The organism is Ureibacillus galli (genome assembly GCF_014836845.1).
In the GTDB taxonomy this organism is placed as follows: Bacteria; Bacillota; Bacilli; order Bacillales_A; family Planococcaceae; genus Ureibacillus; species Ureibacillus galli.
In genome coordinates this window covers 1-54,544 of sequence record NZ_JACSQA010000024.1, presented here as the reverse complement: position 1 = coordinate 54,544, position 54,544 = coordinate 1, and the positions used below count along the sequence as shown (strand labels likewise).

52 protein-coding genes, 1 tRNA gene, 1 other RNA gene and 1 pseudogene are annotated in these 54,544 nt (G+C 37.2%); 47 read left to right on the top strand and 8 right to left on the bottom strand.

Annotation, left to right across the window (positions count from 1 at the left end; all coding sequences use genetic code 11):
* The first annotated feature begins 198 nt into the window (after window positions 1-198).
* The 18 genes from hprK to H9636_RS14115 all read left to right on the top strand — a co-directional run bounded on the left by hprK (window position 199) and on the right by H9636_RS14115 (window position 15,863).
* Window positions 199-1,137, top strand: a complete 939-nt coding sequence (gene hprK, locus H9636_RS14200; protein ID WP_191708229.1) for an HPr(Ser) kinase/phosphatase — start codon at window positions 199-201, stop codon at window positions 1,135-1,137.
* 41 nt (window positions 1,138-1,178) lie between these two features.
* Window positions 1,179-2,000: a prolipoprotein diacylglyceryl transferase gene (lgt, locus tag H9636_RS14195; RefSeq protein ID WP_191708228.1), complete on the top strand. Its 822-nt coding sequence runs from the start codon at window positions 1,179-1,181 to the stop codon at window positions 1,998-2,000.
* A gap of 45 nt (window positions 2,001-2,045) precedes the next feature.
* Window positions 2,046-2,681 carry a pyrophosphatase PpaX gene (ppaX, locus tag H9636_RS14190; RefSeq protein ID WP_191708227.1) on the top strand — a complete coding sequence of 212 codons (636 nt, stop codon included), beginning with the start codon at window positions 2,046-2,048 and terminating at the stop codon, window positions 2,679-2,681.
* A gap of 4 nt (window positions 2,682-2,685) precedes the next feature.
* The gene (locus H9636_RS14185; RefSeq protein WP_191708226.1) at window positions 2,686-3,201 is read left to right on the top strand and encodes an acyltransferase; all 516 of its coding nucleotides are present in this window, start codon (window positions 2,686-2,688) and stop codon (window positions 3,199-3,201) included.
* A 202-nt stretch (window positions 3,202-3,403) separates the two neighbouring features.
* Window positions 3,404-4,561 carry an ATP phosphoribosyltransferase regulatory subunit gene (locus H9636_RS14180; RefSeq protein ID WP_191708225.1) on the top strand — a complete coding sequence of 386 codons (1,158 nt, stop codon included), beginning with the start codon at window positions 3,404-3,406 and terminating at the stop codon, window positions 4,559-4,561.
* Between the two features lie 5 nt (window positions 4,562-4,566).
* A complete protein-coding gene (gene hisG / locus H9636_RS14175) occupies window positions 4,567-5,190 on the top strand; it encodes an ATP phosphoribosyltransferase (protein ID WP_191708224.1) in 624 nt (207 codons plus the stop codon).
* Between the two features lie 15 nt (window positions 5,191-5,205).
* Window positions 5,206-6,486, top strand: coding sequence for a histidinol dehydrogenase (hisD, locus tag H9636_RS14170; RefSeq protein WP_191708223.1), 1,281 nt, complete (start codon window positions 5,206-5,208; stop codon window positions 6,484-6,486).
* A 1-nt stretch (window position 6,487) separates the two neighbouring features.
* Window positions 6,488-7,087 carry an imidazoleglycerol-phosphate dehydratase HisB gene (hisB, locus tag H9636_RS14165; protein ID WP_191708222.1) on the top strand — a complete coding sequence of 200 codons (600 nt, stop codon included), beginning with the start codon at window positions 6,488-6,490 and terminating at the stop codon, window positions 7,085-7,087.
* Window positions 7,084-7,731, top strand: coding sequence for an imidazole glycerol phosphate synthase subunit HisH (gene hisH / locus H9636_RS14160; RefSeq protein ID WP_191708221.1), 648 nt, complete (start codon window positions 7,084-7,086; stop codon window positions 7,729-7,731). Before hisB ends, hisH begins: the two co-directional genes overlap by 4 nt.
* Window positions 7,725-8,483, top strand: a complete 759-nt coding sequence (hisF, locus tag H9636_RS14155) for an imidazole glycerol phosphate synthase subunit HisF (RefSeq protein ID WP_191708220.1) — start codon at window positions 7,725-7,727, stop codon at window positions 8,481-8,483. The genes hisH and hisF overlap by 7 nt, the downstream gene beginning before the upstream one ends.
* Window positions 8,480-9,115: a bifunctional phosphoribosyl-AMP cyclohydrolase/phosphoribosyl-ATP diphosphatase HisIE gene (gene hisIE, locus H9636_RS14150; protein ID WP_191708219.1), complete on the top strand. Its 636-nt coding sequence runs from the start codon at window positions 8,480-8,482 to the stop codon at window positions 9,113-9,115. The genes hisF and hisIE overlap by 4 nt, the downstream gene beginning before the upstream one ends.
* A gap of 186 nt (window positions 9,116-9,301) precedes the next feature.
* Complete coding sequence (locus H9636_RS14145) at window positions 9,302-10,822, top strand: tetratricopeptide repeat protein (RefSeq protein ID WP_191708218.1); 1,521 nt, start codon at window positions 9,302-9,304, stop codon at window positions 10,820-10,822.
* Between the two features lie 147 nt (window positions 10,823-10,969).
* On the top strand, window positions 10,970-11,917 hold the full coding sequence (gene trxB / locus H9636_RS14140) for a thioredoxin-disulfide reductase (RefSeq protein ID WP_191708217.1): 948 nt from the start codon (window positions 10,970-10,972) through the stop codon (window positions 11,915-11,917).
* A gap of 236 nt (window positions 11,918-12,153) precedes the next feature.
* Window positions 12,154-12,624, top strand: a complete 471-nt coding sequence (locus H9636_RS14135; protein WP_191708216.1) for an 8-oxo-dGTP diphosphatase — start codon at window positions 12,154-12,156, stop codon at window positions 12,622-12,624.
* Window positions 12,625-12,637: 13 nt separating this feature from the next.
* Window positions 12,638-13,522, top strand: coding sequence for an RNase adapter RapZ (gene rapZ / locus H9636_RS14130; RefSeq protein WP_191708215.1), 885 nt, complete (start codon window positions 12,638-12,640; stop codon window positions 13,520-13,522).
* A gap of 4 nt (window positions 13,523-13,526) precedes the next feature.
* Window positions 13,527-14,489, top strand: a complete 963-nt coding sequence (locus H9636_RS14125; RefSeq protein ID WP_191708214.1) for a gluconeogenesis factor YvcK family protein — start codon at window positions 13,527-13,529, stop codon at window positions 14,487-14,489.
* A 72-nt stretch (window positions 14,490-14,561) separates the two neighbouring features.
* On the top strand, window positions 14,562-15,506 hold the full coding sequence (whiA, locus tag H9636_RS14120) for a DNA-binding protein WhiA (RefSeq protein WP_191708213.1): 945 nt from the start codon (window positions 14,562-14,564) through the stop codon (window positions 15,504-15,506).
* A 99-nt stretch (window positions 15,507-15,605) separates the two neighbouring features.
* A complete protein-coding gene (locus H9636_RS14115; RefSeq protein WP_191708212.1) occupies window positions 15,606-15,863 on the top strand; it encodes an HPr family phosphocarrier protein in 258 nt (85 codons plus the stop codon).
* A gap of 129 nt (window positions 15,864-15,992) precedes the next feature.
* Here the strand turns inward: H9636_RS14115 and clpP are convergent, their stop codons facing one another.
* Window positions 15,993-16,589 carry an ATP-dependent Clp endopeptidase proteolytic subunit ClpP gene (gene clpP, locus H9636_RS14110; protein ID WP_191708211.1) on the bottom strand — a complete coding sequence of 199 codons (597 nt, stop codon included), beginning with the start codon at window positions 16,587-16,589 and terminating at the stop codon, window positions 15,993-15,995.
* A 362-nt stretch (window positions 16,590-16,951) separates the two neighbouring features.
* On the opposite strand from clpP, the gene H9636_RS14105 reads away from it, so the two are divergent.
* The 4 genes from H9636_RS14105 to H9636_RS14090 all read left to right on the top strand — a co-directional run bounded on the left by H9636_RS14105 (window position 16,952) and on the right by H9636_RS14090 (window position 19,798).
* Window positions 16,952-17,026 (top strand) — tRNA-Arg (locus H9636_RS14105).
* 534 nt (window positions 17,027-17,560) lie between these two features.
* On the top strand, window positions 17,561-18,352 hold the full coding sequence (locus tag H9636_RS14100) for a basic amino acid ABC transporter substrate-binding protein (RefSeq protein WP_191708210.1): 792 nt from the start codon (window positions 17,561-17,563) through the stop codon (window positions 18,350-18,352).
* Window positions 18,353-18,371: 19 nt separating this feature from the next.
* Window positions 18,372-19,079 carry an amino acid ABC transporter permease gene (locus H9636_RS14095; RefSeq protein WP_191708209.1) on the top strand — a complete coding sequence of 236 codons (708 nt, stop codon included), beginning with the start codon at window positions 18,372-18,374 and terminating at the stop codon, window positions 19,077-19,079.
* Window positions 19,076-19,798 carry an amino acid ABC transporter ATP-binding protein gene (locus H9636_RS14090; RefSeq protein ID WP_191708208.1) on the top strand — a complete coding sequence of 241 codons (723 nt, stop codon included), beginning with the start codon at window positions 19,076-19,078 and terminating at the stop codon, window positions 19,796-19,798. The genes H9636_RS14095 and H9636_RS14090 overlap by 4 nt, the downstream gene beginning before the upstream one ends.
* Window positions 19,799-19,846: 48 nt before the next feature.
* Here H9636_RS14090 and H9636_RS14085 read toward each other — a convergent pair whose 3' ends face one another.
* Window positions 19,847-20,467, bottom strand: a complete 621-nt coding sequence (locus H9636_RS14085; protein WP_191708207.1) for a spore coat protein — start codon at window positions 20,465-20,467, stop codon at window positions 19,847-19,849.
* Window positions 20,468-20,592: 125 nt separating this feature from the next.
* Here H9636_RS14085 and H9636_RS14080 point away from each other — a divergent pair, with 125 nt between their 5' ends.
* The 16 genes from H9636_RS14080 to H9636_RS14005 all read left to right on the top strand — a co-directional run bounded on the left by H9636_RS14080 (window position 20,593) and on the right by H9636_RS14005 (window position 38,173).
* Window positions 20,593-20,826 (top strand): glutaredoxin family protein, encoded by a 234-nt coding sequence (locus H9636_RS14080; RefSeq protein ID WP_191708206.1) that lies wholly within the window; start codon window positions 20,593-20,595, stop codon window positions 20,824-20,826.
* Between the two features lie 111 nt (window positions 20,827-20,937).
* Window positions 20,938-22,020, top strand: coding sequence for a sugar-binding transcriptional regulator (locus tag H9636_RS14075; RefSeq protein ID WP_318241029.1), 1,083 nt, complete (start codon window positions 20,938-20,940; stop codon window positions 22,018-22,020).
* Window positions 22,021-22,116: 96 nt separating this feature from the next.
* Window positions 22,117-23,115 carry a type I glyceraldehyde-3-phosphate dehydrogenase gene (gene gap, locus H9636_RS14070; RefSeq protein ID WP_191708205.1) on the top strand — a complete coding sequence of 333 codons (999 nt, stop codon included), beginning with the start codon at window positions 22,117-22,119 and terminating at the stop codon, window positions 23,113-23,115.
* A 249-nt stretch (window positions 23,116-23,364) separates the two neighbouring features.
* Window positions 23,365-24,549, top strand: coding sequence for a phosphoglycerate kinase (locus H9636_RS14065; protein WP_191708204.1), 1,185 nt, complete (start codon window positions 23,365-23,367; stop codon window positions 24,547-24,549).
* A 61-nt stretch (window positions 24,550-24,610) separates the two neighbouring features.
* Window positions 24,611-25,372, top strand: coding sequence for a triose-phosphate isomerase (gene tpiA, locus H9636_RS14060; protein ID WP_191708203.1), 762 nt, complete (start codon window positions 24,611-24,613; stop codon window positions 25,370-25,372).
* On the top strand, window positions 25,365-26,903 hold the full coding sequence (gene gpmI, locus H9636_RS14055; protein WP_191708202.1) for a 2,3-bisphosphoglycerate-independent phosphoglycerate mutase: 1,539 nt from the start codon (window positions 25,365-25,367) through the stop codon (window positions 26,901-26,903). The genes tpiA and gpmI overlap by 8 nt, the downstream gene beginning before the upstream one ends.
* 64 nt (window positions 26,904-26,967) lie before the next feature.
* A complete protein-coding gene (gene eno, locus H9636_RS14050) occupies window positions 26,968-28,260 on the top strand; it encodes a phosphopyruvate hydratase (protein ID WP_122970810.1) in 1,293 nt (430 codons plus the stop codon).
* Between the two features lie 310 nt (window positions 28,261-28,570).
* Window positions 28,571-29,212, top strand: coding sequence for a TetR/AcrR family transcriptional regulator (locus H9636_RS14045; protein WP_191708201.1), 642 nt, complete (start codon window positions 28,571-28,573; stop codon window positions 29,210-29,212).
* A gap of 72 nt (window positions 29,213-29,284) precedes the next feature.
* Window positions 29,285-30,427, top strand: coding sequence for an acyl-CoA dehydrogenase (locus tag H9636_RS14040; protein ID WP_191708200.1), 1,143 nt, complete (start codon window positions 29,285-29,287; stop codon window positions 30,425-30,427).
* A gap of 32 nt (window positions 30,428-30,459) precedes the next feature.
* A complete protein-coding gene (locus H9636_RS14035) occupies window positions 30,460-32,094 on the top strand; it encodes an AMP-binding protein (RefSeq protein WP_122970807.1) in 1,635 nt (544 codons plus the stop codon).
* Window positions 32,095-32,109: 15 nt separating this feature from the next.
* Complete coding sequence (locus H9636_RS14030) at window positions 32,110-33,471, top strand: acetyl-CoA carboxylase biotin carboxylase subunit (RefSeq protein WP_191708199.1); 1,362 nt, start codon at window positions 32,110-32,112, stop codon at window positions 33,469-33,471.
* A gap of 61 nt (window positions 33,472-33,532) precedes the next feature.
* Window positions 33,533-33,745, top strand: a complete 213-nt coding sequence (locus H9636_RS14025; RefSeq protein WP_191708198.1) for an acetyl-CoA carboxylase biotin carboxyl carrier protein subunit — start codon at window positions 33,533-33,535, stop codon at window positions 33,743-33,745.
* An 11-nt stretch (window positions 33,746-33,756) separates the two neighbouring features.
* Window positions 33,757-34,662 (top strand): hydroxymethylglutaryl-CoA lyase, encoded by a 906-nt coding sequence (locus H9636_RS14020; protein WP_191708197.1) that lies wholly within the window; start codon window positions 33,757-33,759, stop codon window positions 34,660-34,662.
* A gap of 4 nt (window positions 34,663-34,666) precedes the next feature.
* Window positions 34,667-35,446 (top strand): enoyl-CoA hydratase, encoded by a 780-nt coding sequence (locus H9636_RS14015; RefSeq protein WP_191708196.1) that lies wholly within the window; start codon window positions 34,667-34,669, stop codon window positions 35,444-35,446.
* Between the two features lie 27 nt (window positions 35,447-35,473).
* Window positions 35,474-37,012: an acyl-CoA carboxylase subunit beta gene (locus tag H9636_RS14010; RefSeq protein ID WP_191708195.1), complete on the top strand. Its 1,539-nt coding sequence runs from the start codon at window positions 35,474-35,476 to the stop codon at window positions 37,010-37,012.
* A gap of 219 nt (window positions 37,013-37,231) precedes the next feature.
* The gene (locus H9636_RS14005) at window positions 37,232-38,173 is read left to right on the top strand and encodes a DMT family transporter (RefSeq protein ID WP_191708194.1); all 942 of its coding nucleotides are present in this window, start codon (window positions 37,232-37,234) and stop codon (window positions 38,171-38,173) included.
* A gap of 42 nt (window positions 38,174-38,215) precedes the next feature.
* On the opposite strand, the gene H9636_RS14000 is transcribed toward H9636_RS14005, so the two are convergent.
* On the bottom strand, window positions 38,216-39,172 hold the full coding sequence (locus H9636_RS14000) for a bile acid:sodium symporter family protein (RefSeq protein ID WP_191708193.1): 957 nt from the start codon (window positions 39,170-39,172) through the stop codon (window positions 38,216-38,218).
* A gap of 352 nt (window positions 39,173-39,524) precedes the next feature.
* Between H9636_RS14000 and secG the strand changes: the two genes are divergently transcribed.
* The 6 genes from secG to H9636_RS19485 all read left to right on the top strand — a co-directional run bounded on the left by secG (window position 39,525) and on the right by H9636_RS19485 (window position 45,543).
* Complete coding sequence (gene secG, locus H9636_RS13995) at window positions 39,525-39,752, top strand: preprotein translocase subunit SecG (protein WP_122970799.1); 228 nt, start codon at window positions 39,525-39,527, stop codon at window positions 39,750-39,752.
* Between the two features lie 163 nt (window positions 39,753-39,915).
* Complete coding sequence (locus H9636_RS13990; RefSeq protein ID WP_191708192.1) at window positions 39,916-40,662, top strand: alpha/beta hydrolase; 747 nt, start codon at window positions 39,916-39,918, stop codon at window positions 40,660-40,662.
* 50 nt (window positions 40,663-40,712) lie between these two features.
* Window positions 40,713-43,082, top strand: coding sequence for a ribonuclease R (gene rnr, locus H9636_RS13985; RefSeq protein ID WP_191708191.1), 2,370 nt, complete (start codon window positions 40,713-40,715; stop codon window positions 43,080-43,082).
* Between the two features lie 99 nt (window positions 43,083-43,181).
* Entirely contained in the window at window positions 43,182-43,649 is a 468-nt protein-coding gene (smpB, locus tag H9636_RS13980; protein ID WP_191708190.1) for an SsrA-binding protein SmpB, read from the top strand.
* A 380-nt stretch (window positions 43,650-44,029) separates the two neighbouring features.
* Window positions 44,030-44,384, top strand: a transfer-messenger RNA (tmRNA) gene (gene ssrA / locus H9636_RS13975).
* 1,075 nt (window positions 44,385-45,459) lie between these two features.
* Complete coding sequence (locus tag H9636_RS19485; protein WP_342774131.1) at window positions 45,460-45,543, top strand: helix-turn-helix transcriptional regulator; 84 nt, start codon at window positions 45,460-45,462, stop codon at window positions 45,541-45,543.
* Window positions 45,544-45,878: 335 nt separating this feature from the next.
* Here the strand turns inward: H9636_RS19485 and H9636_RS13970 are convergent, their stop codons facing one another.
* Window positions 45,879-46,253, bottom strand: a complete 375-nt coding sequence (locus tag H9636_RS13970; protein WP_191708189.1) for a winged helix-turn-helix transcriptional regulator — start codon at window positions 46,251-46,253, stop codon at window positions 45,879-45,881.
* A gap of 121 nt (window positions 46,254-46,374) precedes the next feature.
* Here H9636_RS13970 and H9636_RS13965 point away from each other — a divergent pair, with 121 nt between their 5' ends.
* A complete protein-coding gene (locus H9636_RS13965; protein WP_126296381.1) occupies window positions 46,375-46,941 on the top strand; it encodes an NAD(P)H-dependent oxidoreductase in 567 nt (188 codons plus the stop codon).
* Between the two features lie 217 nt (window positions 46,942-47,158).
* Window positions 47,159-47,410: a hypothetical protein gene (locus tag H9636_RS13960; RefSeq protein ID WP_126296382.1), complete on the top strand. Its 252-nt coding sequence runs from the start codon at window positions 47,159-47,161 to the stop codon at window positions 47,408-47,410.
* A gap of 277 nt (window positions 47,411-47,687) precedes the next feature.
* Here the strand turns inward: H9636_RS13960 and H9636_RS13955 are convergent.
* A pseudogene (locus tag H9636_RS13955) lies at window positions 47,688-48,602 on the bottom strand (IS110 family transposase).
* Between the two features lie 433 nt (window positions 48,603-49,035).
* Between H9636_RS13955 and H9636_RS13950 the strand changes: the two are divergent.
* A protein-coding gene (locus tag H9636_RS13950) for an IS3 family transposase (RefSeq protein ID WP_191708188.1) occupies window positions 49,036-50,363 on the top strand; the annotation gives its coding sequence in 2 pieces (ribosomal slippage) (window positions 49,036-49,417 and window positions 49,417-50,363; 1,329 coding nt in all).
* A gap of 197 nt (window positions 50,364-50,560) precedes the next feature.
* On the opposite strand, the gene H9636_RS13945 is transcribed toward H9636_RS13950, so the two are convergent.
* Genes H9636_RS13945 through H9636_RS13935 form a run of 3 tightly spaced genes read right to left on the bottom strand, consistent with a single transcriptional unit; the run spans window position 50,561 to window position 54,261 of the window.
* Window positions 50,561-51,664, bottom strand: a complete 1,104-nt coding sequence (locus H9636_RS13945) for a Ger(x)C family spore germination protein (protein WP_191708187.1) — start codon at window positions 51,662-51,664, stop codon at window positions 50,561-50,563.
* On the bottom strand, window positions 51,651-52,781 hold the full coding sequence (locus tag H9636_RS13940; RefSeq protein WP_225230236.1) for a GerAB/ArcD/ProY family transporter: 1,131 nt from the start codon (window positions 52,779-52,781) through the stop codon (window positions 51,651-51,653). Before H9636_RS13940 ends, H9636_RS13945 begins: the two co-directional genes overlap by 14 nt.
* A 4-nt stretch (window positions 52,782-52,785) precedes the next feature.
* Entirely contained in the window at window positions 52,786-54,261 is a 1,476-nt protein-coding gene (locus tag H9636_RS13935) for a spore germination protein (protein ID WP_191708185.1), read from the bottom strand.
* Window positions 54,262-54,544 lie beyond the last annotated feature (283 nt).

Sequence of the window (54,544 nt, the reverse complement as noted above, 5' to 3'; positions counted from 1 at the left end):
GCACAATACAGTCACCATCTTCTTCAAGTTGCTTAAAAGCCTTTTTTAAAAATGTCCTTTACAAAGGGTACACTTTAGTTGGCTTTGTCTTTTTTATTTGTTGCGATTTCATTTAGTCAAGTATATTTTAAATACAAACTTACTCTATCATGCTAAAATAGTTACTATATGCCAGTAAAAAGGTAGGGAAGTATGCTGATGATTCAAGTAACAACAAAAGAAGTAATTGAGAAATTTAATTTAACGTTAGTAAGTGGGCATGAAGGAATTGGCCGATATATTACGACGAGTGATATTTCTAGACCTGGACTTGAAATGGCGGGTTATTTTACCCATTATCCGGCAAACCGAGTACAGTTAATTGGTAAAACAGAATTATCTTTTTTTGAGATGCTCCCAACGGAATTGAAAAAAGAACGGATGTTAAAACTTTGCTCACAAGATACACCTGCGATTATTGTTTCGAGAGGAATGGAAGTACCTAAGCAATTGATTGATGCTTCCAATGAAACAAACGTCCCAGTTTTACTGACGGACATGAAAACGACACAATTTTCAGGTAGATTAACGAACTATTTAGAAAGTAAATTAGCACCTTATGCAGCTGTTCACGGTGTTTTAGTTGATGTTTACGGAATCGGTGTATTAATCATTGGTAAGAGTGGCGTTGGGAAAAGTGAAACAGCACTGGAGCTCATTAAAAAAGGACATCGGTTAGTTGCGGATGATTGTGTTGAAATTAGACAAGAAGCTGAAAATTTAATCGTTGGAAGTCCACCGCCTCTGTTAGAGCATTTGCTTGAAATTCGAGGTATTGGAATTATCGATATTATGACATTATTCGGAGCAAGTGCGATTCGACCTTATAAACGGATTACTTTAATTATTGAACTGGAAAATTGGGACCCAGACAAAACATATGACCGTCTAGGGCTAGACGAAGAAAAAATGAAAATTATTGATACGGAAATAACAAAATTAACGATTCCTGTCCAACCTGGAAGAAACGTTTCCGTAATTATCGAAGTTGCAGCTATGAATTACCGTTTGAAAAAAATGGGAGTGAATGCGGCACAAGAATTTTCGAGAAGATTAGATGAGATGATTTCATATCAAGATGAAATAGATGATTACTAACAAAAGGGTTTAGTAGTTTTTTACTTGAGAGGGGCTTATGAATGGAACAAATATTACTAGCTATTAACCCAGTTGCATTTTCAATTGGAAGTATCGAAGTAAGATGGTACGGCATTTTAATTGCCAGTGGCATTGTATTAGCGTATATCGTTGGTCAAAGGGAAGCGGTAAAACGAGGGCTACCCGATGATTTTCTTGCCGATATGTTAATTTGGGCAATCCCCATTTCCATTATTTGTGCAAGGTTATATTATGTTGTGATGAAATGGGAATATTACGGAGCTAATCCGGAAAAAATTATTCAAATATGGAATGGTGGCATTGCCATCCATGGTGCGTTAATTGGTGCGGTTATTACTGCCTATATTTTCTGTAGAAAGCGTGGAATTAGTTTCCTAAAAGTAGCGGATATTGTTGCTCCAAGTATTTTAATTGGACAAATTATTGGCCGTTGGGGCAATTTCATGAACCAGGAAGCATTCGGTGGACCGGTTTCCCGTGAATTTTTAGAAAACTTAATGTTGCCAAATTGGATTATTGAACAAATGTATATTCAAGATCTAGGAACTTATGTACATCCGACATTTTTATACGAATCTTTATGGAATGTGTTAGGTCTCATTATTTTACTTGTATTACGCAAAGTAAATTTACAACGGGGTGAAATTTTCTTCGCATATATGATTTGGTACTCAATCGGCCGTTTCTATATCGAAGGCATGAGAACAGACAGCTTATATTTAGTTGGAGAATTACGTTCGGCTCAAGTTGTTTCAATCATTGCTATCGTTATTGGAATTGTTGCCATTGTTTATAGAAGAATGAAAGTACGTCCTGTAGTCCGCTATTTAGATCCAAAATAAATACGATCACCTTTTGTTTTAAAGTGAGTAAAGGAGCTACGAACAATGAAAGCTTTACTGTTTGACTTTGATGGAACACTATTAGATACAAATGAATTAATCTTACAAACCTTTATGCATGTTTTAGAAGAACGATTTCCCGGGCAATATTCGCCAAAAGATTGCATGAATTTTATGGGTCCGTCATTAAAAGAAACGTTTGAACAATTAACGCCAAACGAAGTAGAAGAAATGATTGCAAAATATCGACAATGGAATGAAACGCATCATGACGAATTAGTGAAAGAATTTGATGGGGTTATTCCAACTTTAGAACAATTAAAGGAACAAGGGATTCGATTAGCAATTGTTTCTACGAAAAGAAATGAAACGATTGAAAAAGGGTTGAAATTAATGGGAGCAAAACATCTATTTGAATTTTGGATTGGGACCGATGACGTGAAACGGGTAAAACCAGATCCAGAACCAGTATTGCTTGCCCTTGAAAGATTAGGCGTAAGTAAAGAGGATGCTATGATGATTGGAGATAATTATCATGATATCCAGGCGGGAAAAAATGCTGGTGTGAAAACGGCAGGTGTCGCTTGGTCATTAAAGGGAGAAGAATTCTTACAACAATTTAATCCTGATTATATGCTACATCATATGTCGGATTTATTAACGATTGTGAAGGAGTCCTAATTGTATGAGGAGAACGGAACGATATCCTGTTCAAGGTGCAAACTCATTATGGAAAGTATATAAAACGGTATCCTTTTGGAAAGTAATGAAATGTTTTATCTTTATTCAAATTGGTCGTATTACTCCGTTTATGGGGATGAAAAATTGGATATATCGTACGTTTTTACATATGAAAATAGGTGAAAAAACATCTCTAGCTTTAATGGTGATGCCTGATTCAATGTTTCCTGAAAGGATATCTATAGGCGAAAATACAATCATCGGGTATAATACGACGATTTTAGCCCATGAATATTTAATTGAAGAATATCGATTAGGCGATGTGAAAATCGGAAGTGAAGTCATGATCGGAGCGAATTCAACAATTTTGCCTGGTGTTGAAATTGGTGATGGAGCGATTGTTTCTGCTGCCACTTTAGTTCATAAAGATGTTCCAGCGGGAAGCATGGTTGGAGGAAATCCGATGCGTATTATTTATACAGCTGAACAAATGGCCGAGAGAAAAAGAAACGAAAAATAATAAAGCATCCAAAGTATTTTTTATACTTTGGATGCTTTTTCTTTATCCTATATTGCCATAATGGAATTAATACTATTTATAATAGTCAATCTATTTGAGGAGATTCATATTGACTATTAATAGAAAATTAGATAAAATACTTTCATATATTAATTCTCTAATTCTCTAGTGTATTAAAGCGAAATGATGGGAAGTGTCAAAAATGTCATCGATTAAAATGTTCGAAAAACCATTAGGAATGCGGGATACGTTCCCCATTACATACGAAAAAATAGAAGAAGTTCGACAAACAGGGCGCAAGTTTCTACGTGCCCGTGGATTTGATTTTATTGAAACACCGAGTTTAGAATACTTCGATACTGTAGGGAAAGCATCAGCGATTTATGATGCTTCATTATTTAAGTTAGTAGACAGTCAAGGTAACACGCTTGTTCTTCGTCCAGACATGACTACACCAATTGCAAGGGTGGCAACATCTAAACTATTGAAAGAAAAAATCCCATTGCGTTTAGCTTACTTTGCTAATGTTTTTCGCGCTCAACAAACAGAAGGAGGCAGGCCGGCAGAGTTTGGACAAATGGGCATTGAAATTATTGGTGATTCTTCCGTTTATGCAGATGCGGAAACGATCATTACAGCAATTCATTTAATCCAGTCCTTTGGTATTCATTCTTTTAAAATTACAATCGGCCACGCGGGTGTACTAAATTGTATTTTAAAAGATTATACAGAAAGTGTGGAGCAAGCAGAAAAACTTCGTGGGTTATTAGTGGAACGTAATTATGTAGGCTTTGAAGAAGCGGTTGAACAATTTCATTTACCAAAAACAAAGTCCGATGCGCTACTACAATTTATTGGGGAAGCGACAAATATTGTCTCAATTGAACATATTGAGAAATATGTACGCAAAAATGATGCGTTGGAATATATGCAGCAGTTAATGGAATTAGTTTCGACTGCTAATTTATCACCTTATGTAGCTTTAGATTTCACATTATCAAGTCATATGAACTATTACACGGGTATGTTGTTTGAAGTATTTGCTGAAGGTAGTGGTTTTGCCCTTGGAAATGGTGGAAGATACGATGGCTTACTTGAGTGTTTCGGAAGTGAAGTTGGCGCAACAGGCTTTGGAATTCGTGTCGATCGTCTTTTAGAAGTTTTACCGACGAAACCAACCTTAGATCAACAAGTAGCGATTATCTTTGAGGAAAGTCAATTTACTAAGGCGTTGGAGATGGCGAATCACTTCCGACAACAAGGAAAACTCGTTACAGTCCAATCAAAAAAAGGGTTATTTGATGAAGAAGCCTTTATGAAACAATTTGAAAAGGTTGTCTATGTCAGCCAGGAGGATTAAGCACAATGACTCATTTAACAATTGCGATGCCAAAGGGACGGATTTTTGAGGAAGCTTATCAAATGCTCATCGATGCAGGTTTTAACTTACCGGAAGAAGTGGAAATGTCCCGCAAACTTATGATTGAAATTCCAGAAGAAAATATACGATTTATATTAGCGAAGCCAATGGATGTCCCTGTATATGTGGAACATGGGGTAGCTGATATTGGGATTGCTGGAAAAGATGTTTTACTTGAACTAAAACGGAATGTGCATGAACTATTGGATTTGAAAATTAGCCAATGTTATATCGCTTCTGCAGGGTTACCAAATACATCCATGAATGAAATCGCACCCCGCATTGCGACGAAATATCCGAATATCGCCATGAACTACTATAAAGAAATTGGGGAACAGGTTGAAATTATTGAATTGAACGGTTCCATTGAATTGGCTCCAATGATTGGTTTAGCAGATCGAATTGTTGATATTGTCTCTACGGGGAGAACGTTAATGGAAAATGGTCTTGTCGAATATGAGCATATAACAGATGTTTCTTCGAGGCTTATTGCCAATCCGGTTAGTTATCGAATGAAAAGTGAACGTATCCAAGAAGTCGTGACACGTTTGAAAAATTTGGTCAATTAGAGAGAAGGGCTTTTTGTGAAAATAACAAAATTATCGAATGCAATATCTTTAAAACGACAATTAGAGGGCGGAAACGAACAACAGTTATTAACCGTTCGCCAAGTTTTGCAAGACGTGCGAGACTTAGGAGATGCGGCCCTTCGTAAATATAGTGAAATGTGGGATGGGATACAAGTAGAGGAGTTTCGCGTATCGAAACAAGAAATGAAAGAGGCGGTTTCCAATTTTGATCCCCAGCTTAAAAAGGATTTAGAAGAAGCTGCAGCTAACATACGATATTACCATGAAGCCCAAAAAAGAGAAGGATACAAACTTCCTTTAGAAAATGGTTCGTGGTTAGCTCAACGTATCGTTCCTTTAGATGCGGTTGGATTATATGTTCCTGGCGGATTAGCTGCATACCCATCATCAGTATTAATGAATGTTATTCCTGCTCAAGTGGCGGGGGTAGAGCGGATTGTCATTACATCCCCAGCTGGAAAAGACGGGAAGCTTCCTGAGGCGGTTCTTGTAGCAGCATCTATATTAGGCATTACTGAAATTTATAAAGTTGGTGGGGCACAAGCCATTGCAGCATTAGCCTATGGTACAGAAAGCATAGCCCCGGTCGATAAAATTACAGGACCAGGAAATATTTTCGTTGCTTTAGCGAAACGGGAAGTGTTTGGAGAAGTAGCCATTGACATGATCGCCGGTCCGAGTGAAATAGCTGTTTTAGCAGACGACACTGCTTTTCCAGACGAGATTGCTGCAGATCTTCTATCCCAGGCAGAACATGATGCTTTAGCGTGCGCTGTATTAATTACGACAAGTGAACGGTTAGCTCTAGCGGTGGCAGAGGAAGTTGAGAAACAATTAAGCAGTTTACCGAAAGAAGAAATCGCAAGAAAATCGATTGAAAACTTTGGTCAAATTTATATTGCTGACACGATGGAACAGGCTATCGAAGCTGTGAATTCCCTTGCACCGGAACATTTAGAAATTGTGACGGAGCAGGCGGAAGAACATTCGCAAAAAATTCGCCATGCCGGCGCGATATTTATTGGTAGATACAGTTCTGAGCCGGTAGGGGATTATTTTGCTGGTACGAATCATGTTCTACCGACAAATAGTACAGCACGTTTTGCCAGCGGGTTAAATGTCGATGATTTTATTAAAAGAACAAATGTTGTTTATTACACTGAAAAAACGTGGGAACAAAATGGACCGAAAATCGCGCGGCTAGCTAGAATGGAAGGTTTAGAAGGTCATGCCCGTGCCGTTGAATCCCGTGGATGGACTAAAGGAGATAAATAATATGACAAATGGAAGAGTTGCAAAGAGGGAAAGAAACACGAATGAAACGAAAATTTATGTCGAAATCAATCTAGACGGTGAAGGACAAGCGGAAGTCAATACAGGCGTTCCTTTTATGGACCATATGTTGGATCTATTTCTTAAGCACGGTTTGTTTAATGGGAAAATTATTGCCGATGGGGATACACATATCGATGACCACCATACGACAGAAGATATTGGCATCGTTTTAGGGCAAGTAATTCGTGAAGCCCTTGGTGATAAAAAAGGGATTAAACGGTATGGCAATGCTTTTGTACCGATGGACGATGCATTAGCACAAGTCGTCATTGATTGCTCTAATAGACCCCATTTAGAATTTCGCGTTGAACCGGAATTAAAACAAAAGGTAGGTACCTTTGATACAGAGCTAGTCCATGAGTTTTTATGGAAATTCGCGTTGGAAGCTCGTATGAATGTCCATGTCATTGTGCCTTATGGTCAGAATACACATCACATTATTGAAGCGATTTTTAAAGCGTTAGCAAGAGCGATTGACGATGCGGTGCAAATTGATCCAAGAGTAAAAGGAGTACCGTCAACGAAAGGGTTGTTGACATGAAAATAGGCGTGATTGATTATGGAATGGGCAATTTATTTAGCGTTGAACAAGCTTTGAAAAGACTCGATTGTGATGTCGTTGTTTCATCTGATGTTCAACAGTTAGCTACAACCGATGCCCTTATTTTACCTGGAGTGGGGGCATTTCCAGATGCAATGAAACGGTTATCGGAAACAGGGTTAGATCAATTTATAAAAGAACAAGTAACGGCTAAAAAACCGCTATTAGGAATTTGTTTAGGGATGCAATTACTTTTTGAAGAAAGTGATGAAGTGACACCGACAAAAGGGTTTGGATTTTTTAAAGGGAAAATTGTCCGCTTTTTAGGTGAAACAACTACTGGTGAGAAATATCGTGTCCCTCATATGGGATGGAATACATTAGATTTCCAATCAATTCCGAAATGGTTAGAAGGAAAAGTATTACCGGAAAATCGTTTCGTATATTTTGTTCATTCTTTTTATGGTACCGAAACGAATCCGTCCCAATTAATTGCGACTGCGGACTATTTTGATAATAAAGTGCCAGGTGTAGTACAAGCAGAAAACGTATGCGGTATGCAGTTTCACCCGGAAAAATCAGGAGACTTCGGTGTGTTTTTACTTCGCCAATGGTTACAAGGGTTGGGGGTGTCTACATGTTAACGAAACGAATCATACCTTGCCTTGATGTGAAGGAAGGTCGAGTAGTAAAAGGTGTTCAATTTGTAGAACTTCGCGATGCGGGAGATCCAGTTGAACTGGCAACATTTTATGATGAACAAGGGGCAGACGAATTAGTATTTTTAGATATTTCTGCTTCCCATGAAGGTCGAGAAACGATGGTAGATGTCGTGAGAAAGACCGCCTCTACCCTTGCGATCCCTTTTACAGTAGGGGGAGGAATTCGTACGTTAGAAGATATGAAACGCATTTTACGTGCTGGGGCGGACAAAGTTTCCGTCAATACGTCAGCGTTAGAGCGACCTGAGTTAATAAAAGAAGGATCTGATTTCTTTGGTGCACAATGCATCGTTGTTGCCATTGACGCAAGATTTTCAGAAGAAGATGGGACATGGATGGTTTATACCCACGGCGGCCGTAACAAAACAAAATGGCAAGCGATTGAATGGGCAAAAGAAGCGGTGCGTTTAGGAGCAGGCGAAATTTTATTAACGAGTATGAATCAAGACGGTGAAAAAACTGGTTTCGATTTACAGTTAACAAAAGCGGTGAGGGATGCTGTTACCGTTCCAGTTATTGCTAGTGGTGGTGCTGGTAACGCACAACATTTTGCTGAAGTACTTAAAGACGTAGATGCCGATGCAGCCCTTGCCGCATCCATTTTCCACTATAAAGAAACGAGCGTAGCAGAAGTGAAAACTTACTTGCGCGAAAAAGGAGTTTGTGTCAGATGATAGAAGGGTTAAAGTTCGATGATAAAGGTTTAATCACAGCGGTTGTTCAAGATGCTCAATCGAAAGAAGTGTTAACCGTTGCTTATATGAATGAAGAATCTCTACAAAAAACAATTGAAACAGGTGAAACTTGGTTTTATTCCCGTTCTAGACAGGAACTTTGGCATAAGGGAGAAACTAGTGGAAATACCCAAAAGGTTGTATCAATAAAAACCGATTGCGACAAAGATGCGTTAGTTGTTGAAGTGTTGCCAGCAGGTCCAGCGTGTCATAACGGAACGACTTCATGTTTTGGCGAAACGATTGTACAAAATAATCAAGTTGGTTCCGTTGACATCATTCCCTATTTGGCAGATGTTATCCGTCAACGTGAAATGGAAATGCCTGTAGGTGCCTACACGACTTATTTATTTGAAAAAGGAATCGATAAAATTTGTAAAAAAGTGGGGGAAGAGGCAACCGAAGTTGTCATTGGTGCGAAAAATCGAGATGCAGAAGAAGTAAAATGGGAAGCGGCCGATTTACTTTACCACTTATTGGTGTTATTACAAGAACAAAAAATTAATGTGTATGATGTTTTAAAAGTTTTAAAAGTTCGCCATGAAGAAAAAAGAGCGAGTACAAAAAAATAGTGGATTGAAATAACAAACTATTTAATTCGATTTTAATGACGTGATAAGTAATTGTGGTATAATGAAAATTAATTTGTCTAGGAACGTACTATTACGTTCCTTTTGCTATGTTAATAGTTCTTTTTTGCTGTTAACATCTATTGTCGTTACGCCAAGGCGTAATGAATGAAGTTCGGAGGATTTACTTTGGAAAAACAACGTCAAAAAGAGAAATTAAATAATGTTGTATCCTTTATTCCAAATGGAGATTACTATTTTAATAAAGCGCTGAAAGCTATGGATAAAGATCAAATGGATAAAGCGTATAAATATATGAAACGAGCGGCAGAGTTAAGTCCAGATGATGCCCATGTATTAATGCAATTTGGGATATTGGAAATGGATGCCCAAAACTTCGAGAAAGCATATGAATTAATCCATACAGCATATAGTTTGGACCCTAGTGAGCCTGAGCACGTATTTTTCTTAGCAGAAATTTCAGGTTGTATCGGGATGGTACGAGATGCCCAAAAATATGCTGAAATGTATTTGCAAATGGAACCGGATGGCATGTATGTCGTAGAGGCGGAAGAAATTTTGGAGTTTATTCAATATGAAGAAGAGGAAATGGATCATATTGATGAAGAGGATTCTGAGAAATTAATTGCCCAAGAGAAAGCCCGACGATTAATGGAAAACGGCCAATTTGATGAAGCAATCGAAGTTTTGGAACAATTAATCGAAACATACCCGGATTTATGGCCAGCTTATAACAATTTATCTTTAGCTTATTTCTATGTGGGAGAAACGGAACAGGCGAGGGCACTATTAAACAATGTACTCCGTGAAAGTTTAGGAAACTTGCATGCCCTTTGTAACTTAGCGGTCATTGCATATTATGAGAAAAACGAATCCGAGTTATCCGCTTTAGTCGAAATGTTAAAGAAAATCAATCCATATGATTGGGAAAATCGCTATAAACTAGGCGCTACTTTAGCATTAATTGGCGAACATGAAGTAGCTTATAAATGGCTACAAAGCATGAAAAGAAAAGGATTTCCAGGCGATGCCGGTTTTTACTTTTGGTTGGCACAATCGGCTTACTTCTCAGGTCATATCGAAGAGGGAAAAGCAGCTTGGAAGTTGTTAGTGGAAATGGATCCAACTAAGGATGGCTATGAACCATGGTTGAATGTATCGGAAGAAAATGAAGAGTCGTTAGAAAACAACCGGGAATTTATTATTGAAAAAATTAGTAGTAAATATAGTACCCATCGTATGTTTGGATTTTTCTTACTTAGTAAATCAGCTTATAAGCAAGAGATAATCGCACATCCTAAATTAATCGATCTTTCAAAGTATAGTGGCATTGAAAAATTATGCTTAGCTTATGCCCTTCAACATCAATTCACAAGTGATAATGAAACGGAGAAAAATTTTGTTCGCTCGATGGAAGTAGCGGAAGAATTATATAAAAGTTTGAATCCGATCACGTTAGAAGTGCAATACTTATTCCAAATGTGGTTTGTGTTAAGTGAGCGAGCTTTGAAAAATGATTATCCGTTTAAAAATGTAACAGCTTTAGCAGCTGCTGTGGAGTATATGTTCTTTTCAACGATTAATAGTAAAAAAGTGACGAAAAAGCATTATGCCGAAAAATATCACATTTCTGTCTCCACGTTAACGAAGTATGTGGAGGAATTGATTGACTACTTACCTTTCGACTGACAGGCAATATATTTGAAGTTAGTAGTGGAATGTCCTAGGATGAAAGATGTAAAGAACCATTTTTTACAATCGTACGTGTAAAAAATTTCGTAATACAATGAATTAAAGCGAAGGATATTTGTCGCTTTCTATAAGGAGGCTTTTCGAATGGCTGAAGAAAAAATTTATGACGTAATTATAATCGGAGCAGGACCTGCAGGGATGACAGCAGCAGTTTATGCATCCCGTGCGAATCTAGCAACGTTAATGATCGAGCGCGGAATTCCAGGTGGACAAATGGCCAATACGGAAGAAGTTGAAAACTATCCAGGTTTCGAAACCATTTTAGGACCTGAACTTTCGACAAAAATGTTCGAACATGCAAAAAAATTCGGTGCAGAATATGCTTATGGTGACGTTGCCGAAATTATTGATGGTGAAGAATATAAAGTCATTAAAGCAGGTTCAAAGGAATATAAAACTCGTTCGATTATTATTACAACGGGTGCTGAATATAAAAAAATGGGTATACCGGGTGAAAAAGAACTTGGTGGCCGCGGTGTAAGTTACTGTGCCGTTTGTGATGGTGCATTCTTTAAACAAAAGAATTTAGTCGTAGTAGGCGGTGGAGATTCAGCAGTAGAAGAAGGTGTTTACTTAACTCGATTTGCTGATAAAGTAACGATTGTTCACCGACGTGACAAATTACGTGCCCAAAAAATTCTACAAGATCGTGCCTTTGCTAACGAAAAAGTAGATTTTATTTGGAACCATACGTTAAAAGAAATTAACGAAAAAGACGGTAAAGTAGGAAGTGTAACATTAGTTTCAACAGAAGATGGTAGCGAACAAGAATTCCAAACAGATGGCGTTTTCGTCTATATCGGAATGGTGCCACTAACAGCTCCATTTAAAAACTTGGGCATTTTAAATGAACAAGGATATATCGTAACGAATGACAAAATGGAAACGTCTGTAAATGGTATTTTTGCTGCAGGAGATGTTCGTGAAAAAATGCTACGTCAAATTGTAACAGCTACTGGTGATGGTAGTATCGCAGCTCAATCGGCACAGCATTATGTTGAAGAACTAAAGGAAAAAATTGGACAGAAGTAATGTGCTTTTAATTTTCCTGTAACTTCCTTGCAATAAAGAATATGTATAATTGGGGGTATAAACTTTGACCCCCTTTTTTTAGTATTTTAGTTGCTTCCGTTTAGTTGGAAGCAACTTTTTTTTGTTATTTGAATATAGCATGAAATCTATTTTTTAAACGTATTATTTTGTAAGGTAGTCCCTATAGAAGGTATAATAGAAACAAAGGGAGTATCAAATGATTTGAGGTGGGTGTAATGCAACGTATAGCAAATTTATTAGCAATTCAAGATGGGGAAGTATTACTTCTCCAAAAACCAAGAAGAGGTTGGTATGTTGCACCAGGCGGAAAGATGGAATTAGGTGAATCCATTTATGAAGCAGCATTAAGAGAGTTTAAAGAAGAAACAAATGTAACTCCGAAAAACTTGCATCTTAAGGGAGTCTATACGATGGTGATTAAAGATGGGGAAACTGTTAAAGACGAATGGATGCTTTATACATTTGTTGCCCATGGTGTGGAAGGACAACCCTTTAAAGAGACAAGGGAAGGGGTTCTAGAGTGGCATCCGATTGATCATCTATCAAATCTTCCAATGGCTGAAGGCGATCGGAAAAATTTATTGTTTGCCGCATTAAATGAAGGGATTCAATATGGTACATTTATATATACAGAGGATTTTGAATTACTAGATGAGCGGTTACAAACGTCGAATGAACTTAAATAGAGGAGATGATCACATGGGTAATAGTCATATCTGTACACATGAGATAGTCATTATTACAGGGATGTCCGGAGCTGGAAAGACCGTTGCAGTCCAAAGCTTTGAAGATTTAGGATACTATTGCATTGATAATCTACCCCCTGCTCTATTAACAACTTTTTTAGCATTAATGAAAGAATCCGAAAGAAACATTACGCGTATAGCAGCCGTAATGGATATGCGTGGAGGAGAATTTTTCGAATCATTAATCGATGCCCTAGATTTGTTGGAAAAGGAAGCATATGTTAAAACACGAGTATTGTTTCTAGATGCTGATAATGATGCCCTCGTTCGACGTTATAAAGAAACAAGAAGATCTCACCCTTTAGCTCCTCAAGGATTACCCCTCGAAGGAATTCAAAAGGAAAGAGCAATGCTTGCTGAACTAAAAGGTCGAGCAAAGTTTGTTTATAATACTTCCCATATGAAACCGAGAGAATTACGAGAACGAATTGGGAATGAGTTTTCCAATGCAACGAGACCAAAATTCTTTATTAATGTGATGTCTTTTGGTTATAAAAATGGCATCCCAATTGATGCAGATTTAGTTTTCGATGTTCGCTTTTTAACGAATCCATATTATGTGGAGGAGTTACGTCCAAAGACAGGTTTACAAGAGGAAGTATCATCTTATGTATTAGCTTTAGAAGAAACACAACTGTTAATCACAAAACTGAAAGATCTATTTGAGTTTATGATTCCGCAATATATCAATGAAGGGAAAGCACAATTAGTGATTGCTTTTGGATGTACAGGTGGTCAACATCGTTCTGTAACGTTAGCTGAATATTTTGGGAAACTATTTAGCGATAGCTACAAAACTGCTATTACCCACCGTGACATCAATCGCAGAAAGGATTGAAGTAATGAAAAAAAAGAGAACGAATATTGTAGTCATTGGAGGGGGAACGGGCCTATCAACGATGTTACGCGGATTGAAAAAGTATCCCTTTGACATTACTGCAATTGTAACGGTTGCAGATGATGGGGGCTCATCAGGTCGCCTTCGTGATGACTACGATATTCCTCCACCTGGTGATATTCGCAACGTGATTGCGGCACTTTCTGATACGGAACCGTTAGTTGAGCAAATGTTCCAGTATCGTTTTTCCCAATCGGTGGAATTAGGTGGACATTCATTAGGAAATTTAATGCTGACGGCATTAACGGATATTACCGGCGACTTTAGTCATGCGATTGCTGAAATGAGTAAAGTTTTGAAAGTTCACGGTAAAGTCATCCCAGCAGCGAACAAAAAAATTACATTGAATGCAGAACTTGTTGATGGATCAATTATTGAAGGGGAGTCTAAAATCCCATCTTCCCATCTGCCTATTAAACGGGTATATTTAGTCCCTGAAGATGTTAAGGCGCTCCCAGAAGCGATTCGGGCGATTGAAAAAGCAGATTTCATACTAGTAGGACCTGGAAGTTTATATACGAGTATTATTCCGAATTTATTAGTAAAAGAAATTGGTGAAACTTTAGTTAAGGCGAAGGGGAAGCGGATTTATATTTGTAACTTAATGACACAAAAAGGTGAAACAATTCATTATCGTGCGACTGACCATGTTCAAGCGATCTATGATCATGTAGGAAAACCTTGTTTAGATGCCATTTTAGTGAATGATATCGAACTACCCTTACCGATCAAAGAAAACTATAAAGAAGAAAATGCAGAGCCTGTTCTGTTTGATATCGAAAAATTAAAGAACATGGGATTAGAAGTCATTAAAAAGGAAATCGCAACAATCCAATCGGGTGTTGTTCGCCATGAGTCCAATAAAATTGCGAAATGGTTAAATGACTATACTTTGAACATCATGTAAGTGAGCAAACGAACTCTAGATTGGAATTTATGATATGATTGTGTTCATACATAGGTAAAAGGGGGGAGAAAGATGTCATTTGCTTCCGAAACAAAAAAGGAATTAACGCAAGTAGAGGCGGATGAGCAATGCTTAAAAGCGGAAGTCTCTGCACTCATTCGAATGAATGGGACATTATCCTTTACAAATAGACAGTTAAGTTTAGACGTGCAAACGGAAAATGCAGCCATTGCTAGAAGGCTCTATACGATTGTAAAAAAGTTATATCCATACAATGTAGAACTTTTAGTACGAAAAAAAATGCGCTTAAAGAAAAATAACGTATACATCTGCCGAGTTCGTGATGGTGCTCGCGAACTATTAACAGATTTAGATATTTTATCCGACGATTTTCAATTAAATCATTCCATTTCGAAATCGTTATTATCGAATAAAAGTCAAAAACGAGCTTATTTGCGTGGAGCGTTTTTAGCAGGTGGCTCTGTGAATAACCCCGAAACTTCTGCTTATCATCTAGAGATTTATTCTTTATATAAAGAGCATGGTGAAGCATTAGCCGATTTGATGAATAAATTTAATTTAAATGCAAAAACGATTGAACGAAAAAAAGGATTTGTTACTTATTTAAAAGAGGCAGAAAAAATTTCTGATTTTTTAGGAATTGTTGGCGCTACACAGGCGATGCTAAAGTTTGAGGATGTTCGGATTTTACGGGATATGCGAAACAGTGTAAACCGGATCGTCAATTGTGAAACCGCAAATTTAAATAAAACAATCGGTGCTGCGATTCGCCAAGTGGAAAATATCCGGTTTATCGAAAATACAGTCGGACTTGATCAACTTCCTGAAAAGCTGCGAGAAATTGCAAGGCTTCGTGTAGAGTATCAAGATGTAACATTAAAAGAACTAGGGGAAATGGTTTCCACTGGGACTGTCAGTAAATCGGGGGTAAATCACCGGTTACGTAAAATTGATGAAATTGCCGATGCTTTAAGACGTGGCGAAACAATAAAATAGTGATTGTTCAAAAAATTGTAGTAATCTAACATTGTTCTTTTCATACAATTTAGATAAGATAAAATTATATTATGAACGGTGTGAAAGGGAGTATCGTAAATGGTTGAAACCAATGTAGAAGTGAAATTGAAATCTGGTTTACAGGCGAGACAAGCTGCTTTATTTGTACAAGAAGCAAATCGTTTTAAATCAGAAGTGTACTTACAGAAAGATGAGAAAAAAGTAAATGCGAAATCAATTATGGGAATTATGAGTTTAGCGATTGCTAGAGGTACATCTGTGACACTTATTGCAGATGGGAAAGATGAACAAGAGGCTATTGACGGATTAGCATCCTTAATTCAAAGAGAAGAGTAAAAATGAGAAAATTTGTAAACGCTCGCAACTACAAGGGGGTGTCTCATACGTAAATGAGACGTCCCTTTTTTATAAACGATTAAAAAAATGGTGATAAGGAAAATTTCCTTATCACCATTTTGGCTTTTATTATTTTTTTGAATCTTCGATACGAGTAATAATGTTGTCAATTAAACCGTATTCTTTCGCTTGTTCTGCTGTCATGAAATTGTCGCGATCTGTATCTTGAGCAATTTTTTCTAATGGTTGGCCTGAACGATCAGATAAAATTTTGTTTAATTTATCACGTAAGAAAAGAATACGTTTTGCAGCAATTTCAATTTCTGTTGCTTGACCTTGAGCTCCACCAAGTGGTTGGTGAATCATTACTTCTGCATTAGGTAATGCAAAACGTTTACCCGGTTCACCAGCTGTAAGTAGGAATGCACCCATTGACGCTGCCATACCGATACAAATCGTTGAAACTTGCGGTTTAATATATTGCATTGTATCGTAAATCGCCATACCTGCTGTAATGGATCCGCCTGGTGAGTTAATATATAGAGAAATATCTTTATCTGGATCTTCTGCTGCTAAAAATAATAATTGGGCAACAATGGAGTTCGCAACATTATCATCAATAGCGCTACCAAGTAAAATGATGCGGTCTTTTAAAAGTCTTGAATAAATGTCATAAGCACGTTCTCCGCGATTTGTTTGTTCGATAACTGTAGGAATTAAATTCATTGTAAATCCTCCTTAAAAAGATTTAGTCGTTTACTACGTACTGAAGCTTTCACTTCAGCTGTACTCATATCATACACAGAATAGTCAAGGAAGGTCAAATATAAACCACCAATCGTGAATAAAATAAATTTCAACTGAAAATTACTATGATTCTATGTGAAATAAATGGTTTTAAGTAGTTGATGGAAAAGGCAATCCTAACGAAACTATGTAATCGTTTTGTTTACTTATAAAAAAGTTATGGTTAATTCAAATTTATAGTTGAATTGTCTTGTATACATTTGTATAATAGAAAGGTCATAATTCGACATTCCTATTCTCAGCTTGAAGGTTGAGTTGGTCGATTTGAAGTGACATTTAACGTCCTCGTGGTGTAATGGATAACACAGAAGATTCCGGTTCTTCCGCTGGGGGTTCGATTCCCTCCGAGGGCGCCATTTTACTGTTTTAACTATAAAATATAATACGTAATACCTTCCTGAATTTTTCTAGTTTAGCAGCCTATTAAAATTCAGAGGGAATGAAACATAAGGGATAAAATGTAATTACTGTACCAATTCATTTTATCCTTAATTCATTCTCTTTAAACTATCATTACCAATTTTTTCTTATAAAATTTTATGAGCGTGTATAAATGGAATAATTTTAGTTTGAGGTTTGAATCATAAACAAAAATGACCCGTAAGTTCAGTTAGAACGTCGGGTCATTTTTTGTTTGATCTTATTTTTGCCATACAAAAAGTGGTTTCAGTAAGGAAAAGGAAATCCCTCTTAAGTCATATACATTCGACGTTTCCATCGTGATATCTAGTGAAAAATAACTGAAAAATGACGTGTGATTAGAGAATTTTGAAAATTAAATGTTGTATAAAAATTTTGAAATTTATATAATTGGGAATATCAATCTTATTTTATTTTCAATTTTCTGATTATAGAATAATACAAATCAATTATTTTGAGGGAGGAATACGATGTTAAAGAAAAGATTATTTAAGCTATTAATGCCTTTTGCTGCAGCTTCTCTAATTTTAGCTGCATGTGGTGCAGAAGAGGGCGGATCAACCAATTCTACTAATTCTGAAGGGGAAAAAACGAAATTAGTAGTTGGTACAGATGCTGCCTATGCACCTTTTGAATCCTTTGACAATAGTGGGAATATCGTCGGTATTGATATTGATGTTGTGAAAGCGATAGGAGAAGAAGTCGGGATAGAATTAGAAATTAATAACGTCGGTTGGGAACCGTTATTCCAACAAATAACAAACGATGAAATTGATATAGGGATTTCAGCGATTACTATAACGGATGAGCGTAAAGAAACGTACGATTTCACAGAACCATACTATGAAGCTACCCAATTAATCGTCACAAAAGAAGATTCAGATATTAGTAAACTTGCGGATTTAAAAGATAAAAAAATCGGTGTACAAATTAATACGACTGGACATTATGCAGCCCAAGATTTACAAGGGAAAACAAGTACAAATATATTACCTTATGAAACAACGCCAATCGCAATCCAAGAAGTAATCAATGGTACAGTAGATGCGGCCATTGGAGATAATGCTGTCATTCTTGAATATATTAAAAATAATCCAGATTCGAAGTTAAAAGCGATTGAGGATGATAGTTTTGAAAAAGAATATTACGGATTAATGGTTAAAAAAGGAAACAAGGAAGTGCTTGATCAATTAAATGAAGGCCTTCAAAAAATTAAAGACAGTGGTAAATTGGCAGAAATTACGGATCAACAATTGGATTAATTAGTTGGAGGTGTTTCAGATGAACTTCTTAGATATGAGGTGGGATATTGTCTGGGACTACCGTGAGTTTTATATAAATGGTTTATGGGTGACAATCATTTTAACGATTTGCGGTTATTTAGGTGGTATCGTACTAGGGTTATTATTAGGCTTAGGTAAAACGTCTAAAAAAAGATGGATTTATTGGCCATGTAAACTTTATGTGGATCTTTTCCGTGGAACGCCAATGTTAGTTCAAATTTTAATCATTCATTTAGCATTTATACCGGCGGTTTTCGGTCAATCCTTTGGTTTTTTAGTTTCCGGTATTATAGCGCTTATTTTAAATAGTGCTGCCTATAATGCAGAAATTATCCGTGCAGGTATTGAATCAATCGACAAAGGGCAAATGGAAGCAGCCCGTTCCCTTGGATTAACGGAACGCCAAGCGATGCGGAAAATTGTATTACCCCAAGCCTTTCGTCGTATGATTCCACCATTAGGGAATGAATTTATTGCGTTGTTAAAAGACTCGTCCCTTGTAACGGTTATTGCAGCGAATGATATTTTATACGCAGCAAAAGTGGTAGCGGGTGCTTATCAACGTTTCTGGGAGCCATATTTAGTCGCTGCGATCATGTATTTAGTTTTAACTTATGTAGTAACGAAACTAATTGCATATGTTGAAAAACGCTTTAGTATTCATTACAATCCGCGGAAAAAACGAGAGGAGCGGGTTGCAACATGATAAAAGTAGACAATTTACACAAAACATACGGAAAACTTGAAGTATTAAAGGGAATTAACTATGAAGTTCATGAAAAGGAAGTAGTTTGTGTCATTGGACCATCGGGTTCTGGTAAAAGTACTTTTTTACGATGTATCAATTTATTAGAGGAAATTACCGATGGAGCCATTTATATTAACGGGGTAATGGTAAATGATCCGAAAACGAATATAAACGAAATTCGAACAGAAGTCGGAATGGTTTTTCAACAGTTTAATTTATTTCCCCATATGACTGTCATTGAAAATATTACGATGGCGCCGATGCTCATACGGAAGATGGGGAAAAAAGACGGGGAAAACCTTGCCTTGGAGTTATTAGACAAAGTAGGGTTAAAGGAAAAGGCGTACAATTATCCTGAACAACTTTCCGGTGGGCAACAGCAACGGGTCGCCATTGCACGAGCTCTCGCGATGAAACCAAAAGTCATGTTGTTTGATGAACCAACATCTGCTCTTGACCCTGAAATGGTAAAGGAAGTATTAGATGTGATGAAACAACTAGCTGTTGAAGGTATGACGATGGTTGTCGTAACCCATGAAATGGGCTTTGCCCGTGAAGTGGCAGATCGGGTCGTATTTATGGATGGTGGATATATTGTGGAACAAGGTAATCCAGAACAATTATTTCATCATCCTCAAAATGAAAGAACAAAAGCATTTTTAGGTAAAGTATTATAAATAAAAACAAATCCATTTGATGATGTCATCAAATGGATTTGTTTATTTTTAGTTCGGCATATCTTTTGCTTTATCTGCTTGCCCGTACATGTTTAACATAACTTGCATATCTTGAGATGAAAGCTGTGGAACTTGGTAGTAACCATTTTTGTTTTGGTATAGAGATAATTCGTATGCCATTTCGATACAGTTTTGGATAGAATCTTGTAATACGCGACGTACTACCGGGTTTGTTGATTCAAGGGCTGCAGTAGTTTTACCAGTTGCCCCCATTTTGTGACAGCTTAACAGGAAGCCTGAAATAATCCCGTCATTGATTTCGTTTGCCGAAGTCATCGGTTTTTTCGGTTGGCTTGGTGTTAAACCGTATTTTGTATCGTTACCCATTTGCATTTTGTAAGAACGAGTTGGGTGGCTTGGATCTTGACCAGTTTTGAAACATTCCGCCGTAATATTATACTCGTCTAACATGAAGGCATATTGTCTATCCAAAATATTTAGAAGTTCTTGGTCTTGTACGTGAGGACGGAAGAAGATAAAAGTGTTCATTGCACCAATGGAAGCACTAAGAACTTCATGAACGTCTAATACTTCATGGGCACCATGATTCATCGAAAGTGGCATATTTCCTTGCATTGCTTGAGATTCATTCATGAATTGATTTTCCATAAATTTTTTCCTCCCAGAATTTAGTGTACAAATCGTACGACATTAGTTTGTGTAAGTTACAATTTGATTATTCAACGGTTTTTTGTAATGCTATAGTCAGTTGAAATTTTGTGGAGGAAAAGAAGATGAAAATCAATTATTATAGCCGACCAAATTGTTTATTATGTGAAGAAGGTCTCATTACGTTAAAGCTAGTTCAAGAAGATATAGACTTTGATTTTGAAGTCATTAATATAGAAGAAAATGAACAACTGCATGAAAAATATATGTTAATGATTCCGGTCGTGGAAAAGGATAACGAAATTATTCAATATGGAAATCTTGACTATGTTACCCTTTATGAAGCACTTCATGGTTAAAATGAAGTGCTTTACAAAAAAATGGATTAAATCATTTGTAGATTTTCAAAGTAAATTGTATACTCTTTATGTAGAATATTTTTTTATTCTAAGTGGGACAAAAAATATTCAGTGGGACAAAAACTACCCAACTGGAGGTGTGTTTTCATAAAACATAATCCGTATAAGTTAGTTCAGCAACTTGTGCCTGAACTTTCAACAATCTTTCCATTAAGGTATCGCATACTTCAAGTAATTGCCGTATCGGGACCAGTCGGAAGGAGAACGATATTAGATACATTAAATGTTTCAGAACGAACGGTTCGCAATGAAACAACATTGTTGATGAATCAAAATTTAATTGAAACGTCTCCAAAAGGAATGATTTGTACCGAAAAGGGATTCGTAGCTTTAGAAAATTTGAAAGAAGTTTTCCAAGACCTTTCTGGTTTAAGCTCAAAAGAGAAAAAACTTGCCCAACTATTAGGGATCGAAAAAGTAATCATTGTTCCTGGTGATGTGGATGTTGACGAGAGTATTAAGCAACATTTAGGAAATGAAGCAGCTCTCTTTTTAATGAACATTGCTAAAAAAGAAAATGCGGTTGCCATAACGGGTGGTAGCACAATCGCATCACTAACGAAGTTTTTGTCACCGACGAAAACGCTCAACACGTTAACCTTTGTCGCTGCACGAGGTAGTTTTGGAAATGAAATGAACTTACAAGCGAATACGTTAGTTTCCCAATTTGCTTCTCAATGTGGTGCTGACTTCCGTACGCTGTATTTACCAGAAAATTTAAGCGCAGCGGCCTATGCGACAATGAGCGAAGAACCCGTTGTGAAAGAAGTACTGGATATGTATGAACAGATTGATATCGTCATCCATGGAATTGGTACAGCAAAAGATATGGCAAATCGCCGTCATTCTAGCGAAGAAATACTTCATCTATTGCATGAAAAAAATGCGATTGGCGAAGCCTTTGGTTATTATTTTGATGAATTTGGCGAAGTAATATACCGTATAAACACAATTGGCATTCAACTGAATCAAGTGAAAAATAGTCCACATATAATCGCGGTGGCAGGTGGCTCGATGAAAGCGAAAGCAATTCAAGCCTACTTTAAAATGGCAGCGAAGCAAACGACGTTAATTACGGATGAAGGTGCTGCAAATGAAATTCTACAAAGTTCAACGAATGAACTTTCTTTATAACAATGTAAATAACGGATAAATAAGTTTTATTTAGGCTAAACTTTTAAAGGCCTTAAGAAATTTTATAAATATATTTTTTATTTGGAGGAATTTGATATGGCAATTAGAATTGCAATTAACGGGTTTGGACGTATTGGTAGATTAGTTTTTCGTGAGGCGATTCAATCAAATGAATTTGAAGTGGTTGCTGTAAATGACTTATCAGATGCTCATCAACTTGCTCATCTTTTAAAATTTGACTCAGTTCACGGTATTTACAATGGAGAAATCCAATCAGAAGAGGATGCTTTCATCGTTGATGGAAAAAGAGTAAAAGTTCTTTCTGAGAAAGATCCTGCAAATTTACCATGGGGTGAGCTAGATATCGATGTAGTGATCGAATCTACAGGAAGATTCCGTTCAATGGAAGAAGTTTCATTGCACGTGCAAGCTGGTGCGAAAAAAGCAATTTTATCAGCTCCTGCAAAAGGCGACATGCCAACTTATGTAATGGGCGTTAACCATACGGAATATGATTCAAGTCAAAATGTCATTTCCAATGCATCTTGTACAACAAACTGTCTATCACCTGTTGCAAAAGTATTGGATGAAAAATTCGGTATTAAACGTGGATTAATGACAACGATTCACTCTTATACAAATGACCAACGTATTTTAGACTTCCCACATAGTGACCCAAGACGTGCCCGTGCAGGTGCTGTATCAATGATTCCAACAACTACTGGTGCTGCCGTTGCGGTGGCGAAAGTTTTACCGCAATTAAAAGGGAAGTTAGATGGTTTCTCAATGCGTGTACCAACACCTAACGTATCTTGCGTAGACCTTGTGGCAGAATTAAATACAACTGTAACACCAGAAGATGTGAACAATGCATTAAAAGAAGCAGCTCGTGGTGAATTAAAAGGAATTCTTGATTATAACGAATTACCTCTAGTTTCAATCGATTACAATGGTAACCGCCATTCTTCAACAGTGGATGGATTATCGACGATGGTATTAGACAATAATATGATTAAAGTACTTGCATGGTACGACAATGAAATTGGATATTCGAATCGACTATTAGATTTATCTAAATACATTACGCAACAATAATTAGTTAATGTGTCATACTTTTTAAAAATATGTGGCATATTTAGCTTGTGATGTATAAAAAGTATAGCCTTTATAATTATTACCATTTATAATAATGGGGGGTAAAAAGCGATGGAGTAAACTACCCATCGCTTTTTTTTCGAATGTTCGAGTAAAGTAAGGGAATTCGTTTATCTTACTTTCAAAAAAATAAGTGATTTAAATACCATAGGGAATCGATTCTCGATTGATTTGAAGGAGGCTTCTTCCATGTTTTTAAAGAAGACAATGAATGATGTAGAAGTAAAGGGAAAACGAGTATTTGTACGAGTGGATTTCAACGTTCCAATGGAAAATGGTGAAATTACAGATGATACACGTATACGCGCGGCAATCCCAACGATCCAACAATTAGTAAATTCAGGAGCAAAAGTTATTTTAGCTTCCCATTTAGGCAGACCAAAAGGTGAAGTGAAAGAAGAGTTACGCCTAACAGCAGTTGGACACCATTTATCGAAACTTATTGGACAACCGGTTATTAAATTAGACGAGTCCATTGGGGAAGAAGTGGAAACAACGGTTGGAAACATAAAAGAAGGCGATATTGTCTTATTAGAAAACGTTCGCTTCCATAAAGGCGAAGAAAAAAATGATGAAGAATTATCAAAATCCTTCGCAAAATTAGCGGATATTTATGTAAATGATGCCTTTGGAGCGGCTCACCGTGCCCATGCATCAACAGAAGGAATTGCAAAATATATTCCTGCTGTATCCGGCTTATTAATGGAAAAAGAATTGAATGTATTAGGGAAAGCTTTATCGAATCCTGAAAGACCGTTCACTGCGATTATTGGTGGTGCAAAGGTGAAAGATAAAATTGGTGTCATTGAAAACCTATTAGATAAAGTAGACCATTTAATTATCGGTGGAGGTCTTTCCTTCACATTTACAAAAGCTCAAGGGTATTCCATTGGTAAATCCTTATTGGAAGAAGATAAAATTGAGTTAGCACAAGGATTCATTGAAAAGGCAAAGGAAAAAGGTGTCCAACTTCATATGCCGATTGATACTGTTGTAGCCAATGAATTTTCAAAAGATGCTGAAACGAAAGTTGTTTCAATCGAGGACATTCCAGAAGACTGGATGGGTCTTGATATTGGTCCAAAAACGGCAGAACGATATGCCGAAATTATTAAACAATCTAAGCTAATCATTTGGAATGGTCCGATGGGTGTGTTTGAAATGGACAAATTCGCAAATGGTACAAAAACGGTCGCACAAGCAATGGCAGAAACAGAAGGCTATACAATTATTGGTGGTGGCGACTCTGCAGCGGCAGTTGAAAAATTCGAAGTGGCTGATCAAATGAATCATATTTCAACTGGTGGCGGCGCTTCACTTGAGTTAATGGAAGGGAAACAACTTCCAGGAATCATAGCATTAAACGATAAATAAGAAAAGCTCGAGGCGGTACACGAGATTAGCCGCCAGAGCGTAAAATTAAGGAGGCATTTTCATGCGCAAACCGATCATCGCAGGGAACTGGAAAATGTATAAAAGTTTTGATGAGGCAGTGGAATTTGCAGAGGTAGTACGTGAACAAGTTCCTTCTGAAGACAAAGTGGATGCAGTTATTTGTGCCCCAGCTCTTTATTTACCAACGTTAGTTGATGTAGTAACAGAAACGGATTTAGCGATTGGTGCCCAAAATATGCATTTTGAAAATGAAGGTGCTTTTACTGGTGAAATTAGTCCTTCCCAACTAGCATCCATTAATGTAGACTACGTGATTTTAGGGCATTCTGAACGTCGCGAGTATTTCAACGAAACGGATGAAGCGGTTAATAAAAAAGTTCGTGCAGCATTAGTAAACGGGATTGTGCCGATTATTTGTTGCGGGGAAACGTTGGAAGAACGAGAGTCTGGTCAAACAGAAGCGAAAGTTTCCACACAAGTAACCGCTGCCCTTGAAGGCTTTACTCCTGAAGAAGTAAAACATATGGTCATCGCCTATGAACCAATTTGGGCTATCGGAACAGGTAAAACGGCAACATCAGACGATGCAAATCATGTTTGTGGTAAAATTCGGGAAGTCGTTGAAGGATTATACGGCCAAGAAGCTGCGGAAAGCATTCGCATTCAATATGGTGGCAGTGTAAAACCGGAAAACATTGAAGAATTACTATCTAAAGAACATATTGATGGTGCTCTAGTTGGTGGAGCAAGTTTAAAAGTAGATTCTTATTTAAAATTATTGGAGGCGGCAGTAAATGCCTAAACAACCAGTTGCATTAATTATTTTAGACGGTTTCGCATTTCGCGAGGAAACCTTCGGAAATGCGGTCGCTCAAAGTAAAAAACCGAATTTTGATCGATACTGGTCCCAATTTCCCCACTCTACATTAACAGCTAGTGGGGAAGCTGTCGGTTTACCAGACGGTCAAATGGGAAATTCTGAAGTGGGTCACTTAAACATCGGTGCGGGTCGAGTAGTATATCAAAGTTTAACGAGAATTCATAAATCAATCCGTGATGGTGACTTTTATAAAAACGAAAAATTTTTAGCTGCTGTCGAACATGCAAAAGCGAATAATTCGAAACTACATTTAATGGGACTTCTTTCAGATGGTGGCGTTCATAGTCACTATGAACATTTATTTGCTTTATTAAAATTGGCTAAGGCAAATGGTTTAGATGAAGTTTACGTTCATGGTTTCTTAGATGGTCGCGATGTAGGACCAACAACAGCGATAGGTTATATCGAAGAAACAGAAAAACAAATGAATGAAATCGGTGTCGGTAAATTTGCCTCCATTCATGGACGATATTATGCAATGGATAGAGACAAACGTTGGGAACGAGTTCAATTAACGTATAACGCATTAGTAGATGGCATCGGTCAAACTGCTGTATCGGCTAAAATCGGCGTTGAATCTTCTTATTCCCGTGATGTCGTAGACGAGTTTGTCATTCCTTTCGTTATTACTCAGGAAGGGAAACCTGTTGCGACAGTTGATACAAATGATGCGGTCGTATTTTTCAATTTTAGACCGGACCGGGCGATTCAATTATCAACCGTCTTTACGAACGATCAATTTATCGGATTTAAGTTATCTGAGAAGCATCCGACAAATTTAAAATTCGTTACTTTTACCCACTATAGTCACGATGTAAAAGCGGATGTAGCGTTTGAAAATGTTGATTTAGTCAATACTGTCGGTGAAGTCATTGCAAGAGAAGGTTTAACACAACTTCGTATTGCAGAAACTGAAAAATATCCCCATGTTACATTCTTTATGAGTGGGGGAAGGGAACAAAAATTCCCTGGAGAGGAAAGAATTTTAATCGCCTCCCCTAAGGTTGCTACATATGATTTAAAACCAGAAATGAGTGCATATGAAGTAACAGATGCATTATTAGAGTCCATTCGTGAAGATAAATTTGATGCCATTATTTTAAACTTTGCGAACCCTGATATGGTCGGTCATAGTGGTATGCTTGAACCGACAATTAAAGCAATTGAAGCAGTTGATGAATGTTTAGGAAAAGTAGTTGACGCAATACTAGCTAAAGGTGGTGCGGCAATTATTACAGCTGACCACGGGAATTCCGATGAAGTTGTAACGATAGAGGGAGAACCGATGACAGCCCATACAACAAATCCTGTACCGGTTATTGTCACAAAACAAAACATTGTTATTAGAGATGGAGGCATTTTAGCAGACCTTGCTCCAACTATGTTAAAATTGTTAGGTGTCAAACAGCCACAAGAAATGACAGGTAAACCACTATTTGACTTTGTTCAGTAAGCAGTCACACTATCCGGCAAAGTTTTTTGCCGAGATCAAATTGATTAAGTGAGGAGAATTGATTATGCCATTTATTACACAAGTTTATGCTCGAGAAGTTTTAGATTCCCGTGGTAACCCAACAATTGAGGTAGAAGTATTTACTGAATCTGGTGCATTTGGTCGTGCAATCGTACCATCTGGTGCTTCTACAGGAGAATATGAAGCAGTTGAATTACGCGATGGAGACAAATCTCGTTATCTTGGTAAAGGTGTATTAAAAGCAGTAGAAAACGTTAATACAATTATCGCGGAAGAGTTAGAAGGTAATTACTCTGTTCTTGATCAAGTTGTGATCGACAAAGCTTTAATCGAACTTGACGGTACTGAAAATAAAGGGAAATTAGGTGCGAATGCAATCCTAGGTGTTTCTTTAGCTGTTGCTCATGCTGCTGCAGACTACTTAGACGTTCCTTTATATCAATACCTTGGCGGCGTAAATGCAAAACAACTGCCAGTACCGATGATGAACATTTTAAATGGTGGTGCCCATGCTGATAACAATGTGGACATTCAAGAATTCATGGTGATGCCTGTAGGTGCAGAAAGTTTCCGTCATGCCCTTCGCATCGGTGCTGAAATCTTCCATAGCTTAAAAGCAGTATTAAAAGACAAAGGTTACAATACTGCTGTTGGTGACGAAGGTGGATTTGCGCCAAACTTAGGCTCGAACGAAGAAGCAATTACAGTTATTTTAGAAGCAATTGAAAAAGCTGGTTACAAACCAGGTGAAGAAGTACGTTTAGCAATGGACGTAGCCTCTTCTGAACTTTTCAATAAAGAAGATGGGAAATACCATTTAGCTGGTGAAGGTGTTGTGAAAACATCTGAAGAAATGGTGGAATGGTATGAAGAGTTAACTTCTAAATACCCAATCATTTCAATTGAAGATGGTTTAGATGAAAATGACTGGAAAGGTCATAAATTATTAACAGAACGTATCGGGAACCGTGTTCAACTAGTTGGGGACGATTTATTTGTTACTAATACAAAAAAATTAGCTCAAGGTATTGAACAAGGCGTAGGAAATTCTATCCTTATTAAAGTAAACCAAATCGGTACGTTAACGGAAACATTTGATGCGATTGAAATGGCAAAACGTGCTGGTTATACAGCAGTAATTTCTCACCGTTCTGGTGAATCAGAAGATGCAACAATTGCAGATATCGCAGTTGCAACAAATGCAGGTCAAATTAAAACGGGTGCACCATCTCGTACAGACCGCGTAGCAAAATACAACCAACTTCTTCGTATTGAAGATCAACTTGGTGTAACAGCTCAATTCCTAGGTTTAAAATCTTTCTACAACTTAAAATAATGAAACATGCTGGTGTCTTTTAAAGACGCCAGCATTTTTTTTGATCGTTCAAAGAATTTTATAGTTTTTATTCCTACTATTTTATCTATCACTTCATTGTTTAAACTTTCAAAAATCCGCTTAAACCTTCGTCATTCAACGTTTTTCGCCAACTGTTTTCTATTATCTTTCTTCCGTTTTAAAAATTAAAAAATATTTTTTATTTTTTTGTCATATTTTCATATTGTAGAGAATATATACGTATTAGAGAAAAATAATGCAATTGTGAGGGGATTGTGAAGTGATAAAAATTTTGGAAGGATAGATTTTAATGCATAAGAAACCGTTAAGGCAACGAATTTTAGAAAGTTCTTTAGAGTTATTTCAAGAAAAGGGGTACCATGGCGTCACTGTGGATCAAATAGTAGAACAAGCAGGTACTTCAAAGGGAGGGTTTTACCACAATTTTAAATCAAAAGATGAATTACTTTACGAAATTCATGATGTTTTTATTTCCTATGTCATTGAGAAGGCACAGGAATCATATAATCTAAATGCCACGCCGATCACCCGGTTAAGTGGTATATTGCAATCTTTCGTAAAAGTATTTGATTTGTATAAACCGTATATAACGGTTTTTTATGAAGAAAGTACTTATTTACAAGATGCATATAAAACGGTCATTAATGACAAACGAGACCGTTATCGGAAATTAATTGAAAGCGTTATCAAAGAGGGGCAAGAAAGCGGTGATTTTCGAAAGGAATTACCGACGAACATCGCAACATTGTCCATTATTGGGATGATTAATTGGACGTATAAATGGTATAAATCCGATGGCCCGTTAACGATGGAACAAATTACAGACGTCTTTAAAGATTTAATTTTCCATTCTTTAGCAACGGAACAAGGATTTAAGGAAGCAAAAAAGTTATACGAAGAAAAAATGGCAACAGGGGTATCGAATAAATAATTAAAACCAACTAGTCGGTCTATTTTTTTTAAGTGTTGAAACCGACTAGTCGGTATAAGGGGGAGAAAAAAGATGAATTTTGAATTAACAAAAGAACAATTAATGATAAGAGATATGGTACGGGAATTTGCAGAAAAGGAAATTGCTCCGTACGCACGAAATTTAGATGAAACGTCTTCTTTCCGTGTAGAAAGCTTCAAAAAAATGGGGGAGCTTGGATTATTAGGTATTCCGTTTCCTGAGGAATATGGCGGTTCTGGTGGAGATACAATTTCCTATGCGATTGCGGTTGAAGAAATCGGAAAAGCGTGTGGTGGGACAGGATTAAGTTATGCTGCGGCTATTAGTTTAGGAGCCTCGCCAATTTATTACTTCGGTACAGAGGAACAAAAACAAGAATGGTTAGTACCGATGGCGCAAGGGAAAGCATTAGGTTCCTTTGGTTTAACGGAGCCAAATGCTGGATCGGACGCAGGGGGAACTAGAACAAAGGCGGTATTGGAAGGCGACGAATATGTCATTAACGGCGAAAAATGTTGGATTACGAATGCTGGATACGCTCGACAAGTAATCGTCACAGCGGTTACGGGAGAAAGAGAAGACGGCAAAAAAATTATTACATCGATTATTGTTCCGACAGAAACGCCAGGTGTCAAAATTAATTGTAATTACGACAAAATGGGGGTTCGTGCTTCCAACACATGTGAAATTGTACTCGAAAATGTACGGGTACCGAAGGAAAATGTGTTAGGTGACGAAAAACGAGGGTTTAGTCAATTTTTAAGTACGTTAGACGGTGGTCGTATTTCCATTGCGGCATTATCCGTTGGGATTGCTCAAGCTGCCTACGAAAAGGCATTGCAATACGCAAAGGAAAGAGAGCAATTTGGAACGTCCATTTCAAAATTCCAAGCGATTCAATTTAAATTAGCAGATATGGCGATGGAAATTGAACTCGCGCGAAATTTAGTTTATAAAGCAGCATGGTTAAAAGACAATAAAAAACCATTTGGAAAAGAAGCGGCAATGGCGAAATTATTTGCCTCTGAAATGGGCTTTAGAGTTTGTAACCAAGCGATTCAAATCCATGGCGGATATGGCTATATGAAAGAATACGATGTGGAACGTCATTTACGGGATATTAAACTAATGGAAATCGGGGAAGGAACGTCCGAAATTCAACGTCTTGTCATTTCAAGATTAATAGGTTGCTAGCATATGAAATAGGAACGGTGAGGAGGAGTTTAATGGCAGATTTAGTTTATCAAACGATTGGTCAGTTATTAGAAGAAAAAGCACGGCTCTATCCGAATGATGAAGCACTTGTTTATGCTGACCGGGATTTACGATTGACGTATAAAGAGTTGGACGCCCTTTGTGATCAAGTGGCAAAAGGCTTGATGGCATTAGGCATTGAAAAAGGGGAACATATCGCCGTTTGGACAACAAATACACCGGAATGGGTAAGCCTTCAGTTTGGTACTGGAAAAATGGGGGCACCCCTCGTGACGGTGAATACGAATTATCGTTCGACGGAACTGGAGTATTTGCTAAAACAATCGGATTCGACAACCCTCATTTTAATCGAACAGCTAAAAGATCATCGTTTCATTGATACGATTTATGAACTATGTCCGGAACTAGCCCATTGTAAACCAGGGGAGCTGGAATCAAAACGGTTACCGAAATTAAAAAATGTCATTGTATTAGGGGATCATTCCTACGATGGTGTTTACAATTGGTCAGACATTTTAAATGCCGCATCGCTTATTTCGGATGAGCAGCTAGCAGAGCGAAAAGCGAGCCTCCATTATGAGGATGTCATTAATATTCAGTACACTTCCGGAACAACAGGTTTTCCGAAGGGGGTTATGTTAACCCACTCGAATTTAATTAATAATGCAGTGAACATTGCCGAATGTATGAAATTAACGAATGAAGACCGTCTATGTATTCCGGTACCTTTCTTCCATTGTTTCGGTTGTGTTATTGGAACATTAGCCATTGTTAGTTGTGGTGGAACAATGGTGCCTGTTCAAGAGTACAATCCGGAAGTCGTTTTACAAACGGTGGAAAAGGAAAAATGTACTGCACTGCATGGTGTACCAACGATGTTCATTAGTGAATTGAATTTACCGAATTTTTCGGATTATGACCTGTCATCGTTACGTACAGGGGTAATGGCAGGCTCCAATTGCCCAGTCGAAGTGATGAAAGCGGTTATTCAAAAAATGGGCATGAAGGATGTCACAATCTGCTACGGTCAAACGGAATCTTCACCTGTGATTACCCAAACAAGGGCAGATGATCCATTTGACTTAAAAGTGGAAACGGTCGGTCGAGCATTGCCAAATGTTGAAGTGAAAATTGTAGATCCGATTACGAATGAAGAAGTGCCTCCGAATACACAAGGCGAGCTTTGTACTCGCGGCTACCATGTAATGAAAGGATACTATAACAATCCGGATGCAACGGAGGAAGCAATCGATGCCGATAATTGGTTGCATACAGGGGATATTGCCACAATGGATGAAAATGGTTACGTCCGTATTACCGGTCGTCTAAAGGACATGATTATTCGTGGTGGAGAAAATATTTATCCGCGTGAAATTGAAGAGTTTCTTTATACATTGCCAAAAATTTTAGACGTGCAAGTGGTCGGGGTTCCAGATGAAAAATATGGTGAAGAAGCAGCTGCCTTCATTATTTTACGTCCAGGTGAAACAGCGACGGAAGAAGAGATTCGGGATTATTGTCATAATAAAATTTCCAAACATAAAATTCCGAAATACATTCTCTTTATCGATAGCTATCCAATGACAGCTTCCGGAAAAATACAAAAATATAAGCTAAGAGAGCAGTTTACTGAACTTGTTAAATAATGAGAGGTGAAGCGAATGATTTCGAAAATTTTAATTGCCAATCGTGGTGAAATTGCACGAAGAATTATTCGAACGTGTCAAAAGATGAACATTCAAACAGTTGCCGTTTATTCAGAAGCAGATGCCAACGCCCTTCATGTGAAAGAAGCAGATGAAGCTTTTGAAATTGGGAAACCGCCTGTTGCTTTAAGCTATTTAAATATCGAAAAAATCATAGAAGTGGCAAAGGAAACGAAGGCTGATGCGATTCATCCTGGATATGGCTTGTTATCAGAAAACGCCCAATTTGCAAAACGTTGTGAAGAAGAAGGCATTCGCTTTATTGGTCCGAATGCTGAAGTCATTGCTTCAATTGGCAGTAAATTGGAAGCGCGGAAAACGATGCAAAAGGCAGGGGTTCCAATTATCGAAGGAATCGATGTGCCGTTAGAAAACATCGAAGAAGCGAAGGAGATTGCAAATAAAATTGGATTTCCGATTATGTTGAAGGCTTCTGCTGGTGGTGGCGGCATCGGGATGCAACGAATCGATCGGGAAGAGGAATTGGAAAAAGCCTTTGAAGGAAATAAAAAAAGGGCGGAATCATTTTTCGGAGACGGCACGATGTATATCGAAAAACTGATTGAAAATCCTCACCATGTGGAAGTTCAAATTATCGCCGATAGCCATGGCAATGTCGTGCCCCTTTTTGAGCGGGAATGTTCTGTACAACGACGCAATCAGAAGGTTGTTGAAGAGGCGCCATCACCATTTATCTCTACTTCGACTAGAGAGAAAATGCTGGATGCGGCGGTACAGGCGGCAAAACATATTGGCTATACGAATGCGGGAACGATTGAGTTTTTAGTCGATGGGGACGAAAACTTCTATTTCTTAGAAATGAATACGAGATTACAAGTAGAACACCCCGTAACGGAAGAAATTACAAAACTAGATTTAGTCGAATGGCAAATTCATGTTGCAAATAACAAGCCATTAACCTTTACGCGGGAATCCATTAAGAAACACGGTCATGCCATTGAAGTGCGCATTTATGCGGAAAATCCGAAAACCTTCTTCCCATCGCCGGGAACAATTACGGAATTACAGCTTCCGGAAGGGGAAGGCATTCGTCATGAAATAGCGGTTGAATCAGGCTCAGCCGTCACACCTTTCTATGATCCAATGATTGCAAAGCTAGTTGTCTGGGGCGAGACGAGAGAAATCGCGGTAAGGCGACTAACAGATGCATTGCAACAGTATAAAGTAACGGGGATTGAAACAAATATCCCAATGTTGTTAGAAGTTGTTCAAAAGCAACCATTTATTGATGGAATGACGACGACAAGTTTTGTAAACGATTATTATTTACCGCAAATACAGAACGTAAAGAATTAACGATTACAGGCTTCTAGGAAAACTTAGAAGCCTTAATATGAAAAATTTGGAGGGATTATTTATGACAACAGTAAAAGCAAGTATGGCAGGTACCGTTTGGAAAATCATCGTGACGGAAGGGGAAGAAGTAAAAGCAGGGCAAGATGTGGCCATTTTAGAATCGATGAAAATGGAAATTCCGATTACAGCTGAAGTAGGCGGGAAAGTGAAAAAAATCCTTGCCCAAGAAGGCGATTTTATTAATGTCAATGATGATATTTTAGAACTGGAATAGGGGGGGTACGGATGAACCTTCCTCAAAACGTCGTTCTTAAAGAAGTAGGGCCAAGGGATGGGTTACAAAATGAAAAAGGTTTAATTGAAACGAAGGATAAAATTCAATGGATTGATCAGTTAAGTGAATCGGGATTGAACTATATTGAAGTCTCATCCTTCGTCCATCCGAAATGGATTCCCCAACTAGCAGATGCTGGGGAAGTGTTAAAGTCGATTAAACGTCAAAAGGACGTTACATACGCAGCCCTTATCCCGAATATCCAAGGGCTCATGCGTGCTCTTGAAGTAGGAATCGATGAGGCAAGTGTCTTTATGTCAGCTAGTGAAAGTCATAATCAAAGCAATATTAATAAAACGATCGATGCGACGTTTCCCGTGTTAAAGGAAGTCGTGGAAGAAGCAAAAAAAGCGAATTTAACCGTTCGAGGTTATGTTTCGACGGTTATTGGATGTCCCTTTGAAGGACCAATTGCACCGGAAAAAGTGTTAAGAGTCGTGGATGCCCTTTTAGAAATGGGGGTAACGGAAGTTTCCTTAGGGGATACGATTGGTGTTGCGGTCCCAACACAAGTGGAACAATTATTAACTCTTTTATTCAACCATTTTTCTCCAAGCCTCTTTGCTATGCATTTCCATGATACGCGAGGAACGGCCATTGCCAACATTGTGAAATCCCTTGAAATGGGGATCACGACCTTTGATAGTTCTGTCGGTGGACTTGGTGGATGCCCATATGCAAAGGGAGCAACGGGAAATGTGGCCACAGAAGATGTGCTTTATCTACTTTCGGAAATGGGCATTGAAACACGGGTACAAATGGAATCCATTATAAATGCCGGATTTTTCATCGAACAAAAAATAGGAAGAAATCTAGTATCAAAACAAATGGAGATTGCTAGAAAGGAAAGGGGGTAAGCAGATGACGCTCGTTCAATTCAAAACGATTGAACATGGCATTGGAATTATTACGTTAAATCGAAAAGAAGCGGCCAATGCGATGTCCGTTCAATTACTTACGGAATTACAAAAGACGTTACATGAAATTCATTACAACCCTCAAATTCGCGTCGTGTTATTAACAGGGGATGGAGAGAAAGCATTTTGCGCGGGTGCAGACTTAAAAGAGCGAAAAGGGATGAATGAGCACCAAGTAAAAGAAGTCGTGTCCTTAATTGGCAGTACGGTTAATCAAGTGGAAGCATTACCCCAACCAGTCATTGCAGTGTTAAATGGCGTTGCCTTTGGTGGCGGTTTGGAACTAGCTTTAGCTTGTGATCTGCGCATTTCGGCAAGCCACGTGAAAATGGGCTTAACCGAAACATCCCTCGGCATTATTCCTGGAGCAGGGGGAACACAACGTTTACCCCGTTTAATCGGAATTGGAAAAGCAAAGGAACTCATTTATACAGCTAGAAGAATCGATGCGAAGGAAGCTTACGATATCGGTTTAGTGGAGCATGTGGTAGAGCACGAACAATTAATGGATAAAGCGATACAACTTGCTTTAGAAATGGGGAAAAATGCCCCTCTTTCACTGATTCAAGCAAAAACAGCGATTAATAAAGGGCTGGAAGTCGATTTAATGACCGGATTACAAATTGAATCTTTAGCCTATGATCGATTACTCCATACAGAAGATCGATTAGAAGGATTATTGGCGTTTCAAGAAAAACGTCAACCACAATATTCAGGAAAATAACCGAGCAACAAATAAGGGGGAACGGATATGAGTGATATTATTATCGAAAATAGACATGGCCAATTAAAAGAAACGATTCACCAAGGTGGTCAACAAAAATACCATGAAAAAAATGCAGAACAAGGAAAATTATTTGTTCGAGATCGATTAAGATTATTGTTTGATGATGATTTACAAGTGGAAGACGGCGCCTTTGCGAACTGTATGGCAGGGGATTTACCAGCCGATGGAGTTGTAACAGGTATTGGGAAAATCCACGGACGTACGGTTTGTGTCATGGCCAATGACTCTACGGTAAAAGCGGGTTCTTGGGGAAAACGAACAGTTGAAAAAATTATTCGTATTCAAGAAACGGCTGAAAAGTTAGCATGTCCCCTTATTTATTTAGTCGATTCTGCAGGGGCACGGATTACCGATCAAATTGAAATGTTCCCTGGAAGAAGAGGAGCTGGGCGCATTTTTTATAATCAAGTAAAATTATCTGGGAAAATCCCGCAAATTTGCTTATTATTCGGTCCTTCAGCTGCTGGTGGGGCGTACATCCCAGCCTTTTGTGATATTGTCGTCATGGTCGAAGGAAATGCATCGATGTATTTAGGATCCCCTCGTATGGCGGAGATGGTTATCGGTGAGAAAGTTGACTTAGAAACGATGGGCGGCGCAAAAATGCACTGTTCCATTTCCGGTTGTGGCGATGTGTTAGCGAAAACGGAGCAAGAAGCAATCGACTATGCTCGTAACTATTTAAGCTACTTCCCAAACAATTATCGGGAAAAAACAGCAGTGGCAGAACCGAAGCGTCCGGCTGATTTTGAAAAATCAATCGCAGACATTATCCCGGAAAATCAAAATGTTCCATTTAATATGTACGATGTTATCGATCGCATTATTGACGAAGGTTCATTTTGTGAAGTAAAGAAATTATTCGCGGCGGAAATTATTACGGGTTTAGCTCGAATGGATGGGCAAGTTGTTGGAATTATTGCGAACCAGCCTCGCGTAAAAGGTGGCGTATTATTCCACGATTCAGCCGATAAAGCAGCGAAATTTATTAATTTATGTGATGCCTTCCATATTCCACTCGTCTTTTTAGCAGATGTACCAGGCTTTATGATTGGTACACAAGTTGAAAAAGCGGGCATTATTCGTCACGGGGCAAAAATGATTTTTGCCATGAGTGAGGCGACCGTACCGAAAATGACGGTCATTGTACGAAAAGCATACGGTGCAGGGCTTTATGCAATGGCGGGTCCGGCATTTGAACCAGATTGCTGTATCGCCTTAACGACAGCTCAAATTGCTGTCATGGGACCAGAGGCAGCTGTTAATGCTGTATACGCGAACAAAATTGCCCAATTACCGAAGGAAGAACAAGCGGCCTTTATCCAAGAAAAACGAGATGAATATAAAGAAGAAATTGATGTGTACAGACTTGCTTCCGAATTAATTATTGATGATGTCATCGAACCGAACCAATTACGAGAAGCGTTAACAACAAGATTACAAGCTTATATGTCAAAATATTTACTATTCTCCGAGCGCAAACACGGAGTAAGCCCAGTATAAATGTAAAAGAGCTGTTTCAGAAAGTCGTCATACTTTCTGCTAACAGCCTTTTTTTATTCGCAATCTTTCTGACTTTTCTACAAATTCCGGTTCGAATAACGCTATGATTATATTATAATCTTGTTAGGGGAGAGAAAGGTGCTTCAAAGTCCCTAATATGGTGGAACCGGAACCACAAATGGTCAAAGAGGGAAACCTCTATTCAAAAGGGGGAGTACTGTGCTTAAAGTTTATTCAATTATGGTGTTAACGATGTTTCTTTGGGGGATTAATGTATCCCTTTTAAAATTGCTCCTTGTAGAAATCCCTCCGTTGGTTATGCAAGGAACACGTATCTTCATTGCTGGAATAACGTTGTTTCTTATTTTACTCGTAATGAAAAAGAAAATGATTTATAAAGAAATGCCGTGGAAGTTCCTTTTATTAGCGAGTTTACTAGGGGTCATTGCTCACCATTCATTACTAGCGACTGGATTATTCGAAACGACTGCCATCAAATCCTCGCTTATATTAGGTTTAGCACCGTTAATTACCGCGATTATCGCTGTAGCTACCCGTTCAACTTCACTAACCGTGTTGCGTTTCATTGGATTTATTATAGGGTTTATCGGCATTATGGTCGCAGTAGTCGATGACATGTCAGCTGTTACGAATCTGGTTGCAGGTGATTTTTATGTATTAGCTTCGATTATTGTTCAAGCTTTTAGTTTTTTCATCATTCGTCGGATTACGTTAACGATACCACCGCTCGTTGTAACGGCTTATATGTTAACGTTTGGCTCCCTTTTACTCATTTTGTTTAGTGTGTTGACGACACCGAAAGGATTTATTCGTTTTGCCGAGATCGATATGACATTATGGGGGATCTTTTTATTTTCTGCTATTTTTGCGACAGCAGTAGGGCATAGTTTATTTAATTCGATGATTAAACGAATCGGTACTGCCGAAACGGCCATTTTTAATAATTTAAGTACGATTTTCGCTTTAATCGCATCTGTCCTTATTTTAGGGGAAGAAATTCACGTTTCTCAAATTATCGGATGTTTCCTTATTGTGATCGGTGTTTTAATTGGCACTGGTGGGGTAGAAGAATGGTTGAAAAAAAGAAAACAACAGAACGTCGCCGAAACTTTTAGTGAAAAGGCCACATCATCGTCATAACAAAAAGGGTGGAGATGATTTCCACCCTTTCTTTGTGTTGATTTAATTTGTTTTTTCTTCTTCCTTCGCCATTTTCGAAGCCCTTGAACTCCAATAAGTGGCTAAAATTGGTCCGGAAATGTTGTGCCAGAAACTAAAGATGGCACTCGGTACGGCAGAAACCGGATTAAAGTGGGCCATAGCTAATTGGGCGCCTAAACCGGAATTTTGCATTCCCACTTCGATGGAAATCGCTTTTTTGTCTTCGTATTTCATTTTGAATAGTTTGCCAATTAAATAGCCAAATAAATAACCAAGCCCGTTATGGAGAATGACTACTGCGAAAATAAGTAGCCCCGTTTCTAAAATTTTGTCGCGGCTACCACTTACGACAGCAGCAACAATTAATACAATCGCAATAACCGAAACAGTCGGTAAAATGTCTACACTTTTTGCCACAAGTGGTTTAAAGACGAATTGAGCAATAATCCCTAAAATAATCGGAATTAAGACAACTTGTACAACCGACATAAACATAGCTGAGAATGATACCGGTAACCATTCACTAGCGAGTAAATAAATTAAAGCAGGTGTGACTAATGGTGCTAATAATGTTGTAAAGGAAGTAATCGTAACAGATAAGGCCGTATTTCCTTTCGATAAGAACGTCATAACGTTGGAAGATGTACCTCCAGGACAACAACCGACTAAAATGACTCCAACGGCAACTTCCGGTTGTAGTTGGAATAGTTTGGCTAAAGCAAAAGCTAAGGATGGCATAATAACGAACTGGGACACAATCCCAATTAATACCCTTTTTGGTTCCTTCATAATGAGTTTAAAATCTTCAACTTTTAACGTCATCCCCATCCCAAACATGACAATGCCGAGTAATGGCGTTATATAATTACCAAGCCATGTAAAATTATTTGGCATCCAAAGGGCTAATCCGGCAGCTACTAAAACCCAAAGGGCAAAAGTATTTCCGGCAAATTTCCCAATTTTTTGTAAAGCGTTCATATTCGTGTTACCCCTTTTCTATTGAATGGGTATCATTCTAAAAGAATATTTTCGTAATTACAATAAAATTCTGAAAAATAAGAATAATCGTCGTTAAGTGAGAAAAAAAGTATAAAAATGTAGAATAAAAGAGAAAAAATGATAGAAATCAGTAAAGCGTTTTCTTAATATGAATAAAGGCGGCATCATCCTAATTTCATAGATTTACATTCAAATTAAAACTAACACCGTTTTGAAAGATTTCTATTGAATACTAAATTATACCAACCATTTTCCGTCTGAATATTGTATCTTTAGTGGAATTTTGCTATACTGACTATGTTGTGAAGTTTCTATTTCAGGAGGTGGAGTTATGCATACTTTGTTACTAACATTATTGATTATCGTAAGCGTTGCTTTAATCGTGATCGTATTACTACAATCAGGTAAAAGTACAGGCTTATCAGGTGCCATCTCGGGTGGAGCTGAGCAACTTTTCGGTAAACAAAAAGCAAGAGGAATGGATTTAATTTTACATAGAATAACGATTGTTCTTGCCGTATTGTTTTTCATTTTAGCTTTAGTGATTGTGAAAATTTAATCGATTGTACATGATTAAATGGTGAAATTTTCGCCAATCCTATTAGAAATAAATGAATTTAATTTACATTATCCAACGCCTAACCGAGCATGGTTAGGCGTTTTAATTTATAATATGAGATGTGCAGAATATGTATACGTAACTATTTTTTGGAGGATTTCATATGCGTAATGCTGAAATAAAACCATTTTTCTTTAAAGCAGGGGAACGGGCCGTACTATTATTACACGGTTTTACAGGCAGTTCTTCAGACGTTCGGATGCTCGGAAGGTTTTTAGAAAAGAAAGGTTATACAAGCCATGCTCCCCATTATAAAGGTCACGGCGTACCACCTGAACAGTTAATCGAAACATCGCCAGAGGATTGGTGGCAAGATGTTGTAAAAGGATATAACACATTAAAAGAGGCAGGCTACGAAAAAATCGCTGTCGTCGGTTTATCGTTAGGTGGCGTCTTTTCATTAAAATTAAGTTTATCAACACCTGTGAAGGGAATTGTAACGATGTGTTCGCCAATGGTCATGAGAACAACGGAAAAAATGTTTGATGGCGTTTTAAAATATGCTGGCGACTTTAAACGGTTTGAAGGAAAAGACGAAGCAGTCATCGAACAGGAAGTAGAAGCGATTCGTCAACAGGGAATGCCGTCGTTATCGGAACTAAAACAACTTGTCGAAAGTGTTCGATCTGAGTTAGATATGGTTTATGCACCGATTCTCGTCGTACAATCGAAAAATGATGAAATTATTGACCCGAATTCTGCTCATATTATTTATGATGAAGTGGAATCCTTAAGAAAAGAAATCAAATGGTTTGAGCATTCAGGGCACGTTATTACATTAGATAAAGAAAAAGCGTTGCTACACGAAACGGTTTATGAATTTTTACAATCACTGGATTGGGAAGACTAACCGCATCAACACAGCATTGTAGTTAGTATTGCAAAAAGGAGGGAAATTATATGACACAAAGTAATGAATTACAAGAGCGTCTATTACAGTTAATGAAGCAAGATGATTATAAACCACTAAAGGTGGATGAACTGGAAGAGCTGCTTGAATTAGAAGATGCGGACGAATTTAAAGAGCTAGTGAAAATGCTTGTCCGCATGGAAGATGAAGGGTTAATCGTACGTTCCCGTTCAAATCGTTACGGATTGCCAGAACGGATGAACTTACTTCGAGGGAAATTCATCGGTCATGCAAAAGGCTTCGGTTTCGTGACGCCAGATGAAGAAGGCATGGATGATATTTTTATTCCACCCCATGAAGTCAATGGCGCATTAAACGGAGATATCGTCTTAATTCGTGTATTAAAAGAATCATCGGGAGACAGAAGAGAAGGTACCGTTACAAAAGTAATTGAACGTAGTAAAACGACATTTGTCGGTACATATCAAGCAAACAGAGGCTTTGGTTTTGTCGTAACAGATGATAAAAAGTTAAACATGGATATTTTCGTAACGAAAGAGGATTCCTTAGGGGCTGTAGATGGCCATAAAGTCGTTGTGGAAATTACGAATTGGCCAGATGATATTAAATCGGCAACAGGAATGGTTACGAAAATTTTAGGTCACAAAAATGATCCGGGCGTCGATATTTTATCGATTCTTTATAAACATGGCATTCCACCTGAGTTTCCACCAGAAGTAGTTGAAGCAGCAGGGGAAGTGCCCGATGAAATTACGGAGGCGGATTTAGTTGGTCGTCGTGATTTACGGAACGAAACGATTGTGACGATTGACGGCGCCGATGCAAAAGACTTGGACGATGCCGTAACCGTTACGAAGTTGGAAGATGGTACGTATAAACTAGGCGTTCATATTGCCGACGTTAGTTATTACGTAACAGAAGGTTCCATTATCGATACGGAAGCTTATGAACGGGCAACGAGTGTTTACTTAACGGACCGAGTGATTCCAATGATTCCTCACCGGTTATCGAACGGTATTTGTTCATTAAATCCACAAGTGGATCGTTTAACATTGTCTTGTGAAATGATTATTGACCAAAACGGACAAGTAATTGAACATGAAATTTTCCAAAGTGTCATTAAAACGACGGAACGAATGACTTATTCCGATGTGTATAAAATTTTGGAAGAAGAAGACGAAGAGCTAATTAAACGATATGAAAAGCTTGTTCCAATGTTTAAAGATATGAAAGATCTCGCTGCCATTTTACGGAACAAACGAATGGAGCGCGGTGCGATTGACTTTGATTTTAAAGAGTCGAAAGTGCTAGTAGATGAAGATGGCTGGCCTACGGATATCGTTATTCGTGAGCGAACAGTATCTGAGCGATTAATCGAAGAGTTCATGTTAGCAGCGAATGAAACAGTGGCGGAACATTTCCATTGGATGCAAGTACCGTTTTTATACCGTATTCACGAAGATCCAAAACCAGAAAAATTACAACGCTTCTTTGAATTCGTAACGAATTTCGGTTTAGTTGTAAAAGGAACAGGAAATTCAGTTCATCCAAAAGCTTTACAAGATATTATTACGGCAATTGAAGGAATGCCAGAAGAGCCGGTTATTTCAACAATGTTATTACGTTCGATGCAACAGGCGAAATATTATCCGGAATCCATTGGTCACTTCGGTTTGTCGACGGATTTCTATACTCATTTCACATCACCAATCCGACGTTACCCGGATTTAATCGTTCACCGCTTAATCCGTACGTATTTAGTTGAAGGGGATGTATCGAAGGAAACTACTTTCAAATGGGCACAAGTAATGGATGAAATTGCGGATCATACTTCCGAACGGGAACGCCGTGCAGTCGATGCAGAGCGTGATACGGATGCATTGAAAAAAGCACAATTCATGTCCGATAAAATTGGCGAAGAATTTGAAGGGATTGTCTCTTCTATTACAAACTTTGGTATTTTCGTCGAGTTACCAAATACGATTGAAGGACTTGTCCACATTAGCAATATGACCGACGATTATTATCATTTCGATGAACGTTCGATGATGATGATTGGCGAGCATACGAACCGCCAATTCCGTATTGGGGATGAAGTGAAGGTTCGCGTATCCAATGTTATTATAGAAGAGTCATCGGTTGACTTCGAAATCGTCGATATGGTGAAATCTTATGGTGGCAGAACGCGAAAAAGTGCACCAAAGGTTATTCATGCAGGTAGAAAAGCCGATGGAGAAGGCCGAAGTAATCGCCCTGGTAAAAAGGAGCGCAACGAAAAAGGTGGCGCTGGCCGAGGGAAAGATGAAAAAAGTTCAGGCGGACGTAAAGTAAAACAAAAACAGAAGTTTTACGAAGGCGTTGCGAAAAAATCGAAAAAGAAAAAATCAAAAAGACGATAACAATCGCCCAAGTGTAAGTGAAAGCTTGCACTTGGACGTTATTTTGTTTAAAAAGATAGTATACTTTGTTGGTATTGGTAGATTGGGAGGTGTCCTTTTATGGCAAAAGGAACTGGGAAAGTATTAGCACAAAATAAAAAAGCGGGCCATGATTACTTTATTGAAGAAACGTATGAAGCGGGAATGGTGTTGCAAGGAACGGAAATTAAAGCCATCCGCGCAGGAAAAGTCCAGTTAAAGGATTCCTTCGTGCGAATTCGAAACGGCGAAGCATGGATTTCCAATATGCATATTAGCCCTTATGATCAAGGGAACCGTTTTAACCACGACCCACTTCGTGTGCGTAAATTGCTGTTACATAAGAAGCAAATTAATGAATTAATCGGCTTAACAAAACAAGACGGTTACACAATTGTTCCATTAAAAATGTACATTAAAGACGGCTATGCGAAACTATTAATCGGGCTAGGGAAAGGTAAGAAAAACTACGACAAGCGCGATGACATGAAGAAAAAAGAAGCAAAGCTTGAGATGGAACGAGCATTTAAAGCAAAAAATCAATTCTAAGTTAAAATGATTACAAAAGATGAATCATAATCTTCTGCGTAGTGAACAGAGTGATCGGAAGCAAAGCGTGAGATGGAACGTGCGTTTAAAGCGAAGAATCAATTCTAAGGTAAAGTGAGTACGAAAGTTGGTCCTCATTCATATACGGAGTGAACGGAAGCAAAACGGAAATTGGAACGAGCATTTAAGCGAAGAATTAGTTTTAGAGATTGGCTAGTTTTACGGACTTTGGTTAATAAAGGTACTGTAGGAATAAAGAGATGTGTTGAAGTTTTGCTATAATTATCTTATAATAAGAATACAAATTGCCAGTGCATTAAGGCACAAGCTTATAGCGCCTTTTCCCGTATGTGTGAAAACACATCTCCTTATTATAATAGGGGGACGTTACGGATTCGACAGGGATGGTTCAAGCTTGAGCTGCGCGTCGGAGGTCTCGGCTCCGTCATCAACGGAAGTTATATAATAACTGGCAAACAACAAAATTTAGCTTACGCAGCTTAGTCTCGTAGCGCTCCGCCTCTCTATCGCCCATGTAGAGAACGTGGGGCTCAACTTTAGTGGGATACGGTCGGTGGTGCCGCTTGAGTCACCGTCAAGAGATTTCCAAGCTAGCGTGCAGGACGCCTGTTTGTCGGCATAATGACACGCGAATTGTAAATAGGCAAACTACACGCGTAGAAGCTTGAGTATTGGAGTTTCTGGACGCGGGTTCGACTCCCGCCGTCTCCATACAGTGAAATGTACTGAGTTTCATGGAGTGTCACAAATGTTGATTTATCAACGTTTGTGGCACTTTTTTAATGGCTTTGAGTTGTCCTGAATTGGACTGAAACCTTATTAAAAACCTTATTAACCTTTGTTAATCCTTTGTTAGAAAATTAATCATGATTGGATTGATGAATAAAGTTAGTAAATTTATCGATTGTTTCTGCCTTCGCTTTTTTTGTAACGTGAGCATATACATCTAAGGTTGTTTTCACATCTTTATGTCCTGTGACTTTAAGTATATTTTTGCCGGTTTGGCAAGGATATACTTAATTTTATTTAAGGCAAGGTTATACTTAAAAATGTTCATACATGTGAATACAGTGTGATATAAAGTATGTTTCCTGACACATTGAACTCTGTATCGATTAATTGAAAAGGTTATTATCGGGCGTTTATCCAAAAAGGATTTTCGCTTTTTTGTTGAACAAATTGTACTGACGATTTAGTTTAGTTGAAATATCATCTTTAGCTGTTATTCCGCAAAACCAGCTAATAGAGGCTGATCTTTATTCAATAATAGGGGGCAAAAACAAATAACTAGTACATAAGCAGTGTATTTCGTAAATGAAAACACACTGCATTTGGCATTTTTAAATGCGGTTTTATAGTGGAATAACAAAGAGGATAATAAAACATACGTTTCATTTAAATAAAGAAGGATTAGACAACTTTAACCTAGAGTAGTTGTTTAAAAGCTTCGAAAACAGTAACAAATACTATTCTAACTGATTTAGTTCTACTGAAAGAAAAATTAAAAAGGAAACAATTGAGATACTTGAGGGATATAAAGTTACTGCACTACAAGATTCTTTCGCATCTATGAAAATGTATCACCTTATATGGAAATATTAAAGAAGGTTCAGAAGTAATAGAAGCACTTAGAGAACTTGATTTACAAGGTGTTGATGAAATTCATAAAGCAGCTAAGGGGTACTATGAAATGGTTTCTTATAAAAAATGTAAGGTTTACTTGACAGAAATATTTGGAGTTTGATACTCCCAGTGTAAGGTAAACCTGACAAGATAAGGTGAAATAATATTGAAAAATAGAGTAAAAGATCTTCGAGAAAAACATGGATTAACACAAGGACAATTAGGAGAGAAAGTAAATGTTTCACGGTAAGCCATAAATGCAATAGAAAATGACAAATTTTACCCATCAATTTGGTTGGCTTATGATTTGGCAATATTTTTTAATATGTCCATTGAAGAACTTTTTGATTTTAAAAGGAGTGAGAGGAAATAAGATTGTTAAAATCGCCTATTATAAAAGCAACTTTTATTTGTTTGATGTCGGCTTTTTATTCACTAATTTTTATTTTTACTGCTAATCTTATGGAATTGAATGGAATGCTTGGTCTGACTTTAATGGAGAAATAAATGATTCTGCTATTTAACAGATCCAACCATAGAGGTTGATATGTATGTATATCGAGGCTGCTGCCCAGGCAGCCTTCTTTAGTTATTGTCCACTTTTAACGTGACTTCTTTTCTTTTATCCAATTGACCTTCTCCCCAATAGCAAATTGCATCTAATACAGGAATCAGTGATAAACCCTTTTCCGATAAACTATATTCTACTTTTGGAGGTACTTGAGGATATTCTTTTCGATTAATTAATTTATCACCCTTAAGTTCCTTTAGTGTATTGGTTAATGTTTTAAAAGAAATATTGCCAAGCATCCGTTTCAATTGGTTATAGTGAATAGGCTTATTGTTTAAATATAAAGCATATAAAATTGTCATTTTGTATTTCTCACCAATTAATGACAAAGTATATCCAAAACCAGTATCCTTCAAATTACCATTTAATACATAAGATTCTTTTTCCATTTGGCACTCTCCTTTAGGTTAGTATCTCACTTAAATTACCGTACTAGTAGAATGTTATAGCATACAATAAAATCAATGTACATTAAAATATGATGCAAATAAGGGAGAAGGGTGATTAATAATGAAAACAATTGTCTATGCACATCCATGGGAAGGAAGCTATAATCATGCAATCTTAACCTCTATCACGAAAGACTTAGAAGCTAAGGGAGAAAAAGTTCAAGTGATTGATCTTTATAAAGATGGGTTTAATCCCGTATTTACAGCTGAAGAATTGGCGCAATTTAATAGAGGAGAAACACCCTACAAATTAGTGAAGGAATATCAAAAAAAATTAAGCCAGGCAACTGAGTTGATTTTTATATTTCCTGTCTGGTGGTGGGACTTACCGGCTATTTTAAAAGGATTTATTGATAAAGTGATGCTGAGTGGCTTCGCTTTCCAAGAGGATAAAAAAACAAATACTCTGAAAGGTTTATTGACGAATATAGAAAAAACAACTGTCATTTCAACTTCTACAACGGATAAAAATTATATTGAATCTGAAGGAGGAAATGCTATTCAGGGAGTCTTCATTAACCGAACTCTAGCTGACCTGGGAATTAAAAATGAACACACTAAATGGATTCATTTAACAACAGATGAGAAGAGGAAACAATTTTTAAAAGAAATAACCCATGAAATTTAAAGTAGAATGAACTGAATAGAAAGATATTTGTGAGAAATACACTTAAACAAACGGTTGCGATTTTAATAAGGAGAAAAACTTAGTAAGTGTAATTTTCGTTCTTCCACAATCAGGCTGCAATTCTTGAAGAGGAATTGTTGTCTTTTTCAGAAATAGAGCCAGATTGTCGAGGAATTAATAATGGGTATTACAGAAGAAGGTCAAAGGAGGGGATGTATTGAAGAAATTCTTTCTCTCTGTATTTTTTGTAATTTCTATATTATCGGCATGTAATTTATCAACAGTGAGTATGAGTGAAGTTGAAAATGTACCTAATAATGTGTGGGCTATAATTGATCCTAATTTAGAGCTTCAATTAATCAATGATGGAGAAAAAGGATCATATATAATTTTTCATTCAAGTGAAGATGTAGAATTTGATTTTACAACTCAAGAGAATACGGTAACTATTAATTTTAATGAGAAATAGAATGATGTTGAAAAGCAAAATACTTATTATTTGACAACGGATTTAGAACACTATGCATTGGAAGTTTTAGTAAATGGGGGAACCTTTTGATAACGTGACAGGTCTATAAATAACCAGGATAATAAGTTAAGTAGTCCTCAACAAAACCAGCTAATAGTTTGTCAAGATTTTTCAATAAAAAATATAAAATGTACATGATATACTAAAAAAGTGTATACCAAATAAGCCTTCCTTTAATTAAATGGAAGGTTTTGTTTTATATACTTAGATATGAACTTTAATCCGTATTTTGGAAAGTTATTTTCCTTTTTAATAGGGCATAAATCCAATGTAAGAGCTTATTTGCACAAGTAATTATGGCTACTCTAAAAGCTTTTCCTTCTTCACGTTTTTTATCGTAGAACTCTCTTAATTTCTTATTTCTAGGGATAATCTCATATTCTTCAATTTCTTTAGCGAGGGCATCTATTTCTGCTGCTAATTTTGATAGATGCTCTTGATATTGAAGAACAATATTGATAAACTTTTTAGGTTAAAGATATGGCTTTGGTACAAGTTGTTTTGAAATGGATTACGTAATGCAGCTTCTCTTAATTTATAGGCTTTTTCTTTTGCCTATTCTGCGATTTTATCAGTCGAATAATGATAGAATCTGTAAAGATATCTTTGAATAGAGATTCCCAAAGACACCTCTATATTCAGGAAATACCTGATCTAAAATCGATTGTAGCTGTAACTTTGTTTGTGCAGCAGTGCTTGATATAGTTTCCTGTTGTCGCGTGAGATTCCGGAGATTTAAGAGTTGAATTCCTCTTTTTTTGTAGGGCTCTAACTCTTCCTTATAATACAATTCACATAGATGATAGGCATCAACGGCATCTGTCTTTACTTTTCGTAAATTTGTACTTCTTGAGCGATGAGAGATAAGTGGATTAACAATAATATAGACATACTGTTGCTCCTCTAAAAATTGAATGACGGGCATATGGTACTGTCCTGTAGATTCCAAAATAACCGAAGGTTGCTTTCCATCAGCTAATTGCTCAATATCCTTTAGAAATTCTAATAAACTACCTAAACCTTCAAGAGTATGTTTAATACTAAAGCTCTTACGATAGGGCTTACCCTTATCTAAAAAGGCTTGAACCTGACTTTCTCCTTTTGAAACATCCAGACCAACGACTGGATTCATATTACAATCTCCTCCTCTTAAAATACTAAATTAGTCGGTAACCCCTAAAGCTGCTTGTAATATCATAGGTTCGCTTGTTAAACGGAATCCTTGTTCAACCAGCTTGAAACATGTTTATACAAGTAGGGGGTGAACAGTTTTGCGGACGGGATCGAGTCCCACGGGCGCTACGTTCTACCCCGACTACCGTTATAATAAGACCTAAAAAACAAAGGTCAACCAGAAAAATCTGGCTGACCTTATATTACGATCGGGCGCTTTAAATGAGCAAGGAATACAAATATTATCAAATTTTATAAAAAAATCTTTCAATTGAATATAAAAAGCCTGTCTTGATCTAAAATGTACCCTATAAGATAGACACTTAAAAAAGTCTCTCTTATGGGGTACTTTTATTTATAATGATAAAAAACAAATAGATGGAGCAGAATGTATGTCAAATAAATTATTTACTATTGATGAACAAAAATTACTTAAGAAAAATCCTTATGTGAAGACTGTTAGTGAAAAAGGAATTACATATACTGATGAATTTAAATCAGTGGCCATTAAAGAGTATGAAAACGGGAAAAGTCCAAGAGAAATATTTGAGGAATCCGGATTTGATATTGAGATTGTTGGCATTGAACGTGCGAGCTCGTCATTAAAAAGATGGCGCAAAGCTTATAAAGAAAACGGTGTGGCTGGACTTGAGGATGCACGTAAATACTATTCAGGACTTGAACGCGAATTAAGTTTTGAAGAAAAGTTTGCTAGATTAGAGGCACAAAATGCATTATTACGTGCAGAAAATCAATTATTAAAAAAGCTCGATTTAGCAGAAAGGATGCTGGTGAAGAAAAAGAAGAACTAAAGGCAGAACAGAAATTTCAACTGATCCACACTGTCATCAAAAAATATAAATTAAAACGAATGGTACGTTATCTTTGCGAGTTAGTAGGGGTCTCTCGTTCAGGATATCATCGTTATTTTTCAGAAGAAGCAGAGACAAAAAGACAAACACGTCATCAAGAAGATGAAGAGATGAAAGAAGTTATTTTAAAGGTATTTCATTTCCGCCGCCGGAAGAAAGGCGCACGTCAAATTAAAATGACTTTAGAAAATCAGTTTCAAATTACATATAACCTAAAACGAATTCGCCGTATTATGAAAAAGTTTGATATTGTTTGTCCAATTCGAAAAGCGAATCCTTATCGAAGAATGGCAAAAGCAACAAAAGAACACAGAACATTACCGAACCTATTGAATCGTGAATTTAAGCAAGGTGTTGTTGGGAAGGTATTATTAACAGACATTACATATTTAAGTTATGGAAAAGGGAAACGCGCTTATTTATCTACCATTAAAGACGCCGAAACCAATGAAATTCTAGCATATGAAGTGTCTGACAAAATAACATTAGCTATCGCTCTAAATACGGTCAAGAAATTAAAGAGGAATGGTAGAAAATTAGCTAAGGGTGCATACATCCATTCAGATCAAGCAGTCCATTATACTAGCCCCCAATTCCAAAAGCTTGTGAAGAAAATTGGATTAGGTCAGTCTATGTCAAGGCGTGGAAACTGTTGGGATAATGCCCCACAGGAATCGTTTTTTGGGCATTTTAAAGATGAAACCGACTTAAAATCGTGTGAAACATTAGAACATGTAAAACTAGAAATAAAGAGTTATATGACCTACTATAACCATTATCGTGGTCAATGGAACTTAAAAAAGATGACGCCTGCACAATACAGACATCATCTTCTTCAAGTTGCCTAGCTTTTTTTAAAATGTCCTTTACAAAGGGTACACTTTATTTTTGGAGGAAAGCCAGGCTTTTGTGATGAAATCATGGTCATTTCCATAGTTTTCGACCACAACGCTCGCTTGTGTTATTGTATAATTATGACAGAATTTACACAATGCTATAGATTCTAAGGCATTTGTTTACGTTATGGGTTATTCGATAGGAAAAATTAAAGGTTTGGCCTTTTTGAATTTGCATCCGTCAAAGGATCGATATTAATATTGTATTTTATTTTAATGTTCATCTTCTCAAACATTTCAATCCATTTTTTTTCTTCCATTGGTTTTGAGAATGGTCTTTTTGTTTGTATGCCAAGCTGTAATGGATCCACTTTCAATTCTTGCATCTTTTTAAACAGTTCATGTGTTTGTTTTTCAAGATGGGTTTCCATATCTTTTTTCATATTTTCTAATTCCTTTGGGTCAAATAATTGTTTCTCTCCCCGGTATTCCTCAATCCTAGTGTCCATATTCACGGTATAGGTCATTGTAGAATAGCTGCTATCGATGTCTACTATTATTTTAGATCTAACATGACCCAGTACAACTTCAAATTTTGGAATTGGTAGAACGTCTAGGTAGTGATCGTTGTTTATCAGCTGGAAGATACGATCATCTAAAGATGAAATAGTTTCAACTAGCTTGTCATCTTGAAACAGGGCTGTACCTTCATAGTTGACCCCATCCTCTTCTAATTTGAATACAGGCAAGAAAGGATCTGAATAAGGAGTATAGAGCAAATGTTTAAATTCATGAAGATTAACGACGGTTAATTCTCCTTGGTTTTTTTCCTCATAATGCTTCAGCATTCGGTAAAACGAGTAATCAAAGTTTTCATCTTTGTCCAATTGACTTTTCAAGTATTCATCAAAATTGCCTTTTACGATAACTAAATAGATTCTCGGAGAAATCTCCGGATCAGTCAATAATACATTTATAATGGACATAATCCCGTCTTTTCCAAGTTCATCACTAATTACCAGCATCCGCATTTGTCCATATTTCATTTCCTGGTAGAAGTTGAGGTTGTACTTCTGTACTCCCTCCTTTAATAAGCTGACTTCTTGCGACATAACATTCTTATTTTCTTTACTTAGAGGAGGCAAAATTGTACTGACTTTTAATTTCCCTTTATCCCCCTTACTAATTGCCAAAAAGGTAATGGGCGAAATTTCTTCAATAAGGTTATTTTCGGTAAAAGGGGCACAGCCAGATAAACAAATAGTCATAAAAAGAAGTATTAATCTATTACATATCTTTTTATGTAGACGCACTTTTTTTAACCCCCCTTTTTTTCATTACTAAAACAATAACAAGTGGAACAAGAAAATAGCTTATGCTTCCAGCTATAATTTGAAGATTAAGTAAAAAGTTCTGCTTCTCCTCAGACTTCCAAAATAATTCATTCATAAGAACCATTCCGATAAAGATAAGGAAAACATTGGATAATAAACCTTTTCCACTGGTTGGCTTGCTCATTTTACCAAATGCTATTTTAGATGCTCCATAAAACAATAGTAGAAATAGAGAAACTGCAAAAACTAGGTTAAATAATTCAAAGGAAAGCATGATCATATCAATTCGTTCAAACACTGGGTTTTGAAAATAACGGGCCATATTAATAATTGGATATTGAATTTTACTTAAATAATTGGAACCGAAATAAAGTAGGGATGCTATAAATAGGAATACATACTCTACAACGGTGAGAGCGTTGCCGTAAGACAAATAGCGAAAGGTTTTATTATTTGTTTTAAGCCATGGTCCCAAAAATACCAGAAATTCTGGACCAGAATAGGAAGACAAAATTAAAAAAAAAGCTTTCCAATTTTCTACTTTCCACTCCATTGGAATAAGTGGATACAAATCACTGAGGCGAGCTATTGGGGGAAAGAAGAAAAAAACGAAAAATGTGATCATCCAAAATGTACAGAAAAAAGAAATCAACACAAAACGAATGGTATGTTCAACGCCCTTACCTGCGACATAAAAACAGAACAACAAAATAAAAAAGACAAGAAAATTTGTATCTGTTGATGGAAGCATAAATGTTTGAACAATTTCGCTGAATCCTAACGTTATGACGGAAAGTTTAAGCAGAATAAAGAACAACCCGATGAAAGAGAGAAATCGTACACATTTTTTTCCAAACATTTGGACAAATCCATTATATCCATTGCTAGATAAACGGGTTAAAAGCCACTTCGATAAAAGAAGAAGGTTTAGTTGGGATAATATCCCGACAGCTATAAGCACCCAAATCATATATGGATGGATCAAGATATTTGGCATAATCAGAAAAAAGTAAAGCATTTGGAGGCGATTTACCAACAACATGGCATAGAGCCCATTAAAGATTTCATTCTTTTTAAATAATTGGTAAGTTCCCATCAAGTCATCTCCTAGTTTTATATCTCTTCAGTTTTAGAGGTTTAAGATGCTCTGGACGCTCCAACATCTTGGTTAATGGCCCTCGAATGAATAAGTCTATCCAATCCTTTCTAAAGAAAGGGGAAACTGGTGAAAAATAGGGTTGCTTGATTGAAGACAAGCTATTAAGATGGGCTAAAATAGCAATGATTCCTAGTGCAATCCCAAATATTCCAAGTAAAGAAGAAAAAACAAGAAGCATTAATTGCATTAATGAATTTGCTTTTGTCATAAGGTAGTTGGGGATAAGAAAGGAAGCTATCGTCGAGATCCCAACCATGACAATTAATACGTTGCTAGCGAATCCAGCCTCAACAGCCGCTTGGCCAATCACAATACCACCAATAACCCCAAGTGTTTGACCTATTTTTGTAGGCATCCTTAAACTTGCTTCTCTTATGATTTCAATAAAAATTAACATGATAAATGCTTCCCAAAAAGGAGTGAAAGGAAGCTTGCTCCTTGATTCGACCAAGACCATAAGGGTTTGTATAGGAAGTATTTGATAGTGATGAGTTGTCAATGCCACATAGAAAGGAATCAATGTGATTGACAGAACAAAACTGGCATATCGGATGATGCGCAAAAAACTGGCAACTACCCATCGATTAATATAGTCCTCGGGTGATTGGAACAAATGGAAAAAAGTAATGGGTGCAACAAGAGCAAATGGTGTATTGTCTACCAGAAGGGTGATCTTTCCTAATCCCAGAGAATAAGCAACTATATCAGGCCGGTCAGTTTGCTGAAACTGAGGAAAAATACTGTTTTGATTTTCCTCCATGAATGCCGCAATTTGAGAGGATTCAAAGAAGAGATCAAAATTAATTTCAGAAATCTTCTCTTTGACTGTTGAAACAAAATCTGGATTAGTCAATCCCTCTATATACATTAAAACAACACTTGTCTCACTCATAGAACCGACAGTAAACTTCTCTGCTTTCAGTTCATGTATGGGGAGTCGTCTTCGAATAAGCGTAATATTTTGTTCTACTTGTTCACTAAAGCTGTCCTTTGCTCCGAACATTATGGTTTCTGTTTCGGAATTTTCAATGGCACGTCCAATAGGATTTTTTAATGGCACAGCTAACCAAAGGTTTTGCGAAGAATCAAATAACAAAATGGAACCTGAAAACAACTGTTTTTTTGCCTCTATAAAATTAGGAATGTGAATAATGGAGGAATTCGTAATACAATCTTGAATAGACGGTTTGGAACAATTAGTTAAAGGTTTTATAATGCTTTCATTTAATTTTTCTTGGTCAATGAGAGTTCGTATGTAAACAAGATGAATTTTTCGAATATCGGAAATGTCAATTTCCACAAATTCTGCATCATCCATTTGAACGAGGCTTTTTTTCAGAGCTTCTATCGATAATTCTGATTCAGCTATTGATTGAGCAACAAGCTTACTTTCAATTTGTTTTTTTTTCCAAAACATGTACATCGCACCCCTCTTATTGAGAAAAAACATTTCTAGTCGTACTTAAAAATTCCTTATTCATACATATTATTAGCAATTTAATTTAAAGTATACAAAACACGTAGAGGTACATAACGATCCAAGAAGAACAAAGGCAATCCATAATAGATAGGCCTTCTTCATCTTAAAGATTGTTATAATAAAGAAGTGTCAGAAGCTAACTGTGAACTGAACCCCAAATAGTGGACACTTTAAAAAAAGTGGACCTATTCGGGGTTTTTCTATTTTCTTCAATGAACTA

What these genes read in the sequence shown, in the direction of transcription:
- hprK (WP_191708229.1), top strand. Translation starts at nt 199, where the DNA reads ATGATTCAAGTAACAACAAAAGAAGTAATTGAGAAATTTAATTTAACG.
- lgt (WP_191708228.1), top strand. Translation starts at nt 1,179, where the DNA reads ATGGAACAAATATTACTAGCTATTAACCCAGTTGCATTTTCAATTGGA.
- ppaX (WP_191708227.1), top strand. Translation starts at nt 2,046, where the DNA reads ATGAAAGCTTTACTGTTTGACTTTGATGGAACACTATTAGATACAAAT.
- H9636_RS14185 (WP_191708226.1), top strand. Translation starts at nt 2,686, where the DNA reads ATGAGGAGAACGGAACGATATCCTGTTCAAGGTGCAAACTCATTATGG.
- H9636_RS14180 (WP_191708225.1), top strand. Translation starts at nt 3,404, where the DNA reads ATGTCATCGATTAAAATGTTCGAAAAACCATTAGGAATGCGGGATACG.
- hisG (WP_191708224.1), top strand. Translation starts at nt 4,567, where the DNA reads ATGACTCATTTAACAATTGCGATGCCAAAGGGACGGATTTTTGAGGAA.
- hisB (WP_191708222.1), top strand. Translation starts at nt 6,488, where the DNA reads ATGACAAATGGAAGAGTTGCAAAGAGGGAAAGAAACACGAATGAAACG.
- hisH (WP_191708221.1), top strand. Translation starts at nt 7,084, where the DNA reads ATGAAAATAGGCGTGATTGATTATGGAATGGGCAATTTATTTAGCGTT.
- hisF (WP_191708220.1), top strand. Translation starts at nt 7,725, where the DNA reads ATGTTAACGAAACGAATCATACCTTGCCTTGATGTGAAGGAAGGTCGA.
- hisIE (WP_191708219.1), top strand. Translation starts at nt 8,480, where the DNA reads ATGATAGAAGGGTTAAAGTTCGATGATAAAGGTTTAATCACAGCGGTT.
- trxB (WP_191708217.1), top strand. Translation starts at nt 10,970, where the DNA reads ATGGCTGAAGAAAAAATTTATGACGTAATTATAATCGGAGCAGGACCT.
- H9636_RS14135 (WP_191708216.1), top strand. Translation starts at nt 12,154, where the DNA reads ATGCAACGTATAGCAAATTTATTAGCAATTCAAGATGGGGAAGTATTA.
- rapZ (WP_191708215.1), top strand. Translation starts at nt 12,638, where the DNA reads ATGGGTAATAGTCATATCTGTACACATGAGATAGTCATTATTACAGGG.
- H9636_RS14125 (WP_191708214.1), top strand. Translation starts at nt 13,527, where the DNA reads ATGAAAAAAAAGAGAACGAATATTGTAGTCATTGGAGGGGGAACGGGC.
- whiA (WP_191708213.1), top strand. Translation starts at nt 14,562, where the DNA reads ATGTCATTTGCTTCCGAAACAAAAAAGGAATTAACGCAAGTAGAGGCG.
- H9636_RS14115 (WP_191708212.1), top strand. Translation starts at nt 15,606, where the DNA reads ATGGTTGAAACCAATGTAGAAGTGAAATTGAAATCTGGTTTACAGGCG.
- clpP (WP_191708211.1), bottom strand. Translation starts at nt 16,589, where the DNA reads ATGAATTTAATTCCTACAGTTATCGAACAAACAAATCGCGGAGAACGT.
- H9636_RS14100 (WP_191708210.1), top strand. Translation starts at nt 17,561, where the DNA reads ATGTTAAAGAAAAGATTATTTAAGCTATTAATGCCTTTTGCTGCAGCT.
- H9636_RS14095 (WP_191708209.1), top strand. Translation starts at nt 18,372, where the DNA reads ATGAACTTCTTAGATATGAGGTGGGATATTGTCTGGGACTACCGTGAG.
- H9636_RS14090 (WP_191708208.1), top strand. Translation starts at nt 19,076, where the DNA reads ATGATAAAAGTAGACAATTTACACAAAACATACGGAAAACTTGAAGTA.
- H9636_RS14085 (WP_191708207.1), bottom strand. Translation starts at nt 20,467, where the DNA reads ATGGAAAATCAATTCATGAATGAATCTCAAGCAATGCAAGGAAATATG.
- H9636_RS14080 (WP_191708206.1), top strand. Translation starts at nt 20,593, where the DNA reads ATGAAAATCAATTATTATAGCCGACCAAATTGTTTATTATGTGAAGAA.
- gap (WP_191708205.1), top strand. Translation starts at nt 22,117, where the DNA reads ATGGCAATTAGAATTGCAATTAACGGGTTTGGACGTATTGGTAGATTA.
- H9636_RS14065 (WP_191708204.1), top strand. Translation starts at nt 23,365, where the DNA reads ATGTTTTTAAAGAAGACAATGAATGATGTAGAAGTAAAGGGAAAACGA.
- tpiA (WP_191708203.1), top strand. Translation starts at nt 24,611, where the DNA reads ATGCGCAAACCGATCATCGCAGGGAACTGGAAAATGTATAAAAGTTTT.
- gpmI (WP_191708202.1), top strand. Translation starts at nt 25,365, where the DNA reads ATGCCTAAACAACCAGTTGCATTAATTATTTTAGACGGTTTCGCATTT.
- eno (WP_122970810.1), top strand. Translation starts at nt 26,968, where the DNA reads ATGCCATTTATTACACAAGTTTATGCTCGAGAAGTTTTAGATTCCCGT.
- H9636_RS14045 (WP_191708201.1), top strand. Translation starts at nt 28,571, where the DNA reads ATGCATAAGAAACCGTTAAGGCAACGAATTTTAGAAAGTTCTTTAGAG.
- H9636_RS14040 (WP_191708200.1), top strand. Translation starts at nt 29,285, where the DNA reads ATGAATTTTGAATTAACAAAAGAACAATTAATGATAAGAGATATGGTA.
- H9636_RS14035 (WP_122970807.1), top strand. Translation starts at nt 30,460, where the DNA reads ATGGCAGATTTAGTTTATCAAACGATTGGTCAGTTATTAGAAGAAAAA.
- H9636_RS14030 (WP_191708199.1), top strand. Translation starts at nt 32,110, where the DNA reads ATGATTTCGAAAATTTTAATTGCCAATCGTGGTGAAATTGCACGAAGA.
- H9636_RS14025 (WP_191708198.1), top strand. Translation starts at nt 33,533, where the DNA reads ATGACAACAGTAAAAGCAAGTATGGCAGGTACCGTTTGGAAAATCATC.
- H9636_RS14020 (WP_191708197.1), top strand. Translation starts at nt 33,757, where the DNA reads ATGAACCTTCCTCAAAACGTCGTTCTTAAAGAAGTAGGGCCAAGGGAT.
- H9636_RS14015 (WP_191708196.1), top strand. Translation starts at nt 34,667, where the DNA reads ATGACGCTCGTTCAATTCAAAACGATTGAACATGGCATTGGAATTATT.
- H9636_RS14010 (WP_191708195.1), top strand. Translation starts at nt 35,474, where the DNA reads ATGAGTGATATTATTATCGAAAATAGACATGGCCAATTAAAAGAAACG.
- H9636_RS14000 (WP_191708193.1), bottom strand. Translation starts at nt 39,172, where the DNA reads ATGAACGCTTTACAAAAAATTGGGAAATTTGCCGGAAATACTTTTGCC.
- secG (WP_122970799.1), top strand. Translation starts at nt 39,525, where the DNA reads ATGCATACTTTGTTACTAACATTATTGATTATCGTAAGCGTTGCTTTA.
- H9636_RS13990 (WP_191708192.1), top strand. Translation starts at nt 39,916, where the DNA reads ATGCGTAATGCTGAAATAAAACCATTTTTCTTTAAAGCAGGGGAACGG.
- rnr (WP_191708191.1), top strand. Translation starts at nt 40,713, where the DNA reads ATGACACAAAGTAATGAATTACAAGAGCGTCTATTACAGTTAATGAAG.
- smpB (WP_191708190.1), top strand. Translation starts at nt 43,182, where the DNA reads ATGGCAAAAGGAACTGGGAAAGTATTAGCACAAAATAAAAAAGCGGGC.
- H9636_RS13970 (WP_191708189.1), bottom strand. Translation starts at nt 46,253, where the DNA reads ATGGAAAAAGAATCTTATGTATTAAATGGTAATTTGAAGGATACTGGT.
- H9636_RS13965 (WP_126296381.1), top strand. Translation starts at nt 46,375, where the DNA reads ATGAAAACAATTGTCTATGCACATCCATGGGAAGGAAGCTATAATCAT.
- H9636_RS13940 (WP_225230236.1), bottom strand. Translation starts at nt 52,781, where the DNA reads ATGGGAACTTACCAATTATTTAAAAAGAATGAAATCTTTAATGGGCTC.
- H9636_RS13935 (WP_191708185.1), bottom strand. Translation starts at nt 54,261, where the DNA reads ATGTTTTGGAAAAAAAAACAAATTGAAAGTAAGCTTGTTGCTCAATCA.